The 44,186-nt window shown below is 28.3% G+C and carries 43 protein-coding genes, 1 tRNA gene and 4 pseudogenes; 22 read left to right on the top strand and 26 right to left on the bottom strand.

The genetic code is table 11. The features are described 5' to 3' along the window. Positions 1-10: 10 nt before the first annotated feature. Both NST87_RS13220 and NST87_RS13215 read left to right on the top strand, forming a co-directional pair. Positions 11-601 carry a type 1 glutamine amidotransferase family protein gene (locus NST87_RS13220; RefSeq protein ID WP_046467844.1) on the top strand — a complete coding sequence of 197 codons (591 nt, stop codon included), beginning with the start codon at positions 11-13 and terminating at the stop codon, positions 599-601. A 363-nt stretch (positions 602-964) separates the two neighbouring features. Continuing rightward, positions 965-1,639: an IS6-like element IS257 family transposase gene (locus NST87_RS13215; protein WP_001105987.1), complete on the top strand. Its 675-nt coding sequence runs from the start codon at positions 965-967 to the stop codon at positions 1,637-1,639. A gap of 61 nt (positions 1,640-1,700) precedes the next feature. Here NST87_RS13215 and NST87_RS13210 read toward each other — a convergent pair whose 3' ends face one another. The 4 genes and pseudogenes from NST87_RS13210 to NST87_RS13195 form a co-directional block, all read right to left on the bottom strand. Continuing rightward, positions 1,701-2,939 (bottom strand): aminoacyltransferase, encoded by a 1,239-nt coding sequence (locus NST87_RS13210; protein WP_145395639.1) that lies wholly within the window; start codon positions 2,937-2,939, stop codon positions 1,701-1,703. Between the two features lie 97 nt (positions 2,940-3,036). After that, positions 3,037-3,128 (bottom strand) — tRNA-OTHER (locus NST87_RS13205). A gap of 622 nt (positions 3,129-3,750) precedes the next feature. Then, on the bottom strand, positions 3,751-4,296 hold the full coding sequence (locus NST87_RS13200; RefSeq protein ID WP_019467680.1) for a helix-turn-helix domain-containing protein: 546 nt from the start codon (positions 4,294-4,296) through the stop codon (positions 3,751-3,753). A 22-nt stretch (positions 4,297-4,318) separates the two neighbouring features. After that, positions 4,319-4,855: pseudogene (locus NST87_RS13195) on the bottom strand (replication initiation protein); the annotation flags it as partial. Between the two features lie 28 nt (positions 4,856-4,883). Here NST87_RS13195 and NST87_RS13190 point away from each other — a divergent pair. Beyond that, entirely contained in the window at positions 4,884-5,558 is a 675-nt protein-coding gene (locus NST87_RS13190) for an IS6-like element IS257 family transposase (protein WP_001105987.1), read from the top strand. Between the two features lie 58 nt (positions 5,559-5,616). Here NST87_RS13190 and NST87_RS13185 read toward each other — a convergent pair. Continuing rightward, positions 5,617-5,889: pseudogene (locus tag NST87_RS13185) on the bottom strand (replication initiation factor domain-containing protein); the annotation flags it as partial. Between the two features lie 624 nt (positions 5,890-6,513). Here NST87_RS13185 and qacC point away from each other — a divergent pair. After that, on the top strand, positions 6,514-6,837 hold the full coding sequence (qacC, locus tag NST87_RS13180; protein ID WP_015387327.1) for a quaternary ammonium compound efflux SMR transporter QacC: 324 nt from the start codon (positions 6,514-6,516) through the stop codon (positions 6,835-6,837). 170 nt (positions 6,838-7,007) lie between these two features. Here qacC and mobV read toward each other — a convergent pair whose 3' ends face one another. The 3 genes and pseudogenes from mobV to NST87_RS13165 form a co-directional block, all read right to left on the bottom strand. Beyond that, complete coding sequence (gene mobV / locus NST87_RS13175) at positions 7,008-8,276, bottom strand: MobV family relaxase (protein ID WP_031766525.1); 1,269 nt, start codon at positions 8,274-8,276, stop codon at positions 7,008-7,010. Between the two features lie 220 nt (positions 8,277-8,496). Beyond that, positions 8,497-9,345, bottom strand: coding sequence for a streptomycin adenylyltransferase Str (gene str, locus NST87_RS13170; RefSeq protein ID WP_010711054.1), 849 nt, complete (start codon positions 9,343-9,345; stop codon positions 8,497-8,499). 7 nt (positions 9,346-9,352) lie between these two features. Then, positions 9,353-10,033: pseudogene (locus tag NST87_RS13165) on the bottom strand (replication initiation factor domain-containing protein); the annotation flags it as partial. A 55-nt stretch (positions 10,034-10,088) separates the two neighbouring features. Between NST87_RS13165 and NST87_RS13160 the strand changes: the two are divergent. The 3 genes from NST87_RS13160 (at position 10,089) to NST87_RS13150 (ending at position 13,616) form a co-directional block, all read left to right on the top strand. Beyond that, positions 10,089-10,763 (top strand): IS6-like element IS257 family transposase, encoded by a 675-nt coding sequence (locus NST87_RS13160; RefSeq protein WP_001105987.1) that lies wholly within the window; start codon positions 10,089-10,091, stop codon positions 10,761-10,763. Between the two features lie 148 nt (positions 10,764-10,911). Continuing rightward, positions 10,912-12,708: an acyltransferase family protein gene (locus tag NST87_RS13155; protein WP_046467848.1), complete on the top strand. Its 1,797-nt coding sequence runs from the start codon at positions 10,912-10,914 to the stop codon at positions 12,706-12,708. A 233-nt stretch (positions 12,709-12,941) separates the two neighbouring features. Then, positions 12,942-13,616 (top strand): IS6-like element IS257 family transposase, encoded by a 675-nt coding sequence (locus NST87_RS13150; protein ID WP_001105987.1) that lies wholly within the window; start codon positions 12,942-12,944, stop codon positions 13,614-13,616. Between the two features lie 27 nt (positions 13,617-13,643). Here the strand turns inward: NST87_RS13150 and NST87_RS13145 are convergent, their stop codons facing one another. The 3 genes from NST87_RS13145 to NST87_RS13135 form a co-directional block, all read right to left on the bottom strand. Beyond that, positions 13,644-13,823: a cold-shock protein gene (locus NST87_RS13145; RefSeq protein ID WP_046467757.1), complete on the bottom strand. Its 180-nt coding sequence runs from the start codon at positions 13,821-13,823 to the stop codon at positions 13,644-13,646. A gap of 378 nt (positions 13,824-14,201) precedes the next feature. Beyond that, a complete protein-coding gene (locus NST87_RS13140; protein ID WP_046467756.1) occupies positions 14,202-14,546 on the bottom strand; it encodes a DUF4260 domain-containing protein in 345 nt (114 codons plus the stop codon). A 215-nt stretch (positions 14,547-14,761) separates the two neighbouring features. Then, positions 14,762-15,067 (bottom strand): hypothetical protein, encoded by a 306-nt coding sequence (locus NST87_RS13135; RefSeq protein ID WP_002487378.1) that lies wholly within the window; start codon positions 15,065-15,067, stop codon positions 14,762-14,764. A gap of 370 nt (positions 15,068-15,437) precedes the next feature. Between NST87_RS13135 and NST87_RS13130 the strand changes: the two genes are divergently transcribed. After that, positions 15,438-15,656: a VraH family peptide resistance protein gene (locus NST87_RS13130; RefSeq protein WP_340721784.1), complete on the top strand. Its 219-nt coding sequence runs from the start codon at positions 15,438-15,440 to the stop codon at positions 15,654-15,656. Between the two features lie 253 nt (positions 15,657-15,909). Then, positions 15,910-16,110: a hypothetical protein gene (locus tag NST87_RS13125; protein ID WP_046467754.1), complete on the top strand. Its 201-nt coding sequence runs from the start codon at positions 15,910-15,912 to the stop codon at positions 16,108-16,110. 113 nt (positions 16,111-16,223) lie between these two features. Here NST87_RS13125 and NST87_RS13120 read toward each other — a convergent pair whose 3' ends face one another. Both NST87_RS13120 and NST87_RS13115 read right to left on the bottom strand, forming a co-directional pair. Then, positions 16,224-16,784, bottom strand: coding sequence for a helix-turn-helix domain-containing protein (locus NST87_RS13120; RefSeq protein WP_046467753.1), 561 nt, complete (start codon positions 16,782-16,784; stop codon positions 16,224-16,226). A gap of 1,730 nt (positions 16,785-18,514) precedes the next feature. Next, complete coding sequence (locus tag NST87_RS13115; RefSeq protein WP_046467752.1) at positions 18,515-18,736, bottom strand: hypothetical protein; 222 nt, start codon at positions 18,734-18,736, stop codon at positions 18,515-18,517. Positions 18,737-19,065: 329 nt separating this feature from the next. On the opposite strand from NST87_RS13115, the gene NST87_RS13110 reads away from it, so the two are divergent. Continuing rightward, entirely contained in the window at positions 19,066-19,158 is a 93-nt protein-coding gene (locus NST87_RS13110; protein WP_107579558.1) for a type I toxin-antitoxin system Fst family toxin, read from the top strand. Positions 19,159-19,339: 181 nt separating this feature from the next. Here NST87_RS13110 and NST87_RS13105 read toward each other — a convergent pair whose 3' ends face one another. From NST87_RS13105 to NST87_RS13085, 5 genes are read right to left on the bottom strand one after another with little or no spacing between them, the layout of a single operon-like run. Beyond that, on the bottom strand, positions 19,340-20,323 hold the full coding sequence (locus NST87_RS13105) for an alcohol dehydrogenase catalytic domain-containing protein (RefSeq protein ID WP_052725209.1): 984 nt from the start codon (positions 20,321-20,323) through the stop codon (positions 19,340-19,342). A gap of 18 nt (positions 20,324-20,341) precedes the next feature. Next, the gene (gene hemA / locus NST87_RS13100; protein WP_046467750.1) at positions 20,342-21,547 is read right to left on the bottom strand and encodes a 5-aminolevulinate synthase; all 1,206 of its coding nucleotides are present in this window, start codon (positions 21,545-21,547) and stop codon (positions 20,342-20,344) included. Then, positions 21,548-22,693 (bottom strand): MFS transporter, encoded by a 1,146-nt coding sequence (locus tag NST87_RS13095; RefSeq protein WP_046467749.1) that lies wholly within the window; start codon positions 22,691-22,693, stop codon positions 21,548-21,550. A gap of 1 nt (position 22,694) precedes the next feature. Beyond that, on the bottom strand, positions 22,695-23,759 hold the full coding sequence (locus NST87_RS13090; RefSeq protein ID WP_046467748.1) for a Gfo/Idh/MocA family oxidoreductase: 1,065 nt from the start codon (positions 23,757-23,759) through the stop codon (positions 22,695-22,697). A gap of 19 nt (positions 23,760-23,778) precedes the next feature. Further along, positions 23,779-24,255, bottom strand: a complete 477-nt coding sequence (locus tag NST87_RS13085) for a GNAT family N-acetyltransferase (RefSeq protein WP_046467747.1) — start codon at positions 24,253-24,255, stop codon at positions 23,779-23,781. Positions 24,256-24,368: 113 nt separating this feature from the next. On the opposite strand from NST87_RS13085, the gene NST87_RS13080 reads away from it, so the two are divergent. Next, positions 24,369-25,202, top strand: coding sequence for a LysR family transcriptional regulator (locus NST87_RS13080; RefSeq protein ID WP_046467746.1), 834 nt, complete (start codon positions 24,369-24,371; stop codon positions 25,200-25,202). Positions 25,203-25,378: 176 nt separating this feature from the next. Continuing rightward, positions 25,379-25,480 carry a type I toxin-antitoxin system Fst family toxin gene (locus NST87_RS13075; protein ID WP_311201887.1) on the top strand — a complete coding sequence of 34 codons (102 nt, stop codon included), beginning with the start codon at positions 25,379-25,381 and terminating at the stop codon, positions 25,478-25,480. A gap of 608 nt (positions 25,481-26,088) precedes the next feature. Here NST87_RS13075 and NST87_RS13070 read toward each other — a convergent pair. Next, positions 26,089-26,949, bottom strand: a complete 861-nt coding sequence (locus tag NST87_RS13070; RefSeq protein ID WP_046467745.1) for a LysR family transcriptional regulator — start codon at positions 26,947-26,949, stop codon at positions 26,089-26,091. A gap of 134 nt (positions 26,950-27,083) precedes the next feature. On the opposite strand from NST87_RS13070, the gene NST87_RS13065 reads away from it, so the two are divergent. The 3 genes from NST87_RS13065 (at position 27,084) to NST87_RS13055 (ending at position 29,305) form a co-directional block, all read left to right on the top strand. Further along, a complete protein-coding gene (locus NST87_RS13065; protein ID WP_230621676.1) occupies positions 27,084-27,971 on the top strand; it encodes an aspartyl/asparaginyl beta-hydroxylase domain-containing protein in 888 nt (295 codons plus the stop codon). A gap of 89 nt (positions 27,972-28,060) precedes the next feature. Further along, positions 28,061-28,972 carry a DMT family transporter gene (locus NST87_RS13060; RefSeq protein ID WP_046467744.1) on the top strand — a complete coding sequence of 304 codons (912 nt, stop codon included), beginning with the start codon at positions 28,061-28,063 and terminating at the stop codon, positions 28,970-28,972. Positions 28,973-29,212: 240 nt separating this feature from the next. Continuing rightward, positions 29,213-29,305, top strand: a complete 93-nt coding sequence (locus tag NST87_RS13055) for a type I toxin-antitoxin system Fst family toxin (RefSeq protein WP_021459888.1) — start codon at positions 29,213-29,215, stop codon at positions 29,303-29,305. A gap of 126 nt (positions 29,306-29,431) precedes the next feature. Here NST87_RS13055 and NST87_RS13050 read toward each other — a convergent pair whose 3' ends face one another. Then, the gene (locus NST87_RS13050; protein ID WP_340721783.1) at positions 29,432-32,053 is read right to left on the bottom strand and encodes a TrlF family AAA-like ATPase; all 2,622 of its coding nucleotides are present in this window, start codon (positions 32,051-32,053) and stop codon (positions 29,432-29,434) included. A gap of 221 nt (positions 32,054-32,274) precedes the next feature. On the opposite strand from NST87_RS13050, the gene NST87_RS13045 reads away from it, so the two are divergent. Together NST87_RS13045 and NST87_RS13040 are read left to right on the top strand one after the other, a co-directional pair. After that, complete coding sequence (locus NST87_RS13045) at positions 32,275-32,883, top strand: recombinase family protein (RefSeq protein WP_019468035.1); 609 nt, start codon at positions 32,275-32,277, stop codon at positions 32,881-32,883. A 184-nt stretch (positions 32,884-33,067) separates the two neighbouring features. Next, entirely contained in the window at positions 33,068-33,310 is a 243-nt protein-coding gene (locus NST87_RS13040; RefSeq protein ID WP_019468036.1) for a hypothetical protein, read from the top strand. A gap of 194 nt (positions 33,311-33,504) precedes the next feature. Here NST87_RS13040 and NST87_RS13035 read toward each other — a convergent pair whose 3' ends face one another. The 5 genes from NST87_RS13035 to NST87_RS13015 all read right to left on the bottom strand — a co-directional run bounded on the left by NST87_RS13035 (position 33,505) and on the right by NST87_RS13015 (position 38,098). Continuing rightward, positions 33,505-34,170, bottom strand: coding sequence for an ABC-2 transporter permease (locus tag NST87_RS13035; RefSeq protein ID WP_019468037.1), 666 nt, complete (start codon positions 34,168-34,170; stop codon positions 33,505-33,507). Next, the gene (locus tag NST87_RS13030) at positions 34,167-35,027 is read right to left on the bottom strand and encodes an ABC transporter ATP-binding protein (RefSeq protein WP_019468038.1); all 861 of its coding nucleotides are present in this window, start codon (positions 35,025-35,027) and stop codon (positions 34,167-34,169) included. The genes NST87_RS13035 and NST87_RS13030 overlap by 4 nt, the downstream gene beginning before the upstream one ends. 97 nt (positions 35,028-35,124) lie before the next feature. Beyond that, positions 35,125-35,265 carry a class III lanthipeptide gene (locus NST87_RS13025; RefSeq protein ID WP_019468039.1) on the bottom strand — a complete coding sequence of 47 codons (141 nt, stop codon included), beginning with the start codon at positions 35,263-35,265 and terminating at the stop codon, positions 35,125-35,127. Positions 35,266-35,293: 28 nt separating this feature from the next. Continuing rightward, positions 35,294-37,804, bottom strand: coding sequence for a class III lanthionine synthetase LanKC (gene lanKC / locus NST87_RS13020; protein ID WP_019468040.1), 2,511 nt, complete (start codon positions 37,802-37,804; stop codon positions 35,294-35,296). Between the two features lie 18 nt (positions 37,805-37,822). Further along, entirely contained in the window at positions 37,823-38,098 is a 276-nt protein-coding gene (locus NST87_RS13015) for a hypothetical protein (RefSeq protein WP_019468041.1), read from the bottom strand. A 113-nt stretch (positions 38,099-38,211) separates the two neighbouring features. Between NST87_RS13015 and NST87_RS13010 the strand changes: the two genes are divergently transcribed. Continuing rightward, positions 38,212-39,027, top strand: a complete 816-nt coding sequence (locus tag NST87_RS13010) for a class I SAM-dependent methyltransferase (RefSeq protein WP_019468042.1) — start codon at positions 38,212-38,214, stop codon at positions 39,025-39,027. A gap of 25 nt (positions 39,028-39,052) precedes the next feature. After that, positions 39,053-40,771 (top strand): ABC transporter ATP-binding protein, encoded by a 1,719-nt coding sequence (locus NST87_RS13005; protein WP_019468043.1) that lies wholly within the window; start codon positions 39,053-39,055, stop codon positions 40,769-40,771. A gap of 197 nt (positions 40,772-40,968) precedes the next feature. Here NST87_RS13005 and NST87_RS13000 read toward each other — a convergent pair whose 3' ends face one another. Next, positions 40,969-41,715, bottom strand: coding sequence for a DUF536 domain-containing protein (locus NST87_RS13000; RefSeq protein WP_019468044.1), 747 nt, complete (start codon positions 41,713-41,715; stop codon positions 40,969-40,971). A gap of 428 nt (positions 41,716-42,143) precedes the next feature. Here NST87_RS13000 and NST87_RS12995 point away from each other — a divergent pair, with 428 nt between their 5' ends. The 3 genes and pseudogenes from NST87_RS12995 (at position 42,144) to NST87_RS12985 (ending at position 44,152) form a co-directional block, all read left to right on the top strand. Continuing rightward, a complete protein-coding gene (locus tag NST87_RS12995) occupies positions 42,144-43,082 on the top strand; it encodes a replication initiator protein A (protein ID WP_019468045.1) in 939 nt (312 codons plus the stop codon). 13 nt (positions 43,083-43,095) lie between these two features. Continuing rightward, positions 43,096-43,341 (top strand): annotated as a pseudogene (locus NST87_RS12990) (protein rep); the annotation flags it as partial. A 661-nt stretch (positions 43,342-44,002) separates the two neighbouring features. Next, positions 44,003-44,152: a hypothetical protein gene (locus NST87_RS12985; protein WP_155385140.1), complete on the top strand. Its 150-nt coding sequence runs from the start codon at positions 44,003-44,005 to the stop codon at positions 44,150-44,152. The last annotated feature ends 34 nt before the right edge of the window (positions 44,153-44,186 follow it).

The raw sequence follows: 44,186 nt of genomic DNA, 5'->3' as shown, positions 1-44,186 counted from the left end.
GTTTTTAATTTTGAAAAAAGCTTTATTTCTTTTACTAGATGAATTTGCAGATTGGGAAGGAGCATATTTATCTTCAATTTTAAATCAAGATGATAATTGGTCTGTAAGTACTATTTCTTGTGAAGAAAATGTATCTTCTTTAGGTGGTTTTTCTGTTTTGGTAGATTATATTATTGGCGATGAACCTAAAGATTATGATCTGTTAGTTATGATTGGAGGTAATTCTTGGGATAATGATTCTGAGAACCTTTTAAAATTTGTTGAGGAAGCATTTAATAAAAATATAGTAATTGGTGCTATATGTGGAGCAGTTGATTATTTAGCTAGAAATGGTTTTTTAAACAAATATAAACATACTGGTAATTCGGTTTATATTTGGCAAAATTATAAAAAATATAAACCTGAGAATGAATTTTTAGAAAAGCAAAGTGTTGTTGATAATATGCTTATAACAGCAAATGGTACAGCATCACTTGAATTTACTGAATCAATTTTAAGAGAGATTGATTTTGATTCTGAAAAAAGTATTGAAAAGACAATATTTATGAATAGTTTTGGGTTTTATAAATATTGTGAAAAATACGGAAATCCATATTTATAAAGTTGGGTGTATTTGGGTTTTTAGAAACGAGTTGAAAACGAGTTTCTTCTTGTCTTGATAAAAATCAAAATCTATTTTTCTCTCAGGCTTAAAATTTGCCCCTTATTAGCTCATCTTTAAATTTAAATGATATTTTATACCTTAAAATAAATTTCAAGGCTAAAAACACCCTTAAAACGCAAATTTTATTTTTAATCGCACCAGTGTGATTTTTATTTTTTTCACACTGCCCAGTTACATGCAAATAAAACTTTCCAATTTTTTTGCATGTTTTTCTGGGTAAACGTGCCGTTTAATCGCTAAAAGTGGTTCTGTTGCAAAGTTGAATTTATAGTATAATTTTAACAAAAAGGAGTCTTCTGTATGAACTACTTCAGATATAAACAATTTAACAAGGATGTTATCACTGTAGCCGTTGGCTACTATCTAAGATATGCATTGAGTTATCGTGATATATCTGAAATATTAAGGGAACGTGGTGTAAACGTTCATCATTCAACGGTCTACCGTTGGGTTCAAGAATATGCCCCAATTTTATATCAAATTTGGAAGAAAAAGCATAAAAAAGCTTATTACAAATGGCGTATTGATGAGACGTACATCAAAATAAAAGGAAAATGGAGTTATTTATATCGTGCCATTGATGCAGAGGGACATACATTAGATATTTGGTTGCGTAAGCAACGAGATAATCATTCAGCATATGCGTTTATCAAACGTCTCATTAAACAATTTGGTAAACCTCAAAAGGTAATTACAGATCAGGCACCTTCAACGAAGGTAGCAATGGCTAAAGTAATTAAAGCTTTTAAACTTAAACCTGACTGTCATTGTACATCGAAATATCTGAATAACCTCATTGAGCAAGATCACCGTCATATTAAAGTAAGAAAGACAAGGTATCAAAGTATCAATACAGCAAAGAATACTTTAAAAGGTATTGAATGTATTTACGCTCTATATAAAAAGAACCGCAGGTCTCTTCAGATCTACGGATTTTCGCCATGCCACGAAATTAGCATCATGCTAGCAAGTTAAGCGAACACTGACATGATAAATTAGTGGTTAGCTATATTTTTTACTTTGCAACAGAACCAAACTATTTTAGTAGTGTATAGATTTTATAAAGTATAGGTCTAACTGGTTTGATAAAGTCCCCTATATATTCTTCTACGTGAGCGTTGAATCCTGATTTGAATTTTTGAACACCAAAATCTTCAGCATTTTCACTGAAATCGCCCGTTATACCATAAAAGTTATAACGATTAATATTATGTTCTTTTGCAAATTTTATCATTTCCCATTGTAGTCTATATGCGCCCATATAAGGATTATATTTAGGGTTTGATCCACTAGAAAGATAATAAACTTCATGGTCATTAAAGATATATAAAGAAGCTGCTAAATCTAGTATCATGCCATCTGTTTCAATTAAGGACTCTGTTTCGGAAACCTTTCTTTTTTGTGCTTTTATTTGTTGTAATTCTTGTTCATATTTATTTTTACTTTTTTTAGAATCAGGATTAGCTTCCAAGTTAGTCTTGGTTTGTTCTAAAGTGTTATTTAGTTTGTCTAAATGATTGTTTTGTTTTATTAAGAGTTCGGACAAATCAATATAAGCTAATTTTAACATGCTGTTATTGTGATAAATTTTTTGCATTTGTTCAAAATACTCTTTACCTCTAAATGTAAAGCCATGTTTTTCTTCTGCCATTTTAAATAGTTTGAAAAATGTATCGGTTTCTTCTATAGGCAATGTACGGACTTTAACATCCATTTCATATGTTTTCTTAATATTTCTTCTCGTTTGATAATCCATATCTTTAAGTAATTGATCTTCTGTTTTATTTTTCAAATCAAGAACAGATAGCCAACGAATTTGGCTCGTTTGAGAGTATCCAACCGTATATCCTTGGTGTTTATAGCCCAAATCTTCCATAGTTTTAAGTAAAGGTCGATTGTTATAACTTTCTAATATTTCTCCTTGAGTATTGCGTATGTTTTCTAATGTATAAGGATCAGTTAAAACGAATAAACCACGATTTTTTTTCAAATATTTAGTTAAGTGCTTATAGAAAAATCTCACTAGCTCGTAATTATTAAAATCTAAAACAGGTCCACGATGTGTGTAAAAGTATTTAAAAAACTTCAAAGAGCGTGCTTCAGTCAAAAGACAAGCTGCTAATATATTATGTTCGTTATCTTTAACCCCAACTAAATGGACGTCCTTTTTATGGGTATTTTTGTAATTGAAATGATTTGAACTTTGCGTATAGTGAGAAAAATGCTTATTAGTAAAGATTTCAAATTCATTTACTTCTAATTTAGTAAAGTACACGATAAACCTACTTTCTTAAGATGATATTGCGCTTTCATATGTATATTACAAAAAAAGCCAAGCACTTTAAAAGGCTTGACTTAAAAATGAAACTCAACGGAGGGAGAAGGATTCGAACCTACGCAAGCGCAAAGCTCCTAATTAATAATAAATATTAATTTCCCTTAAGCCAGACTTGGGTATCCCTCCAAAATTTAACTGCTTTTCCATCATATACTTTTTAAATAGAAATGTAAACCACCTTATTACAAACTTAAATTGATTATCATTTTAAATAGATTGTATATATCATGCACGATCACTACCTATAATTAGTTGATTATGTAAACTAAACAAAAAGCCCTAAACACTGTTAAATCAGTGTTTAGGGCTTTAAACTGTATTTATCCAATATACGAAATTTATACATTGCTGTTTTTGTACGTTTTCATAGATTTTCATAAGGTTTTATTATTTATAAATATACATAATGTCATTAACAATACCATTATGCTATATTATACTTATAAAGTACTTCCTGTGCGATGTACAAATGAATATTGCACTTTTTGTTCTTACAATTTTCATTTGTCCGATTATCACAGGGATAATTGCAAATTATCTTTATGATAAGTTCAAATGATAAAAAGAAAACCCCCACAAAGCTTTGGTCGGCTGTGGGGGTTTTTGATGTACAAAGAACATTTCACTTTTTGTTAAGTTCAGTATATCGTGTATATTCTCTTTTGTAAAAAATTTTCTCGTTGTATCTCGATCATCTACGTTGCTTCTCGTTACTTTGCTATAAGTAAATAAAGAACTATTTATCTTGTTAGTTTTTTTTCTTGAATAATTTTGAAAATAAAGACTGCTTTTGTTCATTTTGATTTGATATTTTTGAATCAAAGATATTCTCTTTTTCATGCACGTTATCTGTTTCTATTTTTTCGCTATTACCTAATATATTTTGGCTATTTAAATTCAAAGATTGTTCTTGTTTTAACGCAATTGTTAAATCGTCAATTTGTCGATTTTTTTGTCGAATTTCTGATTCTAAATGCTCAATATATTTATCAATATAGCTATCATAATTGATTGTTATACCCTCTTTTTTATTTGACGATTCGTTTGTCGATTTTTGACAGTTTGTTTGATGATTTTCTAGCTCCGAGTGTTTATATTGTTTATTTACTTTTGACGATTTATTTGATGATTTTTTATTCAAGGTGTTTTTTAAATAGCTCATAATATCATCATCAATTAATGCTTTGTTACCCATTTTTCTTATGTTTAAATGTGGAGGTAATTTTTTTAAATGATAATGGATTGTCTGTTTAGATACATTTAATATCTCTGAAACTTCTTTTACAGTTTTCATTAACTAACACGTCCTACTATGTTTAATCCATTTGAGATTGTTTACTTTTATTCATTTTTTCTAAAAATGCTTGTCGTTCTTCTTCAGTATATTCAGCGTTTTGGTGGTTAGTTGTTTGGTGTTTTTTTAACCATGCTGGTGTTATTTCACGATTTAAGTTTTTCTTTGAAAAATTTTTATTAGCCATATATGGTTGCCGTTTCGAGTGAATGCGTTTTTCAGGGGTAAAAGAAAATTCTAACCATTCAATTTTACGTCCTTTTTTCGCTTTGATTTTAGTAATATTAAGTTCTTTAAATATAGATCCCAATTCTTTAATTATTGGTGTTAAAACCTTTTGATTAATATGAGTCATTCTATAACTATCAGGAACATCTAAAAGTTCTTTAAAATCATCAATTTGTATTTTAAAGTACCCTGTATGTTTATATTGTTTTAGAAGCCTAAACATATTTTTAGAATATGTAGATTTAAGATGTGTCATTTCTTGTAACTCAAATTTAGTGAAATTCGCTGTTATATCATTTAAAAGGTTCTGTTGCAAAGTTGAATTTATAGTATAATTTTAACAAAAAGGAGTCTTCTGTATGAACTACTTCAGATATAAACAATTTAACAAGGATGTTATCACTGTAGCCGTTGGCTACTATCTAAGATATGCATTGAGTTATCGTGATATATCTGAAATATTAAGGGAACGTGGTGTAAACGTTCATCATTCAACGGTCTACCGTTGGGTTCAAGAATATGCCCCAATTTTATATCAAATTTGGAAGAAAAAGCATAAAAAAGCTTATTACAAATGGCGTATTGATGAGACGTACATCAAAATAAAAGGAAAATGGAGTTATTTATATCGTGCCATTGATGCAGAGGGACATACATTAGATATTTGGTTGCGTAAGCAACGAGATAATCATTCAGCATATGCGTTTATCAAACGTCTCATTAAACAATTTGGTAAACCTCAAAAGGTAATTACAGATCAGGCACCTTCAACGAAGGTAGCAATGGCTAAAGTAATTAAAGCTTTTAAACTTAAACCTGACTGTCATTGTACATCGAAATATCTGAATAACCTCATTGAGCAAGATCACCGTCATATTAAAGTAAGAAAGACAAGGTATCAAAGTATCAATACAGCAAAGAATACTTTAAAAGGTATTGAATGTATTTACGCTCTATATAAAAAGAACCGCAGGTCTCTTCAGATCTACGGATTTTCGCCATGCCACGAAATTAGCATCATGCTAGCAAGTTAAGCGAACACTGACATGATAAATTAGTGGTTAGCTATATTTTTTACTTTGCAACAGAACCAACTTTTTCTTGCAGTGCTTTAGCTTTAAATTTCGTTTGTAGTATATCCCAAAGTCTTATTTGAGGTTCAATACTCATAAATGACGATAGCTTTTGAGCGTTGTCACGACTGAGATTTCCAACTATTGTCATAGCGTCAAAACTTAATTTAGGATTTTGTGGGTGCACAGAATGCACTCCTAACCGGCTATTAGAGTATCCGGTTTTAGAAAAATTTAAGTTTTCGTTTTCTAAGCTTTGTTTTGCCTGAATTTCTTCTGCTTTTTTAATCATAAAAAAACAACTCCTTAATTTAATTTAAGAAGTCGCTCACCCGAATATATATCTTGAAGAATAAACTTATATCGTTTAATATCTAGATATACAAGATATAAAAAAACAACTTAGTGTTTTTTCTAGGTAAGTCGCTATCACAAACTTTGGCGAGGGAGTGAGCGACTTCTTTTTATTTTGTTATTAATATAACACTATCAAAAGACTTGGTCTAATCAGATCAGGTCTTTTTTTATTTAAGCATTTGTATTATCTGGTAAACAGTTAAAACTACTAAAACACCAAGTACATACTTACTTGCTATAAAATTCTCAAAAGCTTCTCTAAATTTCATTTCTTCAACTCCTTTTATTGCTTTATTCCAATTGCTTTATTGACGTTGAGCCTCGGAACCCTTAACAATCCCAAAACTTGTCGAATGGTCGGCTTAATAGCTCACGCTATGCCGACATTCGTCTCCAAGTTTAGTTAAGGGTTCTTCTCAACATCAATAAATTTTCTCGGCATAAATGCATGTTTACTGTAAAATTGATACTGATACAAATAAAAAATAAAAGGATCGTTGCAAATGAAAAATACTTAGAATAAAATTAAATAAAATACGAAAATTAAAAGGAGTTAAAAATGCCTTATATTTATTTAATAATATCCATAAGTACTGAAGTTATTGGAAGTGCATTTCTTAAATCTTCAGAAGGCTTTTCAAAATTTATACCATCCTTAGGAACAATAATTTCATTTGGAATTTGTTTCTATTTTTTAAGTAAAACAATGCAACACCTACCACTAAATATAACTTATGCAACTTGGGCGGGACTAGGTTTAGTCTTAACAACCGTAGTCTCAATAATTATTTTCAAAGAACAAATAAATCTAATAACTATAGTATCTATAGTTTTAATCATAGTCGGCGTAGTTTCGTTAAACATTTTCGGAACATCGCATTAATTGCTTTATTCCAATTGCTTTATTGACGTTGAGCCTCCGAACCCTTAACAAACCCAAAACTTGTCGAATGGTCGGCTTAATAGCTCACGCTATGCCGACTTTCGTCTGCAAGTTTAGTTAAGGGTTCTTCTCAACGCACAATAAATTTTCTCGGCATAAATGCGTCGTCTTTATAAAGTGTAGCCATCATCTCGTTCATCTTCAAAAATAATTTCTGGTTCATGCCTTTGATATTTTTTCTTAAAGAATTGTTCATCGTTATCATCTACAATCATTGTTTCTCGCATTTTTGAGCTTTCTAAGTGATTATCAATATGGTTAATCAACGAATGATATGTTTCTTCTTTCATCACACCTTTAATCAACTTAAACACATTGTTAAATAGTTTATACGAACGGTTTAACTCTTTTTCTTTTTCTTGATTTTGTTCCAATAAATTATTATAACTATCCGCTAAATCATTGTATTCATCTATTACTTTTCCATTTTTAATCTGTTCGTCTAATAATCTATCTTCTAATCTTTTGTTTTTTTCCTCAAAATCTTTTAAAGCCTTTCCGCTTTTAATATATTCATAATCATCAGTAATGAGTTGAGAAGCTTTTACTTGTTCCTGCAATAAATCAAATTCATTTTTATCAATAACGACGTTACCTGTTTCCTGTGTTTCTTTGTTGAACAGTCCACCAACTTTTTCAGTTTCAAGCTCATATGGGACATTTATAGGCTTTTTTAGAACATCTAAAGCATTTTGATACTGTTCCATTACTTCTTCGCTTTCTTGCTTTATACGGTCTAATTTTCGGCTCTCATGCTCATATTCTTCTTTGTGATAATCTGTTAAATTTTTATAACGACTTATCTGCTCATGTCGTCTCGGTGTAACGCCCCTTGTTATACCTCTACTCAAGTCATAACCACAACTATTGATATGTTCGTTAAATCTATCTTGAAATTCAGTTAGTGCCTTTTTATTACCTAAAACCTCTTTCGCACTCAATCGACCATCTTCTGTAATCGGAACTACCCCATAATGCATATGAGGTGTTTTTTCGTCCATATGCACTGTTGCATATAATAAATTATCTTTTCCATACTCTTGTTCTAAAAACGTTTTAGCATGTTCAAAAAACTGCTTTGTTTCTTCAAGTGTTTGATTTTTAAAAAATTCATTACCAGATGTAATTAAACCATCAATATGTTTTACTGCGTCTTTTCTAATTTTGCGTTTCCCATTATAATTTTGTTCAATTTTCTCATCGATTTTTTGATTATAATCAATCGGACTATCATTGACTAAATCATAATTTAAGTATGATTTTTCTAAATCAATATCCATATTTTCATAATTTTTATTTTGTCTTTGTACATGTTTTTGAATACCTTTTGTATTCGTTTTTGATTTTACTTTAGCAACTCTGATAATAGAATACGGCATATTAAAATCCCTCCACTGCACATGTTTTTGCGTAGCTTTATTTATTAAAGTATAACACACTAGACTTATTTTATAAGTCGTTAGTTCGTGTGCTCTGCGAGGCTCAAACATGTTTTTGTGTGAACACAAAAAATAGACGTGTAAATCACACACGTCTATAAATTCAAAACCAAATTCAAAATCAAAACAAAAGTAACCAAAAATGTGGTTGCTAATAAAATTAATTCTCATAATTATTACGAATAAAATTCTCAATATTTTTTTCGTAATTTGGATAGTTATAATTTCCTAAACAACTTACTTTATTTGAATAATATTTAAATAATTCACAACAAAGCTTAAAAGATTGGTATGTCTTTCTATATCCATTCATCTCAAAAGTAGCTAAAAACATATTGAATTCTTTATCAGTTAAATATTTGTTTATAAACTTATAATTCTTTCCTAAACTAAAATCAAAACCCCTATTAAAGCCAATATACCAAGAAATCATTCTTAATAATTCAGGACGTAAAATATTATTGAAATGATCTAAAGCAAATAATATTTCTCTTCTAAAAACACCCTTTGCTACATACGTTGAGACACTCCAAAACTCATTACAGCAATCATAAAATTCTCGTTCTGTTGGTTTTTTTAACCAATAATTTGAGTCATCTGGAACAATTTCTTGAATTACTAAATTATCTTTATCAACTAAAATTTTTACAAGACCATCAGAATCACTAAAATAACGATTTAAATCTTTTAAATTAATTAATGTAATATCCATTTTTATGCCATCTTTAAAATACATTATATAACTGTAACCATAATCTAAATCAGGTGGGAATAATTCCATATCTTCTGGTTTCTGTATAAACAATAATTCTCCAAATAAACTTAACCAACTTTCTTCATGTGTGAAACACTCAATATCTGATACGAAAAAAGCAAAATCATAATCTTGAAACTTATCTTTTTTTATATTTTCATTAGTTCTTGAACCCTCGAGAGCAATAATTTTTACATTGCTTCGTTGATAAGCAAATTCAGAAACTAAATTTAAAATTTCTTTTTCAGTCCTCATTGTTTTTTCACTCCCAAAATCTAAATTCACGCTGCCAAAAATCAATCTGCTTTTGCAATTGTTTTTCGTTTTCTCGTAAAGTCAATTTCATTATTTCAGTTAAATCAATTGGAGATATTTCTTTGATTATTTTTTTATATTTATATTTAGTTCTCTTATTCAATTCTCCCCATTTGCCTTCTTCATGAATTAACATGTAAACCATTGCTTGTTCATTTAATTTTTCTGGCGAAGTCCAATCTGGTTTCAAGATATGTAAATCATTAAAACAATCATTCCAATAATCCACCATATCTCTTTTAAGTTCAATTTCTACACGCCATAAGTGTTCAGACATAACTTCAACATCTGCATTGTCTTTACGTTCTTGCTTTTTATTGTAAATTCTAATAAATCTATTGCTATCTCTCACACCAAAATACTTTGTTTCTGGTTTACCATTGCGACCGTAAAAAATAGTTTTCTTAACTGCTTTATCAGTCATTGCATAGTAATCACTCAAATCATCTTCAAAATCAAAAGCTAAATCTAATCTTGTAAAACCGTCATCTTCCATGTAGTCGATGATGTTCTGTTTTAACCAAATCATTTCTTCATGTGTAAGTTTATTTGGATTAAATTCAACACGCATATTACGTCTGTCCCAAGTATCTGCTTTCACTTTGTCGTATTCGATATAAACTTTTTGGTTCTGTTGCAAAGTTGAATTTATAGTATAATTTTAACAAAAAGGAGTCTTCTGTATGAACTACTTCAGATATAAACAATTTAACAAGGATGTTATCACTGTAGCCGTTGGCTACTATCTAAGATATGCATTGAGTTATCGTGATATATCTGAAATATTAAGGGAACGTGGTGTAAACGTTCATCATTCAACGGTCTACCGTTGGGTTCAAGAATATGCCCCAATTTTATATCAAATTTGGAAGAAAAAGCATAAAAAAGCTTATTACAAATGGCGTATTGATGAGACGTACATCAAAATAAAAGGAAAATGGAGTTATTTATATCGTGCCATTGATGCAGAGGGACATACATTAGATATTTGGTTGCGTAAGCAACGAGATAATCATTCAGCATATGCGTTTATCAAACGTCTCATTAAACAATTTGGTAAACCTCAAAAGGTAATTACAGATCAGGCACCTTCAACGAAGGTAGCAATGGCTAAAGTAATTAAAGCTTTTAAACTTAAACCTGACTGTCATTGTACATCGAAATATCTGAATAACCTCATTGAGCAAGATCACCGTCATATTAAAGTAAGAAAGACAAGGTATCAAAGTATCAATACAGCAAAGAATACTTTAAAAGGTATTGAATGTATTTACGCTCTATATAAAAAGAACCGCAGGTCTCTTCAGATCTACGGATTTTCGCCATGCCACGAAATTAGCATCATGCTAGCAAGTTAAGCGAACACTGACATGATAAATTAGTGGTTAGCTATATTTTTTACTTTGCAACAGAACCTTTATTTTTAATACACGTGAAAACTGATAGAATATTTTAGTGTGCAAGGTTATATATTAAAAAACATATTATGTATTAGGTGGTTGTGACATGGAAAGTAAAGAGTTGAAAAGAAATAACAGACTTTATAATAAAAGATACCTTCCAGGTTTAGATGGGTTTAGAGCGATTGCTGTTACAGCTATTATAATATTTCATATGAATCCTAATTGGCTACCAGGTGGATTTTTAGGAGTGGACACTTTTTTTGTTATATCTGGCTATTTGATTACAGCATTATTAATATCAGAATATTACATAACTGGAGAAATTGATTTAATTAATTTCTGGTTGAGAAGGATTAAACGTCTCATACCAGCAGTACTATTTATGCTAACCGTTATTTTAACGTATACAGCTTTTTTTAAGCCTGAGATAATATTTGATATTAAAAAAGATACAATAGCTGCTTTTTTTTATGTATCAAATTGGTGGTATATCTTTCAAGATGTAGATTATTTTAATCAATTTGCCATAGCCCCTTTAAAGCATTTATGGTCTTTAGCTGTTGAAGAACAATTTTATTTATTGTATCCAATATTATTATTGTTTTTAGTGAAATTTAAAAATCAAAATTTCACTTTTCTGATTTTATTCATAATCTCTTTAATATCATTAGAAATGATGTTTTTTCTTTCAAATTCAGAAGGTAATAATTCTCGTGTATACTTTGGGACAGATACAAGATTACAAACATTATTATTAGGAGCATTACTAGCAATTATTTGGCCTCCTTTTAGTTTGAAAAAAAACATTTCTAAAATACAAAAGTATATAATTGATTTATTCGGGATTATCGGGTTAGTAATACTTATATATTTCTTTGTAACAATTAGTGATAAAGATATCTGGATTTATAAAGGTGGATTTTATTTGATATCATTTATTACTCTTTTTATTATTGCTAGTGTAGTACATCCATCTGGTTTATTTGCTAAGAGTTTAAGTAACAGATTGTTTGTTTATATAGGTAAACGTTCATATAGTTTATACTTATGGCATTTTCCAATAATAGAGTTTGTACATAGTTATTTTGTAGCGGGACAAATACCATTTTACGTGTACTTTTTAGATATAATTTTGATGGTAACAATAGCTGAATTTTCATATAAGTTTATTGAAACTCCAATTAGAAAAAAGGGGATAAAAGCATTTGCTTTATCACCATTCAGGTATAAAAAATTTATTAGAACTGCTATATTGATTTTATTATTAATTCCTACCTTCTTGTTGTTCAATGGAAATTTTGATAAATATGCAGAAAAGCATGAAGAAAAAAAAGAAACTTCATTTACTAGTAAGTCTCAAAAAAATAATATTCAAGAAGAAAAAAACATTAAAGAAAAAGAAAAGCAAATAGATTTAAATTCCATACAACCGCTTTTACTAGGAGATTCTGTCATGGTTGATATTGGTAACGTATTTCAAAATAAGGTACCCAATGCAGTGATAGATGGGAAAGTAGGACGTCAATTAATTGATGCCAATCAATTAATTGACGAAAAGTATAGTCATTATTCATATAAAAATCAAGACGTAATTTTAGAATTAGGAACTAATGGCGATTTTACGGAAAGTCAATTCAATCAATTAATCAAAAATTTAGGAGAAGCAAATATTTATTTAGTTACGGTAAGGGTTCCGAAGGAATATGAACAAAATGTTAATAACCTTATTCATAAAGCAGGAGAAAAATATAAAAACGTTCATGTAATAGATTGGCATAAAGAATCTGAAGATCATCCAGAATATTTTGCCTATGATGGTATACACCTTGAATATGATGGTGCCAAAGCTTTATCAAATCTTATTATTGAAAAACTAAAAAGTGTACATAAAAGAGGCTAAGATTAAACAGTTATATAAATTATAATTATTGAACAAATATTTGTTAGTAAGACATTAACTCCTTTTAAAATCGAATTTTTAAGTTTCTAACATATTGCCCTTTTCTAGAAGTAACTACATTTTATTTGTATTACAAAATACTTTTTTTTAAATAATTTGTAATATCAAAGTTATTTTGGTTCTGTTGCAAAGTTGAATTTATAGTATAATTTTAACAAAAAGGAGTCTTCTGTATGAACTACTTCAGATATAAACAATTTAACAAGGATGTTATCACTGTAGCCGTTGGCTACTATCTAAGATATGCATTGAGTTATCGTGATATATCTGAAATATTAAGGGAACGTGGTGTAAACGTTCATCATTCAACGGTCTACCGTTGGGTTCAAGAATATGCCCCAATTTTATATCAAATTTGGAAGAAAAAGCATAAAAAAGCTTATTACAAATGGCGTATTGATGAGACGTACATCAAAATAAAAGGAAAATGGAGTTATTTATATCGTGCCATTGATGCAGAGGGACATACATTAGATATTTGGTTGCGTAAGCAACGAGATAATCATTCAGCATATGCGTTTATCAAACGTCTCATTAAACAATTTGGTAAACCTCAAAAGGTAATTACAGATCAGGCACCTTCAACGAAGGTAGCAATGGCTAAAGTAATTAAAGCTTTTAAACTTAAACCTGACTGTCATTGTACATCGAAATATCTGAATAACCTCATTGAGCAAGATCACCGTCATATTAAAGTAAGAAAGACAAGGTATCAAAGTATCAATACAGCAAAGAATACTTTAAAAGGTATTGAATGTATTTACGCTCTATATAAAAAGAACCGCAGGTCTCTTCAGATCTACGGATTTTCGCCATGCCACGAAATTAGCATCATGCTAGCAAGTTAAGCGAACACTGACATGATAAATTAGTGGTTAGCTATATTTTTTACTTTGCAACAGAACCTCAAATTCTACCTTTTGACCTTCTTCTAAAGATTTGTAACCTTCTGCTACAATACCAGAAAAGTGAACAAATAAATCACTACCGTTTTCTCTTTCGATGAAGCCAAAACCTTTTTCTGCATTAAACCATTTTACTGTACCGTTATTCATATAGAATACCTCCGCGTGCTTTTGCACATAATATTTGTAACAATTTCATTTATAAAAAAGAGGATATTCTAAAAAATACACTACAATTAAATTCACGAGCTTTTATTACGTTAGATTAACTATAAACCTTTTAGAGCGATAAGTAAAGGTTTTTATATAATTACTGTTATATAAGATGAATCTCAATATTGTTTTGAGCTATATAAAAAAGAGCGAGATGTTGCTTTAGTAAAGTCGTTCGAAATACAATTTACGATTAAAAGACTAGGTCTAATTGAAATGCATCTTTTTACATATTTGAGTTATTTCTATATAGTATCAAGACAAGAAGAAACTCGTTTTCAACTCGTTTCTAAACCACGAAAAAACAACTCACTTTTAAACTTTTTGAATCGTTGTTTTATCAAAACCAGAGGCATATTTCAAACCATATCCAATTGCTCTATCCATGCTAATATGGGCTAACCAAATCAACGCAATACCTAACAACAAATTCTCTCCTATCGCTAAATAAAGTAGAGTAATCAATATTGGAATTATATAAGAATGCCCAATATTATAAACATAACTACCAATTTTATTGTTAAGTAAATATCCCAACATAAAGACATCAGGCACTAATAAAAATATTAAAAATAGCCATACTGAAAAACCAAACATAAAATAAACAATCACAGCAGTAATAAAAACAAAAGTATTTTCTAACCTAATCAAATTCCCCATAGAAGCCCTTCCTTTTTATATTAGATTACTAAAAATAATTGCTTTATTCCAATTGCTTTATTGACGTTGAGCCTCGGAACCCTTAACAATCCCTAAACTTGTCGAATGGTCGGCTTAATAGCTCACGCTATGCCGACATTCGTCTCCAAGTTTAGTTAAGGGTTCTTCTCAACATCAATAAATTTTCTCGGCATAAATGCGTCATTTAAAGCTAGTTAATCATCTATACTTAATTTAAAAATTTCTTCTTTCTTATCAGTTAATTCTTTAAATATAATTTTCGGCTTTTTTTCAGAAAGCAATATGTCAAAAGCCTCATTATAGATAGCTTTCGCTTCTTTAGATTTAGATGTAGAAACTCTACTATAAATATTTCCTATCTCTTCAAGTAAACTAGCGCTTTTTTTATAGTAAACTAAGCCGTCTTTATTCGCTTCAAGGTCAACAAAACCATTTCTAATTCCATATTTTAAAGCGTAATAAAGTAAAATAGCCGAAAATATTATATATATAAATATCAAATTAATACCCCCTTTTTTAACAAACTTTATCACAATAGTTATCGCTTTACAGGTCTGTTTTTCATCGTTATAATCTAGTTAAATCCCGTAAGGGCGCACTTACACGTTTGTTCCAAACGGTGCGAAAACCATAATCGACCTTCGTCGATTTTTTATTTCAAAATTAAAGAAACGGCTTGAGATATTCCGAGTAGTTATAAAAATTAATTTGTCTTGAATATTGCTACTACATTCTTGAAAAAGTGATGTAGGTTTATAGCCCATAACTTTTTGAATTCCATCGACGATACGGCGTCGAAAGAAAAATAAAGGCACTCAAATTTTTGTAAGAGTTATGATAAAGTTTGCTAAAAAGGAGTGTTTTATTTTTATGACTATCAAAAAGATTGTGAATGATTTATTGAATAAAAAATGGTCTTTAGAAGATTTGTTTTGGTTAATTTTCATGTGTGTAATATTTAGTACTTTTACTACACCATTTTTAGGTATTCCGATTGGAGTTATTGCTTATTTTTTCTTTTTTTATAAAGATGATGATTTTGATGAGATAGCAGAAAAATATGATTATCAAGACGAGAATAAGAAATAGACCACGCATCTATGCCGAGAAAATTTATTGATAATGAGAAGAACCCTTAACTAAACTTGGAGACGAATGTCGGCATAGCGTGAGCTATTAAGCCGACGATTCGACAAGTTTAGGGATTTTTAAGGGTTCAGAGGCTCGTTGTCAATAAAGCAGTTGGAATAAAGCAATCTTGAATATAACAATATTGTTAGTTTTGATCCTTTTTTTCTTTGTTAGTATTGATGTAAACAAAGTTTAAGGGAGGTCAAAAATTATGACTTTAGACATTTTAGGTTATGTATTCGGAATAGGTTTTGTTGTGTTTGGAATTTCTGCTTTGGTTCTTTGGGGAAATGAAATTTATAAAATTATAAGTAAAAGTAATAAAAGAGTTAGTTATAAACAGAGTATTTACTGTGCTGGAATAGCTATTATATGTGCTTTAGTTTTGGTTATTATATCTAATGTTTTTTAGGTTTTGGAAACGAGTTGAAAACGAGTTTCTTCTTGTCTTGATAAAGTGCCCTTAACAGTGAAAATAAATCTGTTAAGGGCTTTAATAACAATTTTATGGGAATAAATTCATAATTATTTAAACCAGTTAAGACTGATGATAAATATTGTTATAAATAAGGCGATATATATAATGCTAATCATCGCATTAATGATTTTATGCTTTGTTTTATCTGTATTTATTTTTTTGATTGTTTTTCCGTTCATGTAATCTAGAATTTGTTTATAGGTAAATAGCCTATTTTGCTCTTTGTATTTATCAACTTTAATAGCACTATATCCAGAAAGAATTGCTAGTAATACCACTATTATATAGCCGTAATTACCTAGAAAGTGTAATGCAGGACCTATAGAAAGGGCAGTTAATATACTGGATATCCCCATAACGAATGTCCAATTATTAAAATGTTTATTACTTAATTGATGCTCCATAGTTTTTATATCTCCTTTAACTAAATGATCTAAAGAAGTATTAAAAATTTGGCTTAGTAAAATTAAACTGTTTAAATCAGGTATATTTTTGTTTCTTTCCCAATTGGATATCGTATGTCTTGTTACATGAATTTTTTCTGCTAAATCTTCTTGGGATAAATTTTGTTCTTTTCTGTATTTTTGGATTTGTTTACTAAGCTCCATTTTTATCGCTTCCTTGTTTTTCAATTTAGTTAATTTAATGAAATATAGCTATACAATGTTTTTTGCATTAACAAATTGTTACTGCAAAAGATGTTTTACATTGCTGATAAATCAATGGTTTTGATTATTTTAGAAACAAGTCAAAAACGTGTTTCTTTTATTTGGGTAGGATATAAAAATAAATCAACTTTAATTTATAAACTGTTATAGTTATTTTTAGTATATAATAAATAAAATGATTGAAAAGTTGAGAGTTATTTAATGAAATTAACTTAAGAAGATATAGAAAGAAAATGAGAATTTCAATGACCATAGTAAGTTTATATAATAATATTAGGTGTTTCAAATATAACTTTTCAAAATTAAAAATAGCTCAAATAATTGAATATAGGTATATTTTCAACAAGTTTTTTAATATCAATTACAAATGTAGGTGGAAAAATTACGTATTCTATATACTTAAATTTAAAATAAATAAAAAATTGTTGATTCTATAAAGTAGATATAAAATCAAAATGGGATATACAAATATTGGAATGAAGAATATAAGTCATATAATATTTTGAAATTTTGGAGGTATAAAATAATGGAAAATGAAAAATCAATTAAAGAAGAAATACAAGAGTTTTATTTAAATGGGGGTAAATATAACGAAGAAGAAATTGATTTTGGAAAACGTGAAGGATCAGAATTGTTATAATAAAATGATTTTCTATATTTTAAAAGTCCATTTTTAAATGATTGAATCATCGTATTGTTTTAAAATAAATTGAAATATCAAACATGTTTCATGCGTATAATTAAACAAATAATAATAGAAAAATATAAAATTGAGTGATTTGGTATGAAAAGAATGAGTCATTATGATAACGAAAAAATCATTTTTATTCATTTAACTTTTGTACAAATCATTTATTTTTTATGCTGAAAGCAGAATAAAAAATAAGAGCATAAGGAAATACAATGCCACTGACGTGTCAATCAGCATAGCTGATGTATTTTTCTTACCATTCCTTCGTCATTTGCTCTCACTATAAATGCGGTTATACCAGTATTTATAGTACATTTACATTAGACAAAAATGAATTAAGTAATTTTTATTCTATAAATTACGAATGGCATTATTAATGTGAACACCAATCCTATAAATAAAGCCTATTTAAAGGGCTTCAGAGACCTTTTTATTTTAATAGAATAAAGAATTTTGAAGTTTTATTCTAATAGAATAAGCCATTTTTGACAAAATGAAATATCAAAAACGAAATTTAAGTAGGTATAGAAAATGAATTTGTGTTATTCATTGATACTTAAAATTAAAAAAAGTTAAAAAGCAATAAAGCAAACCGCAAATTTTTTTATGTTAAATTTTACGTTTTGTAAATTTATAAGGAGCTATTTTGGTATGAAGAATTAGAAGTTTATTCACTAATGATTTTTTTAATCTCTTCTTTTTAAAAATCATTTTTGATATTTGATTATGTGCAAACGTGTTCTAATTTATATAAATTGAGAAAAGAGCAAGGATTCCTTTTTCAGAAATCATTAATTTATGATTTATTTGATTAAGTAAACAAAGCGCTTAATAGATTAATTATTTCTATTAAGCGCTTTGTATTTTAGATATGTATTGTCTCATTTTCATTTAAACGTATCTTTCTTTATGCATTATTGACTGCTTATAAAGGAACATTGGTAGACAAATGAATAATGATAATAAATACTACATTTATTTATAGATCCTTTGCTTTTTCATTTTTTTGCGTTTTTAATTCCTGATTTTTAAAGGCTTCTAAAATCTCTGGATGTTTTTCTTTAGCATAAAATACTAACAACGCATCCATAAAATCTATTTTACTGTCTCGTTCTTCTGCTACTAATTCATCAAATAATGGTTTGAAAGTTCTGTGTATTTTAATAGATGTTTTTTCTCTAGTTATTTTTTCTTTCGACATTTAAAATCCTCCTTAAGTATAAAACACTTACAATTTTATTAATGCATCTAAATAAACTGTAATAGTATTTTAGTTAGTTCATCTTTAACTAATTCATTTCAATATTTGCAAAGTTTTTTAATAATATACTCATATTTATTATAAACATTTTGACTTTAGAAAAAGTGGAAATTGTATTATTTTAATCGAAGTAACTATATTATTTTATCTTTGAGATGACATAATTCAACTTATCGGAAGTAGATATGCTTGTACATTCACAGATGATATAATAATGAAGTCGCCTATCTCTCAGGCGTCAATTTGACGTAGAGAGGAGGTGTATTATTTTGTTAATCTTTTTCGTTCACATCGTTGCACCAGTCATCAGTGGCTGTGCCATCGCGTATTTTACTTATTGGCTCAGTAAGCGCGATAAATAATTAAATAGGCGACAATGGCCAACACCGTAAAAATCCCCTCACTACGGACATAGTGAGGGGATTGGTGTATTATTGCTAATCTTTTTCGTTAATTGTATTATAACACCGCGGTGGGTAGGAATGCAAAAATAGTTAGAATAACTATTTTGTTTATAGTGTATATAGTATAAAGCAATAGTATCTAGATATCCATTCGAACAACTATATTCCCTAATTGATTACTTTTTTTAAGCTCTTGAAGTCCTGAAATTATTTCATCAAAGGATAAAATTTTACCAATGATGGGCTTAATATTATTTTCAAGTAAGTATTCATACATGTCCTTGAATTCTTCTTTACTACCTACGGAACTACCCAATATATTTATTTGGGGATAGAAAACATCTCTTGCGGATATATTTAATGTATCACCAGAGCTTGCACCATATAAAACTATGTTACCATTAGGTTTAATTATGTTTATATAATTATTGATTATCTTTTCTCCTAGTCCATCTAATACTAAGTCTACATAATTAATATTTAATTGATCTTTAAAATTATTGTTTGTATTGATTAATTTATTTACTGGAAGAGGGGCGTCGTATTGTTTTCTGCTTGTTCCAATAACAAAGCAGTCGAACTTCAAAGCCATTTGAGCGGCTATTAGTGCTACACCGCCACTAATTCCAGATATTAAAATTGATTGTCTTTTTTTTAATTGTCCTTTTGTAAACAATAATCTATAAGCAGTTAATGCTGATAAAGATAAAGTAGCTGCTTCTTCCCAAGTGTATATATTTGGTTTTAAGAACACTTGATTTTCATTGAGTACCACATATTCAGAAAAAACTCCATTGTTGGGAAAACCTAAAATATTAGGAGAGGAAGGAGGATTATCTTTTTTACTCCAATTAGTTACAGGATTAATAATAACTTCGTCTCCTATATTTATAGATGTAACGTCACTTCCAGCTTCTACAATTATTCCCGCACCGTCGGAACCTAGGATAAAGTTAGGATTTTCCATATTATGATTCTCGGCTACATATACATCGCGTTGGTTTAAACCAACAGCTTTTATTTTAATTTTAACGTCATTACTATTAATTTTAAAATTTTGATTGGTCTCACAAATCTTCAATGTGCTTAAACCATCTTTTCCAGTTTGTCTGAGCTCTTTCAAATGAATCATCCTCAAATTTTAATGATTATGTTTATAGCTAATGTCTAATTTGTTAAAGACTGAGCTTATTGCTAAACATAAAGTGTCGATATGCTCTTCTGTATGATTAGGAGTTACATTAATTCTAAATCTTTCTGTTCCTTTTTCTACTGTGGGGTAATTAATTGGCTGAACATATATGTTGAAATTTTTGATTAATTCTTCTGAAGCTTGTTTACACTTAGCACTATCTCCAATAATTACTGGGACTATGTGAGTTGTACTCTCTGGTAAAATAGGTATGTCATATTGATTAAGTTTTTCTCTTAGGTACATTGTACGTTCATGTAACAGATTTCGTTCTCTATTCGATTTTTTAATATGGTTTACACTAGCAAGACAACCTGCAACAATACTTGGTGGCAATGCAGTGGTGAAGATAAACCCTGAAGCGAAAGATCTTATCATATCAATGATTTCATGTTTACCTACTATATATCCTCCTATGACACCGATACCTTTAGCCATTGTTGATTGTATAATATCTATTTTGTCTTCTACATCTAATAATTCTGAGTAACCCGCACCGGTTTCTCCATACATACCTACAGCATGAACTTCATCTAAAAAGGTTAATGCATTGTATTTTTCTGCTAATTCAGCTATTTCTACTATTGGGGAAACATCTCCATCCATGGAATAAATAGATTCAAAGATTATGACTTTTGCTCTATTTATTGGGTAGGACTTAAGTTTATCTTCTAGACTATTTACATTATTATGTTCAAATATTTCCTTATCATTTTTAACGCCACGAATTCCATTGATAATAGAAGCGTGATTTTTAGAGTCAGAAAACACGACCATATCGGGGAATTTTCGTAATAAACATTGAATTGTAGCATCATTAGAAGAATAACCAGTTGGAAAAATTAGAGCGCTTTCCTTGTGGTGCCAGTCTGATAATGCGTTTTCTAATAAAGAAAAATATTTATGACTTCCTCCAATATTGCGAGATCCTCCAGCACCACTGCCATATTTAATAACTGCGTCTATCATAGCAAACATAACGTCTTTATTTTGAGACATTCCTAAGTAATCATTGCTGCAAAACACATTAATTTCACTATTATTACTTTTAGCTAATGGGTACTCTCCGCTGATTCTATTAATATCTTTAAATTCTCTGTATTGGTTATTATTTTTCAATTCAACAAGCATATCATTTGCTCTTTTTGTATAAATTTAAATTCTCTCCTTATCTGTGAGTATATTTAATAACTGAATAACAATACCTATAACAACGACAACGAATGCGCTATAAATTAAAAAAGCAACGGATAAACCTTGGGATAATAATAGACCTCCTAATGCAGCTCCAACAGCACTTCCTAAATAGTTTAAAGAGCTATTTAATGCGACAGAAGCACTCCCGTGATCAGGATGGTTTTGCAATAATATATGTTGTTGCGGAGCTTGAGTTGCCCATCCCATAGCCCCCCATAATATAAAGGGGATAAGACCTAACACAGGTACTTTAATTAAAGTAGGTATAGCTAAGATACTAAGACTGAGACAAATTAAGATAAGCAGCATCAAAAACTTAGTGTTTTTGAATTTATCTATAACAATGCCTACGCCAAAACTACCTAATAACCCACCAATGCCCCAAGCAGTTAAAAAGATAGTTATATATTTTGGTGAAAGTGCATCATTTATGACTTGAGAAAGATATGTGTACAAACCTAAACTAGCAATAGCTGCACAAACAGTGACCGATACAACACTTAACACATGTGGGTTAACAAAAAGTGAAAATCTCTCTTTTAAACTAGGTGCTGCGGGCATTTTAAAATTTGGTAGATAGGTAGCTATACTAATAAAAGCTATTGCACTTACTATTACAATTATGGCAATTGCAAATCTCCAATTAACTAAGTTAGCTATCTGTAGTCCTAAAGGTACACCAATAACTGTACCGATACTCATTCCACCAACAATAAAAGCGAGTGCTTTGCCTTTGTTTTTATTATCAACCAGATGTCCTCCTGAACTTACTGCCATAGGAGAAAATAATCCTGCCCCGAGTCCAGCTATACATCTAGAAATAATATATATTGAGTAATTAGGAGATAACATCGTGGCGAAATTAGCCAATCCAAATGTTAGTAAAGCAATGAGTAAAATACTTTTAACTGGAAATTTTGCTAATACTGTTGAAAAAATTGGTGCCGATAAAGCAAAAAAAAGTGTAAAAACTGTTACGCCTTGACCAATTTCAGCTCCACTTTTATTGAAACTATCTCCCATATCAGGTAGTAATCCAGCTACAATATATGTGTCCATACCTAAGGCGAACATACCTAGTGTTAAAATCCAAATTCTTTTCATGTTAACCAATCCTATCGAAATTATTTATATTTTTTTGTATTACATCACTTTCGTTAAAATCATAATCTATAGTGCCTTTATTCCAATCATGATCTAAAAATGTATTTAATAATTTTTGAATATCAAATACATCGTAATTTTTAGAGTGATTTGAAAAATACCACTGTGTATCTTCTACAATTGATTCCAACATTAAAGTTAAGCGCTCAATTTTTTTCTTGTAATCAGATTTTATACTCAAGCTATTAAAGTTTGTGATTTCAATTTGTTCTCCGTTCTTTTCTTTATATATATGGAGTGTATCTTCGAACCAATTTGGTGAGTCATAAGAAAGTTTTACATAATAATGATCTTGACCGATTAAATCCTTTAGTACTACATCAATAGATCTTTCAACGTTCAAACTTGTAAAGCTACTATAGCCAGTTATGATTCCATCTGATAATTTTCCTGATAAAAATATACTATCAGGTATATATTTGTCGCGTTTTACAGAAAAATTGGAGTTTGTAACAATAGAAGAAACGATTTTGATTTTGTCATTAAAAAGCCATTCTAGCGTGTCTAAAGGATGAATGATTTCACTTATAACACCTACAGTAGGCCGGAAATCATTCATTCTATTTTTTTTCCAAACAAAATTTATACGCTTAACACTTAAATTATTTGATTCTATAAAATGTTTCAATTTTTGAGTTGCTAATGAAAATCTTATTACTGTACTTAAAATAATTGTTTGCTTTTTAGTATTAAGAAAATCGAGTGCTAAATTTAGTTCTTCTGAATTAGATACAAAGGGTTTTTCACATAAAATAATACCTTCGAAGTCTTTAAGTTTTTGTAGAATATTAATATGATAAATATCATTAACAGCTACTATAACCATATCTGGATTATAGTCTTTAAGAGAAGCATCAAGGTTTTCATAGTAAGTGATATTTACATCTTCTTGTTTATTAGAATAATAAGCTAAAGTTACTTTGTTTCCATTATTATTTTTTAAATAAGATAGTGATTCATAATACATTTTTCCAGCAAAGCCCATACCTATAATTAAAATTTTCATATTATCAATCCTTATATTTTTAACATTCTTTAATAAAAGTATTTTCTATACTTTTATTAAATCCCATTTTTTCATACAATTTTTCACCATGTTCTGTTGATTGTAGAGTGATTTTATTAACTGATTTTTCTGAAAACCATTCTATTAGATGTGCTAAAGTTTCTTTTCCTAAGCCATTATTTTGAAAATCTGGGTGAACAATTAAGCTGGATATCCATCCAACTTTTCCACTCAAAGATCCTTTTATAGGTGCTCTATTATCAATAATGCCAATACCCATAGAAGTTAGTACACCTTCATCATTCATACTAATTACTATATTGATGTTTGTGTTTTCAATATTAATTTTCAACCAATCACAAAATGCATTTTGAATAGTATTTAATTCTTCAACATTATTACTACCATAATGAGAGTTTGGATTATTAAGTAATAACATTCTTAAGTTAGAAACTTTAGAAATATCTTTACGTGAAATGTTTCTAAAGCTAATCATATATTCACCTCCAATTATTTTTCTTCTTTTAGCGTAGTATTATATTGTTTTTAGTGGAATAATGAATGTATTAAGAGAGGTATAAAGTAAAAGTTAAAAGGGGAGTAATATTTATGAATATAGATTATATAGAAGACTTCATTAAAGTTGCAGAATGCCAAAGTCTTAATCAAGCATCAGATTTACTTAATATTAGTACTCCAGCGCTTAGTAAGCGTATTAAACATATAGAGAATTACTTTGAGTGTGACTTATTTTATAGAACATCTCGAGGCATATTTTTAACTAAAAATGGGGAGATAGTATTAGAAAATTTACTTATAGTAAGGCAAAATTTCAAAAATTTAAAGTTACAAATTTTTGAATCAATTAATTCGAATATAAGACTAGGTTTACTTCCTAGTTTCTCTTTATATAAGTTAGAAAACAGTAAGAAAAAAATGTTGGATAATAATATAGAAATTAAAATTGAAAATAATACTCAGATATTGTTAGAACATCTATATAATGGAGATATAGATGTGATAATCGGTGATATTACATCTAATGAGAGTCAAAAATTGTTTTATAAATATGTATATTCTGAAGATTACATGATTGTTTATTCAAGAAATTCTGGGTTAATAAATAACGATAGTATAGCTGTAGACACACTTAAAAATTATAAAATTTTTGTTTTGACCCCCCCTTGTGACACTTTGGCCTTTATAAGAAAAAATTTTTCTGAGATGAAATTGGAAATTGAATACAAAGATAATTTAGAGTCCATATTTGCGAGTGTGAAAACGGGGCAAGGTATTACAATAATACCTAAATCTTTAACAACTAGAGTTGAAAGCATGAATCTACAAATTTCTAAATTGGGAAATTATTCAAGAGATGTAGGTTTAATAGGATACAACAAAAAAACATTGGATAATGTGTTTGAAATGTTACCTGAGGTGTAGTTAGGTTATTCACGAACCAAATTATTTTATTATCTTCTACATAAGGTCTTGGCGTGATAGTTCTAATAATTTTAAGTACATAATTCAACTTATCGGAAGTGTATATGCTTCAAATGATACAGATGGTATAATAGTGAGGTCGCCTTAACTTCCGGCGATATTTTCGACGGAAGGAGGTGAGACCAGTGGAGCTACTTTTTGTTAGTGTAATTGCACCTGTTGTTTCAGGATGCATAATTGCGAGTTTTACGTTTTGGCTAAACAACCGCAATAAATAATAAGGCGACATAGCCCACCAAAAAGAACCCCCAACCTACTGGAATAGGTTGGGGGTTCGGTGTTCCAATGGAACTACTTTTTGTTAAACATATTGTAACATCATAGTGGGTAGGAATGCAAAATAATATCATATGGAAGAAAAAATGTTAGATGCTGCTCTTACTAGTATTAATTTTAGTTTATTTAATACAATTATTATATATACAGATATATATATGTATATATCTGTTTAAAGCATTTTTCTATATATAAAGGAGTTTAATAAGTTAGATAGAAAAATATTATTTTTAATCTTTTGGCATCAATAATATTTTATGCAAGTTTAATGTTAATGCTTTTTAGTCTCATATTATTTCATAGAAAACACTATAAGTTATAATATGAAATTGCTAAATTTTAACAGTAATAGCATTATTGTTAACCGCGATCAATGGAATGGCACATTCAAAAGATTTGTCTCAATGGATTGTATTTTTACAATTGTTTCCGCATTTACTGCAATTGAAAAACTACTTTATAGTCAAAAAGTTTTAAATCCAAAGTTATAATATTAATAAATTTAGCATCGATTTTTCCTGTCAATATGAATTTTTTACACTCTCTAATACTAAGTACTTAGTGATTGTACCATGTTTATAACTGTAGTGAATAAAGGAGAGTGCCATTTATCTTCGTGATATACATAATAAATAGAAACTGCATTACTATATCTTTTATGTGCAGTTAAATCATTATTCATTAATTCATTTTCTATGCTTATATAAGGTAACAAAGCAATACCTAAATTTTCTTTTAAACATGATTTTATAGTTTCTATACTTTCAAATTCTATATGAGAATTTATTAGCCTATTTGTTGTATTAACAATATCTTCAAATGTTTTTCTAAATATACAACCATCTTCTGTAACTAAAAGAGTTTGAGTTTCAAGTAAATTTCTTAACGGGGTGATATTATATTCCTTTCCAGTAACTAATATCAAATCTTCTTTAGTTAATTTATGATAACTTAGTTCGTTTTCATTTTCTTGCTCCAAGACAAGAGCTAGATCAATATTTCCGTTTTTCAACTCATACTTAAGAGTATGTGGTTGTAGGTGCTTTATTTGTATATTTACTTTTGGATACTGTAATTTCATTTTTTTTAATAAGGTAGGTAATTTGTAAGTTAACAAAGTTTCAGGTGCTCCAATAGAAATGTCCCCTGATAATTCTTCATCATTGTTTATATCTCTAGCTTGTTTTTCTAAATTTATAATTTCCATAGCTTTCGGAAATAGTATTTTACCCGTCTCATTTAATATGACTTTTTTACCAATTCGATCGAACAAAGGTTTTTTTAATTCATTTTCCAATTCATGAATATGGGCAGTAACAGTTGATTGAGCATAACCTAAGACATCTGCTGCATGAGTAAATCCACCACATTTTACAATAGATACAAAAGTTTTTAAGTGTCGTATCTCCATATTTTCACCTCTCTTATCATTTTAAGCGATTGTACCATTTCCTTATATCAATTTCCTTAATGAGAAAAAGTTTTGTATGTTTAAATTAATATAGAAATTAAATATTTCTATATTAATTTAATTAGAAGGGTAGCATGAAATATATGAGTTCTTATGCTTTTGGTAAAGTGAATTTTGACGAAAAGAAATTAGAAAAAGATTTGCAAACCCACACGACGTTTCCCAAAATTTCAGAGGAATATGATGAATTTAGTTCAGGTTTTTGGATGAACTGTACTTTATGGGGGGCATCAGAAGATGAAAAAGATACTCAATATAGAGATTATAATCACGAAATTAAACAAACTAGTTATGGAAAGCAATTACCTTATATAAGCAATTTCATTCAAGAAAACTTTAATATAAAAAATTTAAAAATGGTTAGAACACGGAATCTTGTTGATGCTTTAATTATGCCTCACAGAGATTTTGTTGATTTAAATAAAGAAATGGAAAAATATTTCAGAGTATTTATACCATTAGAAACAAATGAACTAGCTTTCCATTCAGATGAAGATAATGTTTTTTGTATGAAAAAAGGAGAAATTTGGTTTTTAGATGCTGGTATTATTCATGCAGCAGCAAACTTCTCTAATAAAAATAGACTATTCTTATGCCTAGACTTTGTTTTTGACGAACCTTATACACCTAAAGATATTTTTACAAATAAAAATTTATATGATGAAAATATTAATCCTTATATAGTTGAACGTGAGGAAGTAGACTCAAATTATGGAGAAGAAATCATTAGAAATTTAAGTAATGTTATACATCACTATACTTTTAAAGAAATTGTATTCCTGTTATCCAAACTACATTTCTATAAAAAAATACCTATTGACATTTGTTATCGTTGGCTATTAGAAATATCTAAAAGGACAAATGATAAAGAGATGATTAAAAAGGCTAAACAAGTAAATGAATATCTAATTGAAAAAAGAGAATTGGGTGAACATTTTTCTTTTTCTGACTGGTCAACTTAATGTTACCCAAAAGTAAAGTTAGTACGAAAGACTGTGGCAATCGAGTCATTCATATGGGTGGCTCGATTATTATATTGAGGTGAGTAATAATGATTAACAATACAAAGAATTATTCGAAAGCATTTATAACAAATATGCTAGTTCCGGTTACTTTTATAATCATGTGGTCGAGTGGAGCGATTTTTGTAGAAAATGGATTGAAGTATGCCAATCCACTTGCTTTTTTAGTATATCGGTATCTATTTTCAATGCTTATTTTATGGGGGATTTATTTTTGGTTCAAATCCAAAAAGAAAAAAGAAAATCAATTTCCTAGATCTTCAAAACAATGGATACTGGTAATTTGTACTGGTTTTTTACAACAAGTGGGTTATCAATTATTTTTCTTTTTAGCACTAGATTTTAATGTTTCACCAGGATTATTGTCGATAATTTTAGGGGTACAACCTATACTTACAGCGTTAATAACCAAAGAAAGTAATACGAAATTGCAATGGGTAGGACTCATATTAGGTATGTTGGGGCTTATATTGGTAGTTGTACATAACTTAACTACAGGATCTATGTCTACTATTGGAATTATTTGTTGTTCTCTTTCTGTATTATCAATAACCCTAGGGACATTTTCACAAAATAAGATTAGTATTAGTCTGATTCCTAATATGGTAATACAATATACCATTAGTTTTATTATATTTATCACCTTTGCCCCATTTATAAATACATTATCTATAAACTTAACTTTTTCGTTTATCATATCACTTGCTTGGATGGTACTAATTATATCTATTGGGGCAACTATGTTGTTGTACTACATGATAAATAAAGGTAATTTGACAAAAGTTACAAGTTTATTTTACTGTGCCCCACCTCTCACAGCATTTATGGATTTTTTAATTTTCGGGCATAAAATGACTATACTTACTTTATCAGGACTAGCCTTAATAGTTATTTCCTTAATTATGATTAATAAGAAAAATGAAAGTAAGCCAGGCTCTTGATATTTATAATAACTTGAATGAAGCTTTTTAAAACGTTTTATTTTTGCAACACTGACATCAACATTAAGACATTTAGGTAAACTGGAAAAAATTTTTACTTAAAAGTAACAAGTGATAAATTTTTTATAGACGTAATTCAACTTATCGGAAGTGCATATGCTTCAAAAGATACAGATGGTATAATAACAAAGTCGCCTTAACTTCCATAGGCGAAATTACTATGGAAGGAGGTGAGCATCTGTGGACTTTTTATTCGTAACGGTTATTGCACCTGTGATAACTGGATGTATTGTAGCTTGGTTTACCTATTGGCTAAATCAGCACAATAAATAGGCGACTATCCACATCACATAAAGAGCCCCAACCTACGGCAATAGGTTGGGGCTCGGTGTATATCTATGGACTTTCTATTCGTTAATTGTATTATAACATCATAGTGTAGAGGAATGCAAAGACCTACTACAGTCCATATTTATTTTTTCTCATTTTAAAAGCAACGTCTCCACCTTCTAAAATTTGAATGACAGAATTTCTTACTGAATTATTATCTATGGATCCTAAGTTTTCATTATTTATAGTTCCTTGGCCGTTTTCATTTTCCATTGTCACTATTAATTCTGCGTCACCAAATACAGGTATGTTAGCGTTATGTGTAGCAAAGATAAATTGTCTGTTAATTTTTAATTTTCGGGTATTTTCAACTAAATTGTTTGTTATAAAAGAATTATCTAAATTATCTTCTGGTTGATCCACTAAAAGAGGGTCTTCATTACTTAAAGTTAACAGATTTAAAATAGCAGTACACTGTTGTCCTTTTGATAATTTATTCAGGGATCGGAATTTTGTATTTTTACCACTCCCAACATTTAATTGTATATCTATAATATTTTCTATCTCGATTGATTCCAAACGTAGAATCCTTTCATAGTCCATATTTGAAAGGATATCTGCTTTATTCTTTTTCAACCCACTATCTTTATACTCATCGTATATAGCTTCGCTATCTCTAGACTTAATTAAGCTAATAAATTTAGGTAAATTAAAATTTTGATGATTTTTTATCCATTCCAATGTTGAATATCCTAAGCCGTTCTCCTCTTTGAGAAATTCTATTAAATTATTAACATTTGCATATGGTTGAATTTTGATATTTACTTGTCCTTTTAAATAGTTATTATTTATTTTTTTGACGCATTTGTTAAGATTCTTCAATTCTTCATCGAATATTTCTTTTAAATCTTCTTTAAGTTGCATTCTTTCTTTATTAAGTGTTTCAATCTCAATGTTAACTTGAGAAAGTTTTGTTTCTAATGGTTCGATAGAAGTTATTTGTTTTTGAGTCTCAGTATATTCATGTGCTATGTCTTCTTTAGTTTTACCTTCTATATCATCTAAGGATTTAATAGCTTCATTGATTTCTTTCTCAACATGTTTTTTCTTTTCTTTCCAATCATTATAAACCTTGTCTATTTCGCTTTGGGTAGTATTTTTTAATTCAGTAAAGGTAGACTTTATTTCTTGTAATTTTTCATTATGATTGTTTGTAATACGTTGAATACTATCAAAGATATCAATATGTTTAATTTCTTTATTGTAATTTTCTTTAAAAGGTAGAATGATGTTTGTTATAGAAATATCATTATCTTCAATAACTTTTTTAGTATTTTTTATGTATTGCTCTTCTTTAGATACTTTACCTTGTACCTCTAATTTCTTTCCAATGCCCAGTTCATTGAAATGTTTTAACTTCTCTTTTAATTTAGGCAATTGATTGATTTTTTTTTGTAATTTTTCAAGTTTTTCTTCAGTTTTAATTAAAGATTCTGAATTTGATTGTAAGTTACTTTTTATTTCTTCTTTTTTTTCGTCATTATTGTCATTTTCGTTTGAAAAACGATTTAAAATTTTTAATTTTGCATTTTCATCTGTAGTTAAATCGATAATTTCATTTTGACTATAAACCTCTATATTAGGAAGGATGTCTTTAACTGTATAACTAGACACATTATTGTTTATATCTTTAATTATAGGGTCTTCATTATATCTTTTTATTATCTTAAATTGTTTACCGTATTGTGCATGTGATGTTACAACTAATTCTACTTTTCCACCGATTCCTAAATTAGATTTACAGATATTTTCAAAAGATGTGTTTGCATTTTGACTCATAGGATTTATGTCTAATGCATATCGAATTAATTCAATAAATGTTGATTTTCCAGCTCCTCTACCACCAATAATTGTATTAAGATTTGGGGATAAATCTAGCGAGAGGTTATCTAAGTACCCCATAGAAATTTTTATTTCATTAATAGAAGAATGTGGGTATTTATTGTTAATGTCAAAATTTAATTTAACCCTAGCTTTAGGATCTCTAAAGGCTAATTTAAAACTTTCAAAGTTAAGTTTTGACATTTTAATTAAGCAACTTGATGTATCTAAATCTAAATCTTCAGGTTTACTAATATCTTTAGCATTAATAAGAGCAAAAGGAGTTTGCTTTTGATAATTAGGATCTTTGTTTTTAAGTATATTAATATATTTAGGATCTACTTCATTTTTTTTTGAAGGTATTTGTGCTGCTACTAACTTATCCGATTGCCAGAGGTTATTATGTTTTCCTTTCAAGACGCCATTATCACTGGTAATATGTGCTGCATACCAAAATCCCCCCCTATCTAATACTCTTTGCGTAATGTCATGAAAACTCATAGTACTGGGGGAATTGCCGTCTTCAGGGTTCGATAATCCTAGTTCTCCTAAGTATCTCTCTAACTCTTGTTCTTCAGTCTTCTCTGAAAATAGACAAACAATATGAATTTTTTCTGATGTGGAAATTTCGAACCCTGGAAATACAAGAATTCCTTTAGATAATAAATAATTTCTGAGTGTACTTGATTTATCAACATTTCCATGATCTGCTAGCCCAATAATTGATATGTTGTTTTTAATACAATATTTGTATATAGATTCATTATATTGTTCCTCTGTCATTTCATGTTCTAGTCCTCTATATTTAATATAACTATATGGATTAACTTGCAAAGCACATTTATAAAATTCAGCGTAATTTTTAGGCATACTATTATCTCCTTATTAATAAAAATATAGTTCTATATTAATTATATAACAAATACTACTCATTATGTGATTTTATAATAACTTTATAATGTGATTCTCCTTGTAAAAATAGTCGCTTTTTGTTCAACTTAAGTACACCCTAATCATACATACAAAGTTGTTGAAAATATCGCAACTAAGACGTATGATTAGGGTGTATATTAATTATGGAGTGAAAATAAATGATTATAGGCTATGCGAGAGTATCTTCAATAGATCAAAATTTAGAAAGACAATTGGATAATTTAAAGACGTTTGGCGTAGAGAAAATCTTTACAGAGAAGCAATCAGGCAAGTTAGTGGAAAATAGACCTGTATTTCAAGAAGCACTCAATTTTGTAAGAATGGGAGACCGATTCGTTGTGGAGTCTATTGATCGTTTAGGACGTAACTATGATGAAATTATTGAAACTGTGAACTATTTAAAAGAAAAAGACGTGCAGTTAATGATTACAAGTCTACCTATGATGAATGAAGTGATTGGTAATCCTTTACTAGATAAGTTTATGAAAGATTTAATCGTTCAAATATTAGCAATGGTTTCAGAACAAGAGAGAAATGAAAGTAAACGTCGACAAGCACAAGGTATTCAAGTTGCGAAAGAAAAAGGCGTTTATAAAGGCCGTCCTTTACTCTATTCATCGAATGCTAAAGATCCTCAAAAACGAGTTATCTATCATCGAGTTGTTGAAATGTTAGAAGAAGGACAAGCAATTAGTAAGATTGCGAAAGATGTTAATATCACAAGACAGACAGTTTATAGAATTAAAAATAATAAGGGATTATCTTGATAAATGGATTGTCAATGCAAATAAAAGCTTCTCACAGCGTTTCAAAACACATAATGTAGGAGGAGATTGAAATAGAAAATATTACTAAAAGATATAACTATTTATTATTTAAAAGTGTAAATATGCTTAAAACAATTGAAATAAAATAATGAACTTTGGTAATCTAACCAAAAGGAGGGGTATTTTGGATAGATTACTTAAATATTTAATTTCAGCTATTCTTTTTACAGTAGGAACATTTATTTTAATTCTAATTTTTGATTATTTGAAATTGTCGCCTAATGACAGTGGTTTTCTTAATAACTTAGAATTTATAAAATTTTTTAACACTCCAGAATTTAATGGCCTTTTTACATTATGTTTAGTTATTTCTTTTTTAATTTTTGTTTTGGGCTTACTAGGTGGTTTAAAAAAGAATAAAAAATGAAAAACAAATTTTTAAATGAAAGATACAATTATTCATTATGATATAGTTAGTCTAGATATAGGTAAAAAAGCAAGGTACATTAATAAAAATGTACCTTGCTTTTTTAATTTACTATTTAAAATAATCTCACGTATTAAATGAAAAAACTCATAAATGTGTATTTTATCCTTCAACAATAACTTAAATAAATCACGTTATTTAAACTCTTTAGAATTATAAAGTGCTATTGAAGAAAAATATGAAATAGCTAAAATTAATAATGCTAATAATAAATAGGTAATAGAAAACATTATATCAGTTTGCACTCTTTCAATAAAATCTAAATTAATAATTTTTTTAAATGTCCAAGAGGATAAAAAGTAAACTGCTATTGATATCATAGCTGCTAAAATTAAAATTAAGTCAGCTTTATCTGCGCCTAATAAATACGTTAAAAAAAAAGCAATAGCTGCAACTATGATGCTAATAGTAATACCCTTCATTACTTGTGAAATTGTTAAAGCATTACTACTCATTAAATTTTCATTAAAAAGTGAAAATATTAACATAAGACAAATTGTTGTAATAAGGCCTAAAATTAATAATATTGCAAAACATATAAAATGTGAGGTGACAATAGTATTTTTTTTAATAGGTAATGTAATCATAAACTTAGACCATCCTGAAGATGTTTCTGTTTTTAATACCTCCATAGCAGGTAACATCAAAAACATAGGAATCAATATAGTTATAATATCCAAAACAATATTTTTTTGATCTATAGTTATAAATAGTATTATGGGTATTAATAAAGCTAGGAAAAAGTATAATATAATACTATTTTTTACAGAATAAAAATGATTTAATAATAATCCCTTCATGAGCTACCCCCTACTAAAATTTTAGATACTTCTTCCAAAGTAACTTGTTTATTATTTCTACTTTCATATTGTTTGTTCACTTTTTTATTTAATAGTAATGCAATATGGTTCTCAACTTGTGTTTTTTTTACTATACTCTTTACCGGTACATTTTTTATTTCATCTTCAGAATGAACAATAAGTATTGAATAATTTTCTATCAAATTCGATTTACTTTCATTAAGAATAATTTTTCCATTATCAATAAATAAAACTTCATTACAAATATTACTAATATCTTCTATAATATGTGAAGACATTAAAACTCCACAATCCTCTTGCTTTGCAAAATTTTTTATTACATCTAATAATTTTTGTCTACTTTCGATATCTAACCCTGAAGTAGCTTCATCTAATATTAATAATTTAGATGCGTGTGATAAAGCAACTGTTATGGATATCTTCATTCGCATACCCTTTGAGAAATTTTTTATTTTAGTTTTTTTAGGTAATTGAAAAAATTCAATATATTTATAATAATCTTGAATATTCCATGTTGAATATATATTATTTAGGACATGATTTAATTGAGTAACATTTAGGTTTTCAGGTAATTTTGCATCATCAAAAACGACACCAATGTTTTCTCGAAAATATTCATTTTTATTATTAATGTGTTTGTCAAAAAAAGTTATTTGACCAGTATCTTTTTTTAATGCATTTAGTATAGTATTTATAGTCGTGGATTTGCCAGCCCCATTTTTCCCAACAAAGCCAACAATAGAATTTTTTTTAATTACAAAAGAAACGTTATCTAAAGCAAAATCACTCTTATCAAAGGTCTTTTTTAAATTTTCAACTTTTAAAATATCGTACATATTTTAGCACCTCTTAAAATAGAGGACTATATAATTATTTATAATTATATAATCCTCCTCAATATAAACATGTAATACTAATTACTTCTAATTACCATTAGCAATTCTCACTAACTGTTGATAATCCTGCTGTAGCTGTAGCTGTAGTAGTAGTTACAGTAGTAGGTGTAGCGTTTCTTTCAGAAAAATCGCCTTCCTCAGTAAAAGAAATTTTTTGCAAATTTAGTACTTCATTCATTTTTTCACCCCCTTTCAATGCTCATTATCTATAATAATGGTAAAAAGTTTTTATTATTGCTTAAACCAATCAATATACCTGCACTTCCAGAAAAAACATCAAATGATAATCTGAAACCAAAATGACTTGGATAAACAAGATAATCTTCTTTATCTATCAAAAATAAATTTAAGTTCTCTAGTATTGTATTAGTGTAATTGCTATCATCTAAAATTAAATTTGATAATAATAAATAACTACCAAACCCCTCAAACAAACCACCATTTATAGTAGATCTAATATAATAACAAGGTAAAATGCTTTTTATTTCATTCTGGTATATAGCATTTCCTTTTGCTTCTTGAATTTTTTTTAATACAAGAGCTAATCCAATACTTCCACCAGATAAGTAAGGAAGTAATCTATTGTATTTATCAACTATATATAATACTCCATCTTTTGACTTAGTATTTTTTAAATCTTTTTTTATATAGTACTGTGATTTGTCTAAATATTTTTTATCATTCGTAACTTTATATAATTCTAAAAAGAATAAGCTTACACCTGACCAACCATCAATAAGTCCTAAATTAACCGCTGACCAGTCCTTTGTTTTTATTTCTTTATTTTTTTCAGCATATTCATTAATAAAAGCAGCAATTTGTTTAGAATTTTCTAAATATTTTGTTTCTTCTGTTTCTCTAAACGCTCCTATTAAAGACAATCCAATTCCAGACAAGCCACTTCGTAAGGTTACATCTTGTTTATCTATTAAATTTATTAATTTATCAAATTGTGATAATGCTTCTTTTTGATAGCCTATTTTATATAAAACAGCAATTATACCAGAAAGTCCTGTCAATAAACCTGGATCTTTAATAGTATTAAGTTTAGGTACTAGAAAATTTTCTATCCATTGCAATGCTTTGCTAGGAAGGGAACCAGTAAGGTATAAACTCCAAATAACGCCTGTACCTCCTGTCAAGAAATTAAGAAAACCGTAGTTTTGTTCGTATTGTCGAATATCACCAGGTATAGGGCACTCTTTTAATTGGAAATTTTCTATGATACCTTTTCTAAGTTTTTTTATTGTGTCATTAAAATCATTATATTTTAACTGTTTTTTTGTTTGATAGAAATGGTTTGAATTAGTCATACCAATTTTGTTATTACATAAGTTTATTAAATTTTTAATAGTATGGTAAAAATCAGTCCCATAATTATATTTTATCCACTGATAGTGCTTTTCACTTATTAAATCATCAATTTCTTCTGAAGAATGAATAGGCAAAAGGCAGAATTTGATTACTTTTTTTAACGAATACCAATCTTTAGAAGCTCTATTATTAATTCTTTTCGTAGAAAAAGCTTCAGTATGCATACCTGCCTTTCTAAAAGATTTAGTGGAAGAGCTAGTTTCAAAGTCAATTAATTTAGGATCTAAGTTTTCAGTGACTATTATATTAGCTGGTTGCAAATCTCCCATTGCTATCCCTTTTGAGTGAAGAGAAAGAAGCACATCAACTAATTTAGGCAGAAATTTTTTCATCTTTTTTTTATAATTATCTAAACTTTCAAATTTCATTATTGGATAATTTTTCGACAACCATTTTTGTAAATCTATTCCCTCAATATATTCTTCTACCAAAAATCTATGTTCCCAAGCATAAAATGATTCTATAAAATTCACTGTACCGTATATATCTAAACTTTTTTTTAAAGCATGCTCTTCATTTTTTTGTCTTTGTATAGAATCATCAAAATTACCATCAAATCCCGTATTAGGTCTGGCTTCCTTTATAATAACTTTTTTATCAGTTGTCTTAATTTTGGCTAAATAAACTCCTCCACTATTGCTAAAAGTTAAAGCATCTAAAATCTCATAATTATTCAATTTATTATTCTTATAATCTGGTTCATTAATATTATTAATTGAATCTAAATATTCATCAAAAAATTTTTTAAATTCAGGAACTTGATAAAAAGGAGTACGTTGATCAACTATAAGTCTGTCAGATTCGTCTTTAATACATAACTGCCCTTTTTCATTATATATTTTGCTAAAACCACCATATCTATAGAATACATTACTATTTTTCCACCTTTTATCATTTAAAATATACGGGCCATTTTTGAAAGATTTTAGTTTATTTGCTAAGGAATCTAATAAATGTAAAAATTGTTTTTCATTTTCAGGGTACACAGCGATAAATTTACCAGATTTCGCTCGATCTGCATTTTTAGAATTAGTTTTTGTATATAAAGAAAAATTAATTAGATGTTTAAAAGAAATTTCATATTCAATTAAAACTTTACTCGCTGCTTTTAAAACCTCATATACTTCATTAATATTTGCACTAATATGTATCTTCCAACCTTGAGATGGAAGATCATTTTTGACATTCATATAATATTTCCAATCATTGTCATAAGTTACATTATAAGATTTTGGAATATTTTCAATTTCAAAATCACTATAAGAATTAGACACATTATTAGTATCTTTAAAATATAAGTTATCTTTAACTAAGTAATTATGGTATAAAACATTCCCATTCAATTTATATCTCCCCTATCTTTAATTTGTCAGGGTTCTTTTTACCCCCGTTATAATTAACACCAAAATTTGAAATATCACTATAAGAGCTAATATTTGATTAAATATTGCAGATTTAAAAAGGGGTAAAAAATTTAAAGGTAATGAATTCAATAAGTTACTTAAACCATTATTTCCAGTTTTTAAAGGACCTATCGTAGCTTCAATAAAATAAAAGACGATTGCTACAATGACTAAAGATAATATTGTATAAATAATATCCTTTAATATACTGCGTTGGGCATTGTTTTGAGACATAATATCTCTCCTCTAAAATTGTAATAATACTCTGCATTGTGAATATAACATCAACTATGGTAATTTTAAAGTAAATATAGAATTTTTTTTATAATATTGGAGGCATTAAATTAATGGAAATTTTTAAATATTTACGTTTACCAAAACCTTTTGAAGTTAGTAAAAATAATATTTGGACCACTCACAAATTGCATGAAATTGTAAAAATGGCTTATTTAAATTCGGAAATGCCAGGAGGAAGTTGTGATGATAAATTTATCAAAAGGACGATAAACTTAATAGATAGTCTTAATCTTTCAAATAAAACAGTTTTAGACATCGGTTGTGGAATTGGAAAACATACATATGAACTAGGAAAATTAGGATATTCAGTTACAGGAATCGATATATCTGAAATTGCTATTAAGTATGCTAAAGAAAAATTCGAAAAAAAATTAAACAACATTGAATTTATCAATAGAGACATTTTCACTTTAAATTTTAAAGAGAAATATGATTGTTGTTTAATTTCTTATTATCTCTATTCTAATTTTTCACTATATAATAGAAATAAGTTATTAAAAAAAATATACAGTATATTAAATGATGGAGGAATGGTTCTATTAGATGTTCCAAGCATATATAAATTTCAACACATTAAAAATTCGAAAATATGGGAGTATGAAAATAGAGTAGAAGATCCTTTTTTTCAGTTATCAACTATTAAAAAATATAATAACAAAATTTTATTAAAGAAAAACAATTACTTTTTTGAATCTGGAGAAGTTTTAGAATTTTTTGATTGGGAGAAGCACTTTTCAAAGCAAGAACTTTCTAATGAGTTAAGTAAAAATAGTTTTATTTCTCTAAAGTTCTATAGTAATATCGGTGGAACAAATTTTTTTTCTAAAGGAGACCACACTATTGCTATTTTAGCCAAAAAATTATAGCATCCTATAAAAAGAAGGTGATAATGTGTATAAGGATAATCCTCTATTATACCTATTCAAGAAAATTTCATGGCCTTGGTCTTTAATTGCTCTTTCAATCTTCATTTCTTCCTTAGGTAGCTTAACCGGAATTCTAATTCCTCTTTTTACAGGGAAAATTGTAGATAATTTTACTCATGGAGGGATTAATTTTTATTTTATAATTATATTCTGCTCTATATTTATTTTAAACGCATTATTAGGAGGAATAGGATTATATCTATTAATTAAAATTGGAGAGCATGTAATCTATTCTATACGCAAATTATTGTGGAAACATTTAATATATTTAAATACTACATTCTTTGATAGGAATGAAAATGGACAAATCATAAGTAGAATAACTGATGATACCAATCTTATTAATATTTTTATTTCACAAAAGCTCCCTTCTTTATTTCCAACTCTTTTGACAGTAATAGGATCAATTATAATGTTACTAATTTTAGATTGGAAAATGACGATGTTAATATTTACTGTTCTTCCAATCTTATTTGTAATTATGATACCTTTAAGTAAAATTATACAACGTATTTCTTTTAAAACACAAAAAGAGATAGCCGATTTTAGTGGATTTTTGGGAAAAATCATCACTGTTATACGTTTAGTAAAAGTTTCTAACACAGAAGAGCAAGAATTAAAAAAAAGCTATAAAAGTTTAGAAAAAATATATATATTAGGAATTAAAAGAGCTAAAATCTTCGCACTGATTCAACCCCTTTCTAGTCTAACAATTCTATTATCTATAGGTATTATCTTAGGTTTTGGAGGCATTAGAGTGGTTGAAGGAGCTATTACATCTGGTACTTTAGTATCTATGATTTTTTATGTCATTCAATTATCGATGCCACTAACTAATTTATCTACTCTTTTTAATGATTATCAAAAGGCTGTAGGTGGAAGTCAAAGAATTTATGAAATAATGAAAGAAAAGGAAGAAAATTATAATTTATGTACATCCACTAAACCTTTTGAAGATGGTGACTTAATATTTAAAAACGTTTCTTTTAAATATAAAAATCTTTGGATTTTAAAAAATTTAAATTTATATATTGAAAAAGGCACTACTGTAGCACTTGTAGGGCCTTCTGGCTCTGGTAAAACAACTATACTTAATTTAATATCACGAATATATTCTATAAACCAAGGAAATATAACTATTAACAATAAATCAATATATGATATTGATTTAACTTCCTTAAGAAAAAATATTGGCCATGCAATGCAAGATAATAATTTAATTAGTGGTAGTATAGAGCATAATCTGATGTATGGCACTAACAAAAAAATAAATTATTCTGAATTAATAGAATATACACAATTGACGAATTGTCATAATTTTATTCAGCAACTTCAAAAGGATTATAAAACTGTAGTTGAAGAAAATGGAAAAAATTTATCTGGAGGAGAACGACAAAGAATAAATATAACTAGAAACTTCATAAAAAACCCTAATATTTTACTGTTAGATGAAATTACGTCTAATTTAGATAGCAATAGTGAATTGAAAATTCAAAGAGCACTAAATCATTTAATGAAAAATAAAACTATTTTAATTAGTGCACATAGGTTGTCAACTATAAAAAGTGCTGATAAAATAATTTTCCTTGATAATGGTGTAATAACAGGAGAAGGGACTCATGAAACTCTTTTAAATACACATGATAAATATAGGAATTTTGTTTTATCTCAAAAAATAGACTGAACCTTTCTATTTAAGCTTATATTATTTATTTTACAATCTTTTTTAGCTAGTATATCCTTAATCCTACGTCGTGCATCTATTCTTCAGATGATTCATTATTTTTATCTATGTTGTACATAAACGATGATTATCATAAATCCAGTTAACGTAAAAAGGAGCATCAAGTATGTAAACTTGGTGCTCCTTTTTAATTGCAATTAGTTACCAAACAAACGACTCCAGAAACCTTTTTTAGGTGTTTTTTCTACTTTATCATCAGAATCATTATTTGTTTCTTTAGATGGATTATTATTATCTTTCAGTAATTCATCTTCTTCTAAACTGTTATCATTACTCTCTTCAGGCATCTCTTTATTTTTATCTTCTATATCTTCTGCTGCTGTTTGACTTTCTTGTGGCTGATTAACATTTTTAACTTCTTCAGTAAATTTTGCTTCTTGCATATTAGCATTTTGTCTATCATTCGTAGACGGATCAAAAGAATAATTAAGTTGTCTTTCTTCTTCTAATTGATTCTCCAATTTTTGAATCTTTTTATTACTTTCCAAAGCTAATATTTGTTGATTTTCAAGCAATTTTGATCTTTCCTGTAACTCTTTTCTATAAAATTCTATTGTTGTGTTGTGACGACTTTCTTGCTTTTCAATCTGGCTATTTAAGGTCTCAATTTGGTTTTTTAATACTTCTATTATTTGAGTGTCATTTTTAGATTCAAGATTAATATTATCTGATTCATTATTTTCTCTATTCGCTGTGGTAGTTTCGAATCCATATTTCTTTTTATTTTCATTCACCCTTTGAACTATTCTTTCTACATCAGTATCTTCTTTAATGAATGAAGTATTTTCTTGCTTTATTGTTTCTATATTTAGTCGTTTAATATTATTAAAAATTGTTTGTTTGCTAACTTCTAATTCTTCACTCAACATTTTCACACTTTTCATATAATCAACCCTTTATAAACAGTTTATCAACCTTTTATAAACCATTATAAAACTATAGATACTTTAACACAAGATAATGTGGCGTAAACAAAAAGATGTTTTATCAAGGGTTTGTAAAGGGTTGATTGAGTTTTATCAAGGGTTTGTCAAAGGTTGATAAACCTTTGATAGTTATCCATTTTCTCCTTTTATAACCTTATTTAAAGTGCTATAATATACTTAACATATCAAAAACCCCCAACTACTGGTAATAGCTGGGGGTTGGTAATAAAACGTTATAGTACGTTTGTTTAATATAAAATTTGTACTTGTATTATATAATGAATAACATCTTAGTGCAAGCTCCTAAATCTTTAAATAAATGTAAAGCTATATAAAAGCGTTTTATTACCTCTTACCACACTAAATTTCGGAAAGAGGTTTTTATTATGTCAAATTTCAAAAGAATTACAATACAAGAGTTTGAACAAGAAAGATTTTATAAACTATATAAGTTTTTATTTGAAGATGATTATTTTAGAAAGCTCAGTGACTCTGCAAAAATTGCTTATTGTATGTTTAGAGACCGGTTCGAATTATCTAAAATAAACAATTGGATTGATGAAAATGGGAATGTATATTTAATATTTACTACTAAAGATTTATGTGAACTTTTAAATTGTGGAACTCAAAAAGTAACCAAAATTAAGAAGGAATTAGAAAACTTTAATCTTTTAGAGCAAGAAAGAATGGGTTTAAATAAACCAAATAAAATTTACTTGCTAGAACCTAAAAAGCCTTATAAACACAGTCGTAATATGGAATTTCGAAAATCAAAATTCCAGAATAATGAAAATCAAAACTCCAGAATTTTGAAAGTCAAAAAACAAGAATTTCGAAAATCAAAATCAAATGATACTGAATTTAATAATACTGATTATATAGAGACTGAGAATAATGATACGAATGATTTGAATGATACCAACAGCAATATTTCTACAAATACCCATTCGAATCATACAAATCATCACCATACTGAATTTAATAATGATGCTTTAAAATTCCAAGTACTTGAAGAATTGCCACAACAAATTAAAGATTACTTGAGTAATTTTGAAATTAGAGAAATTCGTATTATTAAAAGTGTTTTACTAAAAGGAAAAAAATCATTTAATAACGCCCATGATACATATTATCGTTTAGAAGACGTGGAGTTCGAACTTGTCAGCGTCTTAAAACGCTTTAAAGCGATGTTGCTACAAAAGCATGAAACAGTTGAAGCAATGCAAGGGTATCTAATGCAATCGATTAAAGCTGAGCTTGAAGAAATACATGCACTTAATATGCGCCGTCAAAACATGACTAAGTACAATATCTTTAACGAATAATTCAAATGATCTTACAGCAATCAAAGAGACTTCAAAATACTCGGTTAAGTCATCTAGTTTTTTAACTGATGATGACGAAAAAAATCAAGAAATCGTAAATGATTTAGAAAAAGGTTTATACCGAAAACGTATGTTGAGTTATGGTGGTTTGCTAAAACAAAAACATAAAATTTTAAATTTAGACGATGCCGAAGATGGTAATTTGATTAATACAAGTGATGAAGATAAAACAACAGACGAAGAAGAAAAAGCACATTGAATTACGGCAATTTGGAATTTTGAAAAACAAAATTATTACTTGAAAAATTTGAAACGTTAGCTTAAAAGCTAGCGTTTTTTTTATGCTTTTTTGCCCCTGCGGGAACTATAGCGTTCAACCGGCATGGTTGACCAGTTTACATGTACAAAAATAATTTTGTGCGTAACTGGGCAGTGTCTAAAATTTCAACACTGGTTTTGCTCAAATTTTTGCTTTTGGAAATAGCATATATTTATTTTGCTCATATTTGCATCTTAAGAGCTTATATAAGTTTTTAGGTATAAAACTATATGAATTACCCCTAAATCTTTAAAATGCCCCATTAAAATTCAAAATAAAGGTATTTAAAATTTTAAAAATAAAAAAGCTACTAGCAAAAAACTAGTAGCTTAAATCTTAGTTAAATTTTGATGTAGTATTAATTTTTATATCTACGCTACAACGTCGATTCAAATTCGTGCAGTATTAATTTTTATATCTGTGCTGCAACACCGATTACTTAAAACTAAGATTAAAAAAATCGACGAAGGTCGATTATGGTTTTTGCACCGTTTGGAACAAACGTGTAAGTGCGCCTTTACGGGAATTAACTAGATTATAACGATGAAAAATAGACCTGTAAAGCGATAACTATTGTGATAAAGTTTGGTAAAAAGGAGTTTTGAAGTTGAAAAAAACAGAACGTAATTTATTTTCTATTTTCTTATCTTTAGGAAGTCTTTTTGCTATCTTTAGTGGTTTCTTTATTTTGGGCATTGGAATGTTAATTGGTGGAGCAACTTTATTAACTAAAAGTATTTCTGAAGAATAAATCAATTAGGTTTAATAATCTAAAAATAAAAGGG

The sequence above is a fragment of the Staphylococcus sp. FSL W8-0271 genome (assembly GCF_038006605.1).
In the GTDB taxonomy this organism is placed as follows: Bacteria; Bacillota; Bacilli; order Staphylococcales; family Staphylococcaceae; genus Staphylococcus; species Staphylococcus cohnii.
The sequence above is the reverse complement of the archived record's forward strand: the minus strand, read 5'-3'. Positions and strand labels throughout refer to the sequence as shown.

Bases quoted from the DNA above. Each gene is read 5' to 3' on its own strand.
- NST87_RS13215 (WP_001105987.1), top strand. From the start codon at position 965: ATGAACTACTTCAGATATAAACAATTTAACAAGGATGTTATCACTGTA.
- NST87_RS13200 (WP_019467680.1), bottom strand. From the start codon at position 4,296: ATGAAAACTGTAAAAGAAGTTTCAGAGATATTAAATGTATCTAAACAG.
- NST87_RS13190 (WP_001105987.1), top strand. From the start codon at position 4,884: ATGAACTACTTCAGATATAAACAATTTAACAAGGATGTTATCACTGTA.
- qacC (WP_015387327.1), top strand. From the start codon at position 6,514: ATGCCTTATATTTATTTAATAATATCCATAAGTACTGAAGTTATTGGA.
- mobV (WP_031766525.1), bottom strand. From the start codon at position 8,276: ATGCCGTATTCTATTATCAGAGTTGCTAAAGTAAAATCAAAAACGAAT.
- str (WP_010711054.1), bottom strand. From the start codon at position 9,345: ATGAGGACTGAAAAAGAAATTTTAAATTTAGTTTCTGAATTTGCTTAT.
- NST87_RS13160 (WP_001105987.1), top strand. From the start codon at position 10,089: ATGAACTACTTCAGATATAAACAATTTAACAAGGATGTTATCACTGTA.
- NST87_RS13155 (WP_046467848.1), top strand. From the start codon at position 10,912: ATGGAAAGTAAAGAGTTGAAAAGAAATAACAGACTTTATAATAAAAGA.
- NST87_RS13150 (WP_001105987.1), top strand. From the start codon at position 12,942: ATGAACTACTTCAGATATAAACAATTTAACAAGGATGTTATCACTGTA.
- NST87_RS13145 (WP_046467757.1), bottom strand. From the start codon at position 13,823: ATGAATAACGGTACAGTAAAATGGTTTAATGCAGAAAAAGGTTTTGGC.
- NST87_RS13140 (WP_046467756.1), bottom strand. From the start codon at position 14,546: ATGGGGAATTTGATTAGGTTAGAAAATACTTTTGTTTTTATTACTGCT.
- NST87_RS13130 (WP_340721784.1), top strand. From the start codon at position 15,438: ATGACTATCAAAAAGATTGTGAATGATTTATTGAATAAAAAATGGTCT.
- NST87_RS13125 (WP_046467754.1), top strand. From the start codon at position 15,910: ATGACTTTAGACATTTTAGGTTATGTATTCGGAATAGGTTTTGTTGTG.
- NST87_RS13120 (WP_046467753.1), bottom strand. From the start codon at position 16,784: ATGGAGCTTAGTAAACAAATCCAAAAATACAGAAAAGAACAAAATTTA.
- NST87_RS13115 (WP_046467752.1), bottom strand. From the start codon at position 18,736: ATGTCGAAAGAAAAAATAACTAGAGAAAAAACATCTATTAAAATACAC.
- NST87_RS13095 (WP_046467749.1), bottom strand. From the start codon at position 22,693: ATGAAAAGAATTTGGATTTTAACACTAGGTATGTTCGCCTTAGGTATG.
- NST87_RS13090 (WP_046467748.1), bottom strand. From the start codon at position 23,759: ATGAAAATTTTAATTATAGGTATGGGCTTTGCTGGAAAAATGTATTAT.
- NST87_RS13085 (WP_046467747.1), bottom strand. From the start codon at position 24,255: ATGATTAGCTTTAGAAACATTTCACGTAAAGATATTTCTAAAGTTTCT.
- NST87_RS13080 (WP_046467746.1), top strand. From the start codon at position 24,369: ATGAATATAGATTATATAGAAGACTTCATTAAAGTTGCAGAATGCCAA.
- NST87_RS13070 (WP_046467745.1), bottom strand. From the start codon at position 26,949: ATGGAGATACGACACTTAAAAACTTTTGTATCTATTGTAAAATGTGGT.
- NST87_RS13065 (WP_230621676.1), top strand. From the start codon at position 27,084: ATGAAATATATGAGTTCTTATGCTTTTGGTAAAGTGAATTTTGACGAA.
- NST87_RS13060 (WP_046467744.1), top strand. From the start codon at position 28,061: ATGATTAACAATACAAAGAATTATTCGAAAGCATTTATAACAAATATG.
- NST87_RS13050 (WP_340721783.1), bottom strand. From the start codon at position 32,053: ATGCCTAAAAATTACGCTGAATTTTATAAATGTGCTTTGCAAGTTAAT.
- NST87_RS13045 (WP_019468035.1), top strand. From the start codon at position 32,275: ATGATTATAGGCTATGCGAGAGTATCTTCAATAGATCAAAATTTAGAA.
- NST87_RS13035 (WP_019468037.1), bottom strand. From the start codon at position 34,170: ATGAAGGGATTATTATTAAATCATTTTTATTCTGTAAAAAATAGTATT.
- NST87_RS13030 (WP_019468038.1), bottom strand. From the start codon at position 35,027: ATGTACGATATTTTAAAAGTTGAAAATTTAAAAAAGACCTTTGATAAG.
- NST87_RS13025 (WP_019468039.1), bottom strand. From the start codon at position 35,265: ATGAATGAAGTACTAAATTTGCAAAAAATTTCTTTTACTGAGGAAGGC.
- NST87_RS13015 (WP_019468041.1), bottom strand. From the start codon at position 38,098: ATGTCTCAAAACAATGCCCAACGCAGTATATTAAAGGATATTATTTAT.
- NST87_RS13010 (WP_019468042.1), top strand. From the start codon at position 38,212: ATGGAAATTTTTAAATATTTACGTTTACCAAAACCTTTTGAAGTTAGT.
- NST87_RS13000 (WP_019468044.1), bottom strand. From the start codon at position 41,715: ATGAAAAGTGTGAAAATGTTGAGTGAAGAATTAGAAGTTAGCAAACAA.
- NST87_RS12995 (WP_019468045.1), top strand. From the start codon at position 42,144: ATGTCAAATTTCAAAAGAATTACAATACAAGAGTTTGAACAAGAAAGA.